The following is a 55,653-nucleotide window of genomic DNA, read 5'->3' on the forward strand; positions in this document are numbered from 1 at the left end:
CCGTCAAGGGCGCCAACCAGACGCTCAAGCGCGGCACGCTCATCAAGTCCATTCGCTTGACCGGCGACGCCCAGGAAATCGATTGCCGCTACGAGGGCATCAAGGGCCTCGTTCTGCGCGCCGAATTCGTCCGCAAGCGCTGAGCCGGCCTGACGCCAAGATAGAGGAAACCTGTTGGAAGTCATCTCGATCGTCCTGCTTTTGCTGCTCGCGGTGATCCTGAGCGGTATTTTGTCCCGAATGCTGCCCCTGCCCTTGCCCCGGCCGCTGTTTCAGATTGGACTTGGCGCGCTCATCGGGCTGGCCGCGGACTGGCGGGTCACGCTCGATCCCGAGATCTTCTTCCTCCTCTTCCTGCCGCCGCTGCTCTTCCTGGATGGCTGGCGCATCCCGCGCGAGGAACTGTTCAAGGACGGCAAGACGATCGTCGAACTGGCCCTGGGCCTCGTGGTGGCGACGGTCGTGGGGATGGGCTTCTTCATCCACTGGATGATCCCGGCCATGCCGCTTGCCGTCGCCTTCGCGCTCGCGGCGGTCGTCTCGCCCACGGACCCAATCGCCGTTTCGGCGATTGCGCAGCGTGTCCCCATTCCCAAGCGGATGATGCATATCCTGGAAGGGGAATCGCTGCTCAACGACGCCTCGGGCCTCGTCTGCCTGCGCTTTGCCATCGCAGCCACGCTGACCGGCGCCTTTTCGCTCCACCAGGCCGCCATCAACTTCGTGTGGGTCGCGCTGGGCGGGCTGGCCGTCGGTGCGGGCCTCACCTGGCTCGTCTCGCACGCCAAGAACTGGGTATCGCGGCGCTATGGCGAGGAGGGCGGGGCGCAGATCCTCATCAGCCTGCTCCTGCCTTTCGGCTCCTATCTGGTTGCCGAACATCTGCACTGTTCGGGCATCCTGGCCGCGGTGGCCGCAGGCCTTACGATGGGTTTCGTAGAAGGAAGCGGCGAACTTGCCGCCTCGACGCGCATCCGCCGCAACACGGTGTGGGACGTCATCCAGTTCACCGCCAATGGCGTCATCTTCGTCCTGCTCGGTGAACAGCTCCCGGCCATTCTCGCAGGCGCGGCGGAGACGGTGCGCCTTACCGGTCACCATGAACCCTGGTGGCTCGGGGTCTATGTGCTTGCGATCAATCTTGGACTGGCCGCCTTGCGCTTCCTTTGGGTCTGGCTGTCGTTCCGCTTGAGCTTCTTCCGGCAGGGCGACGGACAATCGACCCCGAACTGGCGCATAGTCGCAGCGATGTCCTTTGCCGGCGTGCGCGGCGCTATCACGCTTGCGGGCGTGCTCACGCTCCCGCTCGTGCTCAGCGATGGGTCACCCTTCCCGGGGCGGGACCTCGCCATTTTCCTGGCGATGGGCGTCATCATAGTCTCGCTCCTCGTCGCGAGCCTTGGCCTTCCCGTCCTGCTGCGGGGCCTGCTCATGCCGCCCGAGCATGACCAGCAGAGCGCCGAAGATGCCGCGCGCGTCAAAGCGGCTGAAGCGGCTATTGCCCGGATCGAGGAGGTCCAGCACGAACTGGCCGAGGGCCGCGCGGATGCCGATCTTTTTGTGTCAGCTGCGGCGCGGATCATGGACGGTTACCGCGAGCGGATCGAAAGCCGGGTGGGGACACGCGAGGAAAATGCCGAGATGCGGCGAGGGGAGGCGATCGAGCGGCGCCTGCGCATCGCCGCGCTCAAAGCGGAACGGAGCCAGATCTTTCGCATGGTCCGCAAACGGGAACTCGGCAGCGAGCTTGCGCGCAAGCTCATTCGGGAGCTTGATCTCGCAGAAGCCCGCCATGCGGCCCAGCTCGGCTGACGGCGTGGACACAGGCAAGCACGGAGCCGGAAACAGAAAAGAAGGGAGCGGGCCATGGACGAGGCCGACCGGGAATGCAGGGTCGACGAAGCGCTGCGCCTGCTGGAGCGCGCGCTGGCCCTGGTCGACGGCGTCAACGAGGATGCGGCGATGCACGTCCATATCGCGATCGACCGCCTCATGCCGCAGCCGGGACAGTCCCAGGTTGCGCCCGATGATTGGGACCTGATCAGCTTGCTCCCGCATCTCACCAGCCGCGTCTACTGCCTGCATCGCCATAATGGACTGGCCATCGGAACGGTGGCGACACGGCTTGGCTTGTCCCTGGACGAGGTCGTCAAACAGATACGTTGCGCCGAGGCTTTCCTGACGGGCCACGCGATCCAGTGATCGCCGCCGCCGAGGACGCTCGTCCATAGGCGCGGGCGCAAGCGTCACAGTTCGTCGAAAATCAGAAAGAATTCTGCGCTTTTGCCGCCTCGTCTGTGAACCATGGCCCCCTGCCGCCGTTCATAGGGAAACGGGGCATATGTGTTGCTGTATTACCGAGGATTGCATGATGGCCGATAGGCAACATGTTTTGGTTGTCGATGACGAGCCGGTGCTCCGGATGATCCTTGTCGATCTCCTGGAGGGCGAGGGATATGCGGTCGAGGAGGCTTCCAACGCCGCCGAAGCTCTTGAAGTCCTGCAGGCGCTGCCCTCGATCCGGATTGTCGTCACCGATATCCAGATGCCCGGATCGATGGATGGCTTGCGCCTGGCGCGCTATATTCGCGATGCCTATCCTCCCATCGCCCTTATCGTTTCCTCAGGCGCCGTTCGGCCCGAGCAAGGCGCGTTGCCCGACGATGCTGTCTTTCTCTCGAAGCCGGTCGACCATCGCGAATTGCTCCGCGTGATTGAGGACCGCGTCTCGGCCGCCTGAAAAGGCAGCCGCGGAGCGGCAAGCCTCCATCAGGGGCGCCTTAGAAAAGCATCAGAGCGGCCGCGAGGATGAGGGATCCTGCGACAATGGCGCCCGCGATCCACCGCCCGGCCGCGGCGATCTCCGTGCCCCCACGCTGCGGAGGGATGAATTGATCGCGCTCCAGCCGCTCGATGATCAGCCTCAGCAGCCGCGGGCCATCCTGCCCGATCCTTGTGATCTCAAGCAGCAGACCTTGGAGTACCGGGGTCCAGGCAGCAGGATCGAGGCGCGAGGCAACGATGCGCACTGCAGCCTGCCGCAGGGCAAGGGTCAGGTCGAAGCCGGGGGCGATGTTGGCGAGGACGCCATCGAGCGTCACCAGTGCCTTGAAGATGAGGAGCAGGTCGGGCGGGACGGTCAGCCGCTCCTGCCGCATGAGCGCGAAAAAATCGTTGACCAGGGTGGCGAGCACCAGGCGCGTGCCGCCATGGCGGGCGACAAGCTGTTCGGCCGCCAGAAGGAGCCGCTCGCGAGGCGGGCTCTCACCGGCGGACCACAGGGTGAGCGTCTCCGCCAGGGCCTGCGGATCCCCGATATTGATGGCCTGGACGAAGCGCAAAAGCTCTTCCCGGCGCCGGGGGCTGACATGGCCGATGAGGCCTAGATCCAGCAAGGCGAGGCGGTTTCCGGGCAAGCACAGGAGATTGCCGGGGTGGGGATCGGCATGGAACCGCCCGGTGAGAAGGACCATGTCGAGCACGACCTGGGCGCCGAGCGATGCGATCGCGTGGGGATCGATGTCCGCCTGGACGAGGGCCTCTGCCGAGCGCGGCGCGACCCCTTCGACATAATCCATGGCGAGGAGCGTTTCCGACGTCCATTCCCAGTGGATCCCGGGAATGACGACCTGCGCGTTGCCGACGAGGTCGGCGCGCAAGCGGTCGGCATTGCGGGCCTCGTTGGTGAAGTCGAGTTCTTCCAGGATTGCGGAAGCGAGCTGTTGGACGAGCGCGGTGGGCGCAAAGCGCCGGATTTCCGCACTGGCCCGCTCGAGTACCGCCGCGAACTGGGCGATGAGGCGCAGATCCGCTTCCATGCGGGGACGGATGCCGGGCCGCCGGACCTTGAGGACGATGGCGCGACCATCGTGCAGGTGGGCGCGGTGGACCTGCGCCATCGAAGCGGCGGCCAGCGGCTCGGGATCGAACGCGGCGAACGCCTTGCCGACAGGTTCTCCCAAAGCCTCCTCGATGGCGGGCCGCACCATTTCGAACGGGAGCGTCGCCGCCTGGCTGTGAAGCCGCTCCAATTCGGTGATCCAGTCGGGAGGAAGAAGATCGCTGCGCGTGGCGAGAATTTGTCCGAGCTTGACGAAGGTGGGACCCAATTCCTCCAGCGCCAGGCGCGTGCGTGCGGGCAGCGCCGCTGCCTCGCCCGCAAGAAGATCTTTGGCGCCCAGGCCGAGCCGGTCGATCGCCGTGTCGAGGCCATAGCGCGCCAGGACCCCGGTGACCTCACCAAGACGCTCCCGGTCCCGGGCCGCTACCATCAAGCTTTTCAACATGGCCCCAGAGATAGGCGCTGCGCACCAGAAACGAAGGGGCGACGTTTTCGCGACCGGCGCGGTGCGCCGGCAGGAACGTAGGAAGCAAGGGCGTGTTTCGTGAGAGCCATCCCGCGCGTCGTGCAGGGCTGCGCCTTGCTACGCAAAGGATCCTGATGAAGATCGCCATTCATGCCCAGCTCGACTATCGGTTCGACCGGCCGACAGACGTCCTCCTGCAGCTCGAAGCCGCGGCGATCCCCGAGCAATCGATCGAGGAAGCGCACATCGACCTGTCGGAGACGGATCATTTCGCGCGTGTCGCGGCGCACGATATGATCGGGGAGCGGATCTGGGTGCGCGTCGGCAGCGAGCTGCGCGTCGACTACCATGCGACGGTTTCGATCAACCGGATCCTCGACGATTGCCTGGCGCTGCCAGCGATCCCGCCCCACCAGCTGCCGGGCGAAACCGTGCAATATCTGATGCCCTCGCGCTATTGTCCGTCCGACCAGTTCCAGTCCTTCGTCTGCGCTGAATTCGATAGTCTGGAGGGCGGCCAGAAAGTCATCGCCATGCGCGATTGGGTCCATGGCCACCTCAGCTATGTGCCGGGCGCCAGTACGTCGGACACGACCGCCGCCGACACCTTCATTCGCCGGCAGGGTATCTGCCGCGACTATGCCCATGTTCTGATCACCCTGGTGCGGGCCGCGGGTATCCCGGCGCGTATCGCCAGCGTCTATGCGCTCGGCGTCGAGCCCCAGGATTTTCACGCGGTGGCGGAAGTGTTCCTGGGCGGCGAATGGCATCTGGTCGATGCAACCGGCATGGCGCAGGAAGCCGCAATGGCCAAGATCGGCGTGGGCCGGGATGCAGCCGACGTCGCGTTCCTCACCGCTTATGGCCGCGCCGTCCTGAACAGCCAGACCGTCGAAGTCGCCGCCGCGTCCTGACCGCCCGACAAGGCCAATTCTGCGCGGAAAGGGCGCCCTTCACCGATCCTTTACACAGCTGGCGCAGACATGGCCGTACGGGGGGGCGACATGTGAACCATGCGGCCGGCAAGAGCGATGAAAGACAGTTTCCGCGTGAGGCGATTGCGGCCACGGCCGTCTGCCGAACATTCCGCAGCAAGATCGCCGGGCACGTCTCCAACCTGTCGCGGGGCGGCTGCTGCCTGGTGACCAGGGGTCAGCGGGTCGCTCCCGCACAAATGGTAACCCTTCGCCTGGAAGGCCTGGATGGTATTCCTGCGACAGTACGCTGGGTCGCCGGCGACGAGGCGGGATTATCCTTCGACTGGCCGCTCTACGAACCGCTACGCGATCATATCGTAGCGCTGCGCGGCAAGGTTTCGGCGGAAGAAAAGCCGGCATGAAGACATTTCTGTTCCTGGCCGCGATCGTCGGCGCGGGCTATGCCGGAATGGCGGGGACCGGTTCGAGCGCGGAAACGCTGGGGGCGCGCTGGCTCTCCTTCCACGAAAGCTCGGTCCGCTTGCTCCCCTGACGATGGCCGCCCGTCCCGCGGCGTCTCGCCACAATGCGAGGCGAGGAAAGTCTGCAGGAGGGGTCGCTCGATATATGGTCAGTGAAGCGTCTCTTTGGCAAGCAGGCCGAAGAGGAGGCGCCACATTTCCTGAAGCGCCATCCAGCAGGCCGCGGCATGGCGCGCGCGCTCACCGGGCGAAGCAGCAGCAGCGGCGGCACGGTCTTCAGCCTGAGCGAGCGCGAGCAGAGCCTTGGCAGCATGGTACTGCCCAAGATCGGTATCGACATGTTCGTTCTTCATCGCGGTGTTCCCCGCCCCGGACGGCTGCGGCCCGGACGAGAGAAATGTTATTACGCTGTCGAATGCTACGGTAAAGCGCTATAGCGGTGCATGGCCCAGGAAGATCTCGACGCTTTGGCCACGGTGGTCCAGGACCTCAGGCGCGATCTCATCCGGCTGCAGGGCGCCTTCGCCCGCGATGCGCTCCTGTCGGGCCGCCATAGTCCCGATAGCCTTGGCGATCTTGTTGAGGAATGCGGCCATCTGGTCCCGGGCTATGAGGGATCCATGACGGAAGGGTTCGTGGAGGCGATCCGCAACTGCGGCATCGAGGGGGCACCGTTCACGGTCATTTCGGGCGGCAAGGACGGCTGAAAGGGGCCCGTCCCCTCAAAGAACGGTCAGGGGTTATCGGCGAAGCGGCGAGCGCTCCGCAAGGTCGTTGCGAATGGTGGTCGCTGCGACTCCCCCTTCGCCCATTGCATGGCTGATCTGGTCGAGCCCCAGGACGACGTCGCCGGCCGCATAGAGGCCCGGCACGCTGGTGCGCTGGTGGCTGTCCACCACCAGGCAGCCATCGTCCGTTGCTTTGGCGCCGAGATCGACCGCCAGCTCAGAATGGATTGTCGATCCAAGCGCAGGATAGAGGCTCGCGAAAGTCTGCGTGCCGGCGGGCGTCGCGACCTCGATGGCGTTCTCCCCGATCGCGAAGCTGGCGCAGGGCCCGTCCACGAGCGCGATTCCGGCGTCGCGCAGCGCCATTCTCTGCTCGTCGGACAGATCATGCGCGCCGGCCGGCGCGATCAGAGACAGGTCGCGTGAGTAGCTGCGCAGGAAGATCGCCTCCTTCACCCCGCGCTCGCCAGTCCCCAGAACGCAGACGCGCCGATCGGTCACTTCAAAGCCGTCGCAGATCGGACAGTAACGCAGCAGTCCCTGCTCGAGCGCCCGGGCGTGCATCACCTCATCCATTGGGGGCCGATGGTTCGAAACGCCGGTGGCCAGCAGCACGGTCCGGCTCCTGAACGCGTTCCTTTCGCCATGGGCCACGAAATCGTCTCCGGCCCGCTCCAGCCGCGCGATCGAGGTCTGGGCGAGCGTCGCGCCATAGCGAAGAGCCTGCTCGCGCATGCGAGCAAGGAGGTCCGCCCCGGCAATACCCTCGGGAAAGCCGGCGTGATTACGGGTGAGGGGGATGAGGCCGGCCCGGCTGGCGCCCGCGTCGGCGATCGCGACCCGCAAATGGAAGCGGGCGAGATAGATCGCCGCCGTGAGGCCCGCGGGCCCACCTCCGATCACCAGACAATCCAGATCATCAGGTGCTGCGCGGCTGCGGCGCAAGGTCTCAGGATCGGGCATTGTGGCCAGCAGACTGCATGCAAATACCCCTGGGGAGGTTAACGCCCGATCATGTACGGGCGATCCGCGTGCCCGCTATAGGAGAATGGGTCGCGCAGGCCAACCATTCGTCCACGGACCAGACCGGTCGCGGCGGCTAAGGCTCGCAAGTTCTTGCACCCGCGCCGCGCATGTACGAAGATGTAAGCCACCGGAAATAACGGACGGAGTTGGTGCGGAACGAATGAGCGTGCTTCAGCGAAACAATGTGACCGTCTCTGGCAGCGGCCGCCGCACAATTGTATTTGCCCATGGCTTCGGGTGCGACCAACAGGCCTGGAAGGACGTCATTCCCGCCTTTTCGACCGAGTACCGGACGGTCGCCTTCGATCATGTCGGCGCGGGCCAGTCGGACCGTTCCGCCTTCGATCCAGAAAAATATAGCAGCCTGCACGGTTACAAGCGCGACATTCTGGAGGTTCTGGACGCACTCGACCTTTCCGACGTCATCTTTGCGGGTCATTCGGTCGCGGGGATGATGGGTATGCTTGCCGCGATCGAGCAGCCGGATCGCTTCGCCTCCCTCATCATGGTGTGTCCCTCGCCCTGCTATGTCGACGAGCCCGGCTACAAGGGCGGATTTTCGCGCCAGGACCTGGATGAACTGCTTGAGGTGATCGACAGCAACTTTCTCGGATGGGCGCGTGACGGATCCCGCGCCATCATGGGCAATCCCGACAGGCCCGAGCTCGGTTCTGATCTGGGCGAGAGTTTCTGCCGCACCGATCCCAGCATCGCGGCCCATTTCGCGCGCGTGACGTTTCTTTCAGACCACCGCTCCGATTTACCAAAATGCGAAACCCGGACCCTCGTCCTCCAAACGATGAGCGATATGGTCGCCCCCGAAGAGGTCGGGCAGTATGTGGCGGCGCGAATGCCCAATGCGCAGCTACATATCATGGCGGCTACCGGCCATTGTCCGCACATGAGCGCGCCGGCCGAGACCATCGAGGCGATGCGCCAGTTTCTGGATAGCTGAGGCGCCCCTAGTGTCCGAGCCGCCACCCGACGATCAGCCTCCCGAAGAAACGCTCGACGATCTCTACGATCATGCCCCGTGCGGTTATGTGACGCTCGACAGCCGGCTGCGCGTTGTCAGGATCAACGCGACGCTATTGTCGTGGCTGGGAGTCGGCAAAGCCGATGTGGTCGGTCGGAAAATCCAGGATGTGCTGACGCCGGCCGGCCGGATTTTTTTCGAGACCCATGTGTCGCCGCTTCTTCACAGGGAGGGCGTCGTCCGGCAGGTCGCCATTGATCTGAGATGCGCTGAAGGCCGGCGCTTGCCGGTCCTGACGGAATGGCGGCGAGTGGATGTGGAGGGCCGACCTGTCGGTACGCGGATCATGCTCGTCGATGCGACCGATCGCAGATCCTATGAGCGGGATCTGGTCGCGGCGCTCGAACGAGCCGAGGAGAGCACCCGAGCGCTCAAGATCAGCGAGGCACGGCTGCGCGATCTCAACGAGACCTTGGAGGCCCGCGTCGCCGAACGAACCGCGGCGCTCAACCAGGCCCATGAACAGCTGCGCCATGCCCAGAAGCTCGAAGCGATGGGAACGCTGACCGGGGGCGTTGCGCACGACTTCAACAATTTGCTGACGCCCATCATCGGCGGCCTGGACATGCTTGAGCGGCGGGGGATTGGCGATGACCGCGCCAAGCGCACGATTGCCGGAGCGCTCGCCTCCGCGGAACGGGCAAAAACGCTGGTGCAGAGGCTGCTCGCTTTTGCCCGGAGGCAGCCGCTCAAGCCGGTCGCCGTCGACGTCGCAGCTTTGGTGCAGGGCATGGCCGACCTCATCGAAACCACCGCAGGACCGCAGATCGAGGTCCGCCTCGACGTGGATGAAACCACGCCCCGCGCGTTGGCGGATGCGAACCAGCTCGAGATGGCGCTGCTGAACCTCGCGGTCAACGCACGTGACGCAATGCCAGGCGGCGGCACCTTGACCCTCGGCGTGACCTTCGAGGCGAACGCGCGGGGTGAGGCAGGAGCGCCGCGCGTGCGGCTCTCGGTCGCCGACACCGGTACCGGGATGGATGAGGAGACCCTCGCGCGCGCAATCGAGCCCTTCTTCTCGACCAAGGGCGTTGGCAAAGGCACGGGGCTCGGCTTGTCGATGGTCCATGGCCTGGCGGCCCAGCTCGGCGGACACATGAGCATCGAAAGCCAGCCGGGGTCGGGCACCTGCATCGACTTGTGGCTACCGCTTGCGCCGCAAGAGCCTTGCACGGCGCCGGTATCGAACACCCACGCACCCGAGCGACGGGAGATCGGAATGGTCTTGCTCGTCGACGACGAAGACCTGATCCGCACGACAACCGCCGATATGCTCACCGAAATGGGCTATCGCGTGATCGAGGCCAATTGCGGCGCGGCCGCGCTGCGGTTGGTGGACGAGGGTCTCACGCCAGATCTTCTGATGACCGATCATCTGATGCCCGGCATGACGGGCACCGAACTGGCGCGGGCGCTTCGCGCGCGTCAGCCGATGCCGGTGCTCATCATCTCAGGCTACGCCGATTCAGACAGCATCGACCCCGATCTCGCGCGTCTGACCAAACCCTTCCGGCAAGGCGATTTGACGCAGGCCCTGGCGCGGATCGGCATCGGACCCGAAAACGGCCCTGCCGCGCTCTAGGATACCAAGGCTCTGGAGGTTTGGGCGCAGCCTCACCCATGGGGTGGTTCATTGTAGAAGTCGACCTGCATCCGCACGCTGCCCAGCGGCGTGACAAAATGCTCCTGCTCGGGTTTCACGACGCCCACGACACTCGGTTCGAGAACGATTTCGGATCGCGGCTCGACATAGGTGAGACGCAGGGCGCCTTCCAGGACGCGGATGACGCCCCAAACCCCCGCCTTGGTTCGATGATTGCCGCGCAGTCCGGAGGGGATTGTGTCCTGATCGAACACTGGCGTTGAACGATAGGGTTCGGGCATCATGTCGTCCGCTTGTGGCTCGAGAAGAGCCTGTTGGTCCTGTGGCGCACCGGGAACCATGGCGCTTGGAAAGCCTAATCCACGGCGAGGCCCGGTGCGAGGGGGGAAGGGCGCGGACCCGGCAAGATCGGCTATGCCGCAACCTGCTCGGCAAGCGGCATCACATACCATTGTCCGGCAACGGTCTTCAGCAAGAGCATGGGCCGGCCGCCGTCCACCTGCTGGAAGCGGTAGCGATCGTGAGCGCCGTTGGTTTTCACCCACGCGCGCGCCCATTCGGTCGCTTTGAACTCGCTTTGGAATTCATCGCTCTCAGCGACCGGTTGGCTATGGTCGTCGTCGCGAAACAGCTGATAACGCATGGAATGTCTCCTTTGATTGGATGCTGAATGAAGTGGCGACGTCGTCAGGATTTCCCGGCTGTTCGCCTTTTGCCGGCATCCTGGCGCCGCGCGGCCTGATCGAGCGCGCGGATCACCCGGTCGAGCATGGCGGCATTGCTGGCCGCCTTGGGCAGTTCGCGTACCGCAAATCGATGCAGGCGATCGAGATCCTTGCGCGGCACCACGATTTCGATGGATTTTTGCCCGAGATGCTCGGGAGCGACGCCCTGCGCGGCCCGACCGGACGCAAGAAAATGATCCAGGAAGCGCTTGCGATCAGCGAAGGTCCAGCCCAGCGCCTCCAGGTCCTCGGGACCAACCGTCAGCAACGCAATCGCGAACTCCATGATATCGTCGAAGGGCAAGTTGAGGCGGACACCCTTGCCCCGGCCCTTGAGCCTATGGATCAGCGCCTGTTTCATCGTATCGAGAGTATCCCGTCGACCGCGCTCCATTCGGTGGGTCGGATCAGCTGCTCATGGGCGATCCGCACGGAATGCAGGGCGGCGGTGATCTCGCGCCGCCAATGGTCCAGGAAGTCGAACAACACTGGAAAGTCGGGCGCGAGATCATATTCCTGCCAGACAAAGAGCTGCAGGAGTGACGGCGCGTCAGGGCGGTAATAGTGAATTTCCGCCGTTGTCATGCCATAGCCCTGCAGCTGCGCCAGAAAACCGCGGTCGCTCATTGCAAGCTGGTTTGACCGGAATCCCCCTCGTCCAGCGTGCGCATGGCCGCGAGCACTTCGTCGATCGGCACGGCGCGTTTGAAACCGCGCGGCTTTCGCAGCGCTGGCTTGTCGCGCACGGCCGATCTGTCCGATGCCCACGACGCCAGGATGGCGCGTTTGACCTCGGGCTCCAGATCAGGATGGTGCGCGACGTCGAAGGGATGAAGAAAACGGGAAAATGGTTGCGACATAGTCAGCCTCCTTTCCTGTCGCTCCTGTCTTTCGTGGCGGACATCCGCATCCGCACCCGCCAGATTTTGGTACGATGCGGAGTCGCGTCAAGACGTTTTTTTCATCTCCAAGCCATTGAGATCGACGCGATTGGCACTCCGTTCCATTGAGTGCCAAAAAATTTTCAGGGGGGTCTTGAAGGGGCAAATTGAGCTTCTTAGTTCCCGGGAACCTGTCGTTCCGATGAACGGCGGGGGATCATCATTCTTGTTTTGCAACCGGAGGCTTTGCCCATGCATTTCCGCCCTTTGCACGACCGTGTGCTTGTTCGCCGCATCGAAGCCGAGGAGAAGACCTCGGGCGGCATCATCATCCCCGACACCGCCAAGGAAAAACCGCAGGAGGGTGAAGTCCTCGCGGTCGGTCCAGGCACTCGCGACGAAAACGGAAAGCTCACCGACACCACGGTGAAGACCGGCGACCGGGTGCTGTTCGGCAAGTGGTCGGGCAGCGAGGTTCGCATCGATGGCGAGGATCTGCTCATCATGAAGGAGAGCGACATCCTCGGCATCATCGAGCCCGTCGCCGAGCTCAAGCAGGCGGCCTGATGGGCCGCCCCCATCCCTCGAACATCAGGAAGGACAAAGGAAAGGAGTTAGGCAGATGGCTGCCAAGGAAGTGAAGTTCGCCTCGGACGCGCGCGATCGCATGCTGCGCGGCGTCGATACGTTGGCCAACGCCGTCAAGGTGACGCTCGGTCCCAAGGGCCGCAATGTGGTCATCGAGAAGAGCTTCGGCGCGCCGCGCATCACCAAGGACGGCGTCACCGTCGCCAAGGAAATCGAACTGAAGGACAAGTTCGAGAATATGGGCGCACAGATGCTGCGCGAGGTCGCCAACAAGCAGAACGACAAGGCCGGTGACGGCACGACCACCGCCACCGTGCTGGCCCAGTCCATCGTGCGCGAAGGCTCGAAGGCGGTCGCGGCAGGGATGAATCCCATGGACCTGAAGCGCGGCATCGACCTCGCCGTGACGACGGTCGTCGAGGACCTCAAGGCGCACGCGAAGAAGGTCTCGGCCAACAGCGAGATCGCCCAGGTCGCGACCATCTCGGCCAATGGCGATGCCGAAGTGGGCACTATCCTCGCAGAAGCGATGGAAAAGGTCGGCAATGAGGGTGTCATCACCGTCGAAGAGGCCAAGAGCCTCGCGACCGAACTCGAGACCGTCGAGGGCATGCAGTTCGATCGCGGCTATCTCTCGCCTTACTTCGTGACCAACGCCGAGAAACTGAAGGTCGAGCTCGAGGATCCCTACATCCTCATCCACGAGAAGAAGCTTTCGAACCTCCAGGCGCTCATTCCGCTGCTCGAGCAGGTGGTGCAGTCGGGCCGGCCGCTGCTCATCATCGCCGAGGACGTGGAAGGCGAAGCGCTCGCCACGCTCGTCGTCAATAAGCTGCGCGGCGGCCTCAAGGTCGCGGCCGTCAAGGCGCCGGGCTTTGGCGATCGTCGCAAGGCCATGCTCGAGGACATCGCGGTTCTCACCGCCGGCAGCGTGGTCAGCGAGGAACTCGGCACCAAGCTCGAGAACGTCACGCTCGGCATGCTCGGCCGCGCCAAGAAGGTCATCATCGACAAGGACAACACCACGGTCGTCGATGGCGCCGGCGCGCGCGAGGAGATCGACGCCCGTGTGGCGCAGATCCGGGCGCAGATCGAGACGACCGCCAGCGACTATGACCGCGAGAAGCTCCAGGAGCGCGTGGCCAAGCTTGCCGGCGGCGTTGCGGTGATCCGCGTGGGCGGCGCGACCGAGGTCGAGGTCAAGGAGAAGAAGGACCGGGTTGACGACGCGCTGCACGCGACCCGCGCCGCTGTCGAGGAAGGCATTCTGCCTGGCGGCGGCATCGCGCTGCTCCGCGCGTTGAAGGCGCTCGACGGCCTCAAGGCAGCCAATGACGACCAGCAGTCCGGTATCGACATCATTCGCCGCGCCCTGCGCGCGCCGGTGCGCCAGATCTGCGACAATGCCGGTGAGGACGGCGCGTTCATCGTCGGCAAGCTGCTCGAAAGCGACGACTATAACTGGGGCTTCAACGCCGCGAGCGGCCAGTATGAGGACCTGGTGAAGTCGGGGGTCATCGATCCCGCCAAGGTCGTGCGCACCGCGCTGCAGGATGCGGCCTCGGTCGCATCCCTGCTCATCACGACCGAAGCGCTGGTCGCCGAGCTACCCAAGGATGAGAAGGCCGCGCCCATGCCGGCCATGGACTACTGATCCTCCACCGACAGGGCCGGCGCGGCCGGCCCTGTCACCTCATCATCATTCAGCATAGCGAGAGGGATTTCCGGGCTTTCTGACAGGATTGCGCGCGGCCTCCTCGTGCGTGCTGCCCGGCAAAGTGGCTCGGATATGCGCTCGATTATTCCTGTTATTCTGTCCGGCGGGTCCGGTACGCGCCTCTGGCCGATTTCGACCGCGGCCAGCCCCAAGCAATTCATTGCGCTCGCCGGCGAGGAGAGCCTGCTCCAGCAGACGGTCCGGCGGGCCCGCGCCGCGGGCCTTGTCCAGGCACCGATCCTTATCGCCAATCGCGGCCACGACGCGCTGCTCGGCGAGCAATTGCGCGCCATCGACTGCACGCCCGCCCGGCTCATCTTCGAGCCCGTCGGTCGCAATACGGCGCCTGCTATCGCGATGGCGGCGCTCGAGGCGCCCAGTCCGGACGCGCTGCTCCTTGTTATGCCCAGCGATCATGTCATCGCCGATGTTCCAGCTTTCGCCGCCGCCATAGAACGCGCGGCGCCGCAGGCGGCCGCCGGATGGCTCGTCACCTTCGGCATCACGCCGGACCATCCCGAGACGGGCTATGGCTACATCCGCTGCGGCGAAGCGATCTGCCAAGGCGTTCATCAGGTCGATCGCTTCGTCGAGAAGCCCGATAGCGACCGCGCTGCCCGGATGATCGCTGAAGGCGGTCACTGCTGGAACGCCGGCATATTCCTCCTGCGCGCCGATGCCTTTCTCGAGGCCATGCGCCTGCATGCCCCGGCAATGCTGACTGCTGTCGAGGCCGCGCTGGCGTCGGCAACGCGGGAAGGCCGGCGCATCGATCCCGACGCTGACGCCTTTGCCGCCATTCCCGCGGACTCGATTGACTACGCCGTCCTGGAAAAGGCCGCGCGTGTCGCCGTCGTGCCGGCGGCGATGGGATGGTCGGATCTGGGCAGCTGGGATGCGCTTCATGCGATCGGCAGCCGCGACGAAGCCGACAATCTCTCGGAGGGCGAGGTAAAGGCGCTCGACAGCCGGAACTGCCTGTTCAAGAGCACCGGGCCACGCATCGCCGCGATCGGCGTTTCCGACCTCATCGTCGTAGCCACCGGCGACACGGTGCTAATCGCGCCGCGCGGGCGTTCGCAAGACGTTCGGCGCCTTGCCGGACAGGAGAGCCCTTCCGCCACCCGCGAGGCCGCCACGGCATCCTGACCCTCCAACGCATCATCCCTGGGAGAACCGATCGATGCTGATAGAAACCTGTCTGGAACGCGAAGAGCCAGCCGACACCGCCCCCGAGGCCGGGGGCTGGGCGGAAAGGCTGACGCCCCGCTATGTCGCCAAGCCCTGGGGCCGGCGCGACGGCCTGCCGGCGCCGGACGAGGCGCAGCCGCTGGGCGAAATGATCTTCGAAGCGCCGGATGCGGGCCTGACGATCAAATGGCTGCAGACGAGCGAGCCGCTGTCGGTCCAGGTCCATCCACAGGGGCCCGGCCGCAAGCATGAATGGTGGCATGTCACCGAGGCGCTCCCGGGCGCCTATCTCGATCTCGGGCTCGAGGCGCCCGCTTCGCGTCAGGCGATCGCCCAAGCGGCCCGCGACGGAACGCTACCCTCGCTGCTTCGGCGAATTCGTCCGCGGGCAGGGGACAGCTTCTACATCAGAGCCGGGACGATCCATGCGCTCGGGCCCGGCCTCACCGTCCTCGAGGTCCAGGAGCACAGCGATGTGACCTATCGCCTCTTCGATTATGGGCGACCGCGCGAGCTTCACCTCGCCCAGGCCCTGTTCGAAGCGCGCACCGAGGTCGAGCCGGTGGAAGCCTTGCCCGGCGCAGGCGCGCCCTTCGCTCTCTCGCAGTTCGCCCTCAACCCGGGCGGCCAGGTCGTCCTCGTGCCCGAGCGCGCCTGTCTGGCCGTCCTGTCGGGCGAGGGCACGATAGCCGGCCGGCCCTTCGCGGCCAACCAATGCTGGCTCACGCACGGACCGGTCGCGCTGCATGCCGACACGCCCGCCCGCCTCGTTCTCGCCGAGCCCCGCTCCGCTCGGTCCACACTTGCTGAAGGAGATCTGTTGCCATGACTATCGATCTGACGCCGCCGCCGGTGCGCCATGTCGCACTCATCGGCAATTTCCCCCCGCGCCGCTGCGGTATCGCAACTTTCACGGCGGATCTGCACGCCGCGCTGAAAGCCGGCGATCCGGATCTCACCATCTCGACGATCGCGCTCAACGACCCCGGCGTGCATCACGATTATCCCCGCGAAGTCGGCTATGAGATCGCGCAGGACAATCTCTCCGACTATGTTGCGGCGGCGGAGCATATCAACGCGCTCAACCCCGACATCGTATGCCTTCAGCACGAGTTCGGGATCTTCGGGGGCGAGGCGGGCGACCATCTCCTTGCCCTCGTCGACAGACTGCGTGCGCCGATCGTAACTACGCTGCACACCGTGCTGACCGATCCCACGGCCAACCAGCGGCGCGTGATGAACGCGCTGGCGCAGGCCTCCTCGCGGATCATCGTCATGACCGAGATGGGCCGCACGATCCTTGCCCGCGACATGGGGGTCCCGGCGCACAAGATCGTGGTGATTCCCCACGGCATTCCCGACATGCCATTTCTCGATCCGGCTTTCGAAAAGCACCGCTTCGGTCTCGACGGGCGGCGCGTGGCGCTCACCTTCGGCCTGCTCTCGCCCAACAAGGGCATCGAGGTGATGATCTCGGCGCTGCCGCAGCTGGTGCGCGATCATCCCGATCTCATTTACGTGGTGCTCGGCGCAACGCATCCGCATCTGGTGGCCCGCGAAGGGGAAGCCTATCGCGAGGATCTTGCCCGGCAGGTTAGCGCGCTGGGGCTCGAGCGCAACGTCCGTTTCGTCAACGAATATGTCGACACGCCCACGCTTCAGGCCTGGCTGTCGGCCTGCGACATCTATGTCACCCCCTATCTGACCGAAGCGCAAATTACGAGCGGCACGCTCTCCTACAGCGTGGGGCTCGGCAAGGCGGTCGTATCGACGCCCTACTGGCACGCACAGGAACTGTTGTCCGACGGATGCGGCGTGCTGGTTCCCTTCGCCTCGCCGGACGCCCTGGCGAAAGCGGTGGGCGACCTGCTGGGTGACGGCCGGCGCCGCGATGAATTGCGGCGCAGCGCCTACCAGGCGGGTCGCGCCATGACATGGCCGGTGGTCGGCGCCAGCTATCTGTCGCTCTTCGCCCAGGCGCGGCTGGGCTCCTCCCTGGCGACCACGCTCGTCGGTTTGCGCCCGTCCGTCACGCCGGCGCCAGAGCCTTCGCTCGATGCTATCGATCGCATGACTGATGGTTGCGGCATGCTGCAGCATAGCCGCTCCAAGGTGCCGGACCGCCGACACGGCTACTGCCTGGACGACAATGCCCGGGCGCTGATGCTCGCAAGCGAATTTGCCCTGGAAGGGCTGGATACGCCGCGCGCAGCACGCCTTGCCAACATCTACGCGTCCTTTGTCGATTTCGCCTGGGATGAGGATGCGGGCCGCTTCCGCAACTTCATGGGCTATGATCGGGACTGGCTCGAGACGGAAGGATCGCAGGACAGCTTCGGCCGCGGGCTCTGGGCGCTGGGTCGGACCGCGCAGGCAACCGATGACCATGGTCTCAAGCTCTGGGCCACGGCGCTTGCCGACAAGGTTATTCCGGCGAGCAGCTTTCTGCAGAGCCCGCGCGCCCAGGCTTTCGCGACGTCCGGACTTGCTGCATTCCTGGCGGTCTATCCCGGCCATCGTCCCGCCCGTCTGCTGATGGAGACCTTCTCGGTCCGCCTGCTGGAACTGCTGCGCGCCAATCGCCGGGACGACTGGATCTGGTTCGAGCCGGTGCTGGCCTATGACAATGCGCGCCTCCCCGAAGCGCTGCTGCGCGCGGGCCGTGCGCTCGCGCGCCCGGATATGGTCGAGGAAGCGATCGAGGCGCTTGCGTGGCTAGCCGAGCGCCAAACCGCGAAGGAAGGCCATTTCCGTCCGATCGGGACAGAGAGCTTCGGGCTCCCCCATGAAACGCCGCAGGCGTTCGACCAGCAGCCGCTTGAAGCCTGGGCCACGATCGAGGCCTGCGCCCTGGCGTTCGAGACGACCGGCGATGCCCAATGGCTCACCCATGTCGAAACCGCCTATGCTTGGTATTTGGGCGCCAACGATCTGGGTCTGCGGCTGGCCTTGCCCGACGGCGGCTGTTTCGACGGTCTGCAGATCGACCGGGTCAACCTCAACCAGGGCGCCGAATCCATTCTCGCCTGGCAGTTTGCAGCGCTCGCTGTGCGCCGACTGAGGGCCAGGAGCGACGGGTCGCAAAACGAGGAAGAGGGACAGGAGGAGGGGAGCGTCGCTGCATGTCGCTGATCCAGTCGATTCCCCTGCGGCTGCGGCCCAACCCGGCGCGGGTGGTCGTTCGGCCCTTGCAGATCGCGCCTGAACCACGCGATCTCAACCCCGTCCAGAATGAGCGCATGCATCGCATCATCAATGGCGTGCGCGCCATGGAGGGCGCAACGGTGGACCGGGAACTGGCCGTCATCCTCGCCGATTTCGGGAACCGCCACCGCGAGATCCGCACCGTGTTCGAAGAGCGCTTCGAGCAGATCGCGCGCGAGGTGGGGCTGAGAGATCGCCTGCCGCCCTCGGTTCGCCAGTTGATCGGCGCCTATTTCTGCCATGAATATTCGTTTGGCGCGGCGGCGCTGATGAACCCCAGCATCGTGCCCCATCCCGACCAGAATGGCGTGCCGGAGGGCGGCTTGCGTTTCGTCCTGTCACTGCGGGCGGTGGGCGAGGGGCATATCTCCTCGATCACCTTTCGCGAGGGCCTTATCCGGCCATGCGGCACGATCGAGATGGCGCCGGAACCCGATTTCGCGATTGCCGCGCGGCCCGAGACCGGGCCTGGCGGTGAAGTCCACTTCACCCGGCATGTGGAGGGGATGCGGCTCGATGAGACCGTGCTCTTTCCCGCAACGCCCGCCCAGCGCAACGGGCTCGAGGATCTTCGCCTGGTGCGCTTCACCGATGACGACGCATCGACCTGCTATTACGGCACCTATACCGCCTATAGCGGCGCGGCGATCGCCTCGGAGCTTTTCGTCACCCGCGATTTCGAAACCTTTGCATTGCAGACGCTGACGGGTCCGGCGGCGCGGAACAAGGGCATGGCTCTGTTCCCCCGCCGGTTCGGAGGCGATTATCTGATGATCGGCCGGCAGGACAATGAAAGCCTGTTCCTGTTGCGCTCGCCCGATCTGCATCACTGGGAGGAAGGCGAGCGGATTCTGGGACCGCATTATCCCTGGGAACTGGTCCAGATGGGCAATTGCGGCGCGCCGATCGAGCTTGAGGAAGGTTGGCTCGTCCTCACCCACGGCGTGGGCGCGATGCGCAAATATGCCATTGGCGCGGTGCTGCTGGACAAGGATGATCCCTCGCGGGTCATCGGCCGCTCGGCGGTGCCACTCCTGTCGCCTTCCGATGAGGACCGGGAAGGCTATGTTCCTAATGTCGTCTATACCTGCGGGGCGATCGTGCATGGCGGAAGGCTGTTCATGCCCTATGGCGTTGCCGATACGTCGGTGAGCTTTGCCAGGATCGAGATAACCGATCTGCTCGCCGCGCTGCACGCGCCCGACAGCATGGATTTGCTCAATGACAACGAATTGGAGTGGCGGGGCCATGAACGCATTGCCGAGTGACATGAAGGTAGATGATTCCCCGCCGAGCGAGGGTGCCGCTCTCAAAAGCGTGCGCACCCTGATGACGCAAAGCGGTGTTCCTTTTGGCACGAGCGGCGTCAGGGGACCCGTCTCGGCCATGACCGACGCGCTCTGTTTTGCCTATACCAGCGCGTTCCTCCAGTATTTGCGATCGATCGATGAGTTTGCCCCGGGCCAGCCCGTAGCGCTGGCCGGCGATCTGCGTCCCAGCACACCGCGCATCGTGCAGGCCTGTGCGGCGGCGGTCCGCGCCGCCGGCGGCGTGGTGGTGAACTGCGGGCTCGTGCCGACGCCGGCGCTGGCCTATTACGCGCTGGGCCGCAAGATGCCCTCGATCATGGTGACGGGAAGCCACATTCCGGCTGATCGTAACGGGATCAAATTCTACCGACCGACAGGGGAGGTCCTCAAGTCGGACGAGGCCGGCATACTCGAGCAGCGGGTCTCACCCGACGACAGCCTTTTCGACGCTTCGGGCGCGCTCCTAAGCGCCGAACCGCTGCCTCCGACCGTCGAGATCACAAGCGCCTATCGCGATCGGTACGTCGGTTTCTTCGGCGCGGACGCACTCAAGGGCATGACAGTTGGGGTCTACCAACATTCCGCGGTGGGGCGGGACGTCCTGGTGAGCGTGCTCGAGGCTCTCGGCGCCACCGTAATGCCATTCGGCCGATCCGAAAGCTTTGTGCCGGTCGATACCGAAGCCATTCGCGATGAGGACATCATTCTGGCGCAGGCGTGGGCGAGCGAGCACACGGTCGATGCGATCGTGTCGACGGACGGGGATTCGGACCGGCCGCTCGTCGCCGACGCGCAGGGGACCTGGCTTCGCGGCGATATCACCGCCCTTCTGTGCGCTCGCGCGCTTGGCGCGGACCGCGTCGTGACCCCGGTGAGCAGCAATAGCGCGGCCGAGCTTTCAGGCGCGTTTGTCGCAGTTCGACGGACGCGGATCGGTTCGCCCTATGTGATCGCCGCCATACAGGAGGAGATTGCGGCCGACCCAGGCGCGATCGTCTGCGGTTATGAGGCCAATGGCGGCGTCCTGCTCGGCTCGACGGTGCTCGACGGTGACAATCCGCTGGATGCCCTTCCCACGCGCGACGCTGTCTTGCCGATCGTTTCGGTACTCGCGGCCGCCAGACGAAGCAGCGTCGCGGAACTGGTCGCGAGCCTGCCGCAGCGCGCCACCCATAGCGACCGCCTCCCGGATGTGGCGCCGGCGCAAAGCGCGGCGCTTCTCGGCTGGCTCAGGGAGGGATCGGCCGAGGAGCAACGGGCGCGCATCGAAACCTATTTCGGTACGATTGGCGGCCAGGTGGTGGAGATCGACACCACCGATGGTCTGCGCGTGACATTCGACCGCGGCGTCGTGATCCATCTGCGCGCGTCGGGCAATGCGCCGGAACTGCGCTGCTACACCGAGGCGAAGACCGCTGCCGCCGCGGAGGACCTGAGCCGATGCGCGCTGATCGTCCTTCGGGACGAATTGTTGCCTCTTTCTCATCCGGATTGAAACCAAAGCCGGCGGCATCAGTTTGCCTTTCATCGCAATGATCATGGAGCGCGAGGTGGGCGTGTGCCTGTAAGACAGCGACCGTGAGAGCAGGGAGCGAAGATGCTGCTGGCTACCATGACCTTCCGGGCGTAACTCCGTATGAACAGTCTGGAGCCGCGCTTGACCGAAAACATAAAAATACCTGACACCTATGAAGACATATTTGTGGGGGACAGCGAGATGGCCCGGCTGCTGCGTGTCCATGATTGGACCGCAACGCCGCTTGGTTCTCCGCAACATTGGCCCGACGGACTCAAGGTCGCGTTGCGCCTGTTGCTGACGTCGAAATTCGAGATGTGGCTCGGTTGGGGGCCGGACATCCATTTCTTCTACAACGACGCTTACCGTCCGACGTTGGGCAACAAGCACCCGCGCTCCATTGCCATGCCGACGCGCGAGCTGTGGGCCGAGATCTGGGACGACATCAAGGGACGTCTCGAAACGGTCTATCAGAAGGGCGAGGCGACCTGGGACCGCGCTCTTCTGCTCATCCTGGAGCGCGCGGGATATCCCGAGGAGACCTATCACACCTTTTCCTACAGCCCCCTGCTGGGCGACCAGGGGACGGTCGAGGGCGTGTTTTGCGCGGTCAGTGAGGAGACCGACCGGGTTATCAGCGAACGGCGGCTGGAATCGCTGCGCCAGCTCGCATTGGCGCTTGCAGGCGCCCAAGGGCATGAGGCCGTGCTCGACGCTGTCGAGGCGGAGCTCGCGCGCAACGATCGCGACATGCCCTTTGCGCTTGTCTATTTGTTCGACGAAACGGGTGCCCCTGTCCTGGCGCGCAACTGCGCGGGGATGGACCCCGATCACCCCTGCGCGCATGCAGCAGGTGCGGCGGAAGATCCCTGGGGGGTCAAGCGGGTTCAGCTCGATTGGACCGCTCCCCTGATCGACGAATGCACGCACGCCGATCTCCCGACCGGATCCTGGGACCGTCCGCCCACCAAGATCGCCGTCGTTCCTCTGGTCGATCGCGGGAACGACCGGCCGCTGGGCGCGCTCGTGGTCGGCCTCAATCCATATCGTCCCGCCGGTGAGCAATATCTGAGTTTCCTCGAATTGCTTGCCGGCCAGATCACCGCAGGCCTGACGAGCAGCTATGCCTTCGAAGCGGAACGTGAGCGCGCCGCGGCGCTGGCGGAAGTCGCCACGATGCGCGAGGAAGCCTCACGCGTCCTCGAACAGGCGAACCGCCAGCTGATCTCGGAGGTGGAACTGCGAACGCAGGAGCGCGATCGCATTCGCCGGCTCTTCCGCCAGGCCCCGAGCTTCATGTGTATTTTGAAGGGCCCTGACCATGTCTTCGACATGGTCAACGACGCCTATCAGCAGCTTGTCGGCCATCGCGACGTGGTCGGCATGCCCCTTCGCGACGGCCTCCCTGAAATAGCCGGGCAGGGTTTCATCGAACTGCTGGACAGGGTGTACCAGACCGGCGAGCCCTTTGTGGGCCGCAATCTCGAAGCGCATCTCCAGCGAACGCCGGATGCGCCGCTCGAGACCCGCTTCGTGAACCTCATCTATCAGCCGATCGTCGAGCCGGACGGCAGTGTCTCGGGCATCTTCGTCGACGGCTACGACGTGACGCATCAGAAGCGCGCGGAGGACCAGCTCCACAATCTCAACGAGACGCTCGAACACAGGGTCGAGCAACGCACTGAAGAACTCGGCACGGCCCTTGGCCGGCTGCAGCGCGAAACGCTGGACCGCGAGGCTGCCGAAGCGGCGCTGCGCCAGTCGCAGAAGCTCGAAGCGCTCGGCAAGCTGACGGGCGGCGTTGCACATGATTTCAACAATCTGCTGCAGGTGGTGAGCGGGAACCTCCAGCTGCTGTCGCGCGACATTGCAGGAAATGAGCGCGCCGAGCAGCGTGTGCAGAATGCGCTGGCAGGCGTCTCGCGCGGCGCGAAGCTCGCCTCGCAGCTCCTCGCCTTCGGCCGCAGACAACCGCTCGAGCCCAAGGTGGTCAATTTGGGCCGCCTCATCAACAATATGGACGATCTCCTGCGCCGGGTCATCGGCGAGGATGTCGAGATCGAGACCATCGTGAGCGGCGGATTGTGGAACTGCCTCGTGGATCCGGGTCAGATCGAAAACGCCATCCTCAATCTCGCGATCAATGCGCGAGATGCCATGCCGGATGGCGGCCGCCTGACGATCGAGGCGGCCAACGCCTGGCTCGATGATGACTATGCCCGCCAGCACGACGAAGTCACCGCCGGACAATATGTGATGGTGGCGGTGACTGATACCGGCACAGGCATGGCGCCGGAAATCATCGACCAGGTCTTCGAACCATTTTTCAGCACCAAGCCGGAAGGCAAGGGGACGGGGCTTGGTCTTTCAATGGTCCATGGCCTCGTCAAGCAGTCGGGTGGCCATATCAAGATCTACAGCGAGGTGGGTGAGGGCACGACCATCAAGCTTTACCTGCGCCGCGAGACTGCCCGGGAAGACATACTTACCGATACGAGCACGGGACCGGTGCGGGGCGGCTCCGAGACGGTCCTCGTGGTGGAGGACGACGATGCCGTCCGCGAGACCGCCGTCGGCCTGCTGTCCGAACTTGGATACCGGGTGCTGAAGGCGCGCGACGCGCAAAGCGCGCTCACCGTCATCGAGAGCGGCGTGCCGATGGATCTCCTCTTCACTGACGTCGTCATGCCCGGCCCGCTGCGTAGTCCCGAACTTGCGCGCCGAGCGAAGGAACGGCTGCCGAACCTCGCGGTGCTCTTCACCTCGGGCTATACCGAGAACGCGATCGTGCATCATGGCCGGCTCGATCCGGGGGTCGAGCTTCTTTCCAAGCCCTACACGCGCGAAGCGCTTGCCCGCAAAGTCCGCCACGTGCTGGCCAACGAAGCACAGCGCCGTTTGATCGCGGAGGGCGGCGGAAACGCACCGGCGCCATCGCCCTCGCCGGCGTCCCAGCCCGTGCGGGAGGCCCGCACCCTTCGTATCCTCCTTGTCGAAGACGACGGACTGATCCGCTTCAACACCGCGGACATGCTTGCCGATCTTGGCCATGCCGTCCTGGAAGCCGAGGACGCCGAAGCTGCCGAAGCGCTGCTGGGGCAAAACGAGGTCGACCTTGTCCTGACCGATGTCGGCTTGCCCAAGGCGTCCGGCATCGACCTTGCCAGGACCGTCAAGGCGTGTGTCCCCGCGCCAGCGATCATTTTCGCCAGCGGCGATGGCAGCGGCATTTCACCGGCGGAATTTCCCGATGCCGCAATCCTGCTCAAGCCTTACAGTCAGGAGGATCTGCGCCGTGTGGTGTCGGCGATCTCCCTCGACCCAGCGAAGAGTGATCCCGCATAGCGGGATAGCGGGGAGTCAAGCCGCCTGGCTGTCTTGGCGCGGGACGACGGACCGTTGGCTTTCGAGCATGGCGCAGAGCGTAGTCACTGGCAGCGGCCGACTGAACAGATAGCCTTGGAGATGCGTGCAGCCCATGGCGACGAGCGCTTCCATCTGCTCATGCGTTTCCACGCCTTCCGCGACAACGGCCATGCCGAGTTGCTCGCCTAGTCCTACAACGGCCTGGATGATCGCTCTTGCGGCATTCGACTGGGTCACCTGCTCGACGAAGGAGCGGTCAAGCTTCACCTTGTCGAATGGGAAGCGTTGGAAATAGCTGAGCGACGAATAGCCCACGCCGAAATCATCGATCAGGATCTGAATGCCGAGGCTGCGCAGCGCCTCCAACTGGTCGAACGTTCGCTCGACGTCGCGAATGACCAGCCCTTCTGTGACTTCGAGCTGCAGGCGGCTGGGACACAGACCCGAGGCCGCAAGCGCTGCGCCCACCGTTTCAACGAGCTTGCCGGAGGCGAACTGGAGCGGCGACAGGTTTACCGCAACCCGAACATCGGCGGGCCAGTTACGCGCATCGACGCATGCCTGGCGCAGCAGCTGTTCGGCCAGCTGGTCGATAATCCCACATTCCTCGGCGAGCGCGATGAAGATGTCCGGCCGGATCCGTCCCTTGGCCGGATGGGTCCAGCGCGCGAGGGCCTCCGCGCTCGTGATCCTACCGGTCTGCGCCGCGACGAGAGGTTGATAGACCAGCCCGATGTCCCCGGCCGCAACCGCTTCGCGCAGGTCGCGCTCGATCTGGCGGCGATCGCGAGCCGAGGAATCCATTTCGGCATTGAAGAAGCACGCGCAGGCGCGTCCATTGTGCTTGGCCCGGTAGAGCGCAAGATCGACATTCTCGCGCAGCTGCTCGGTTGTCTCACCATCCTGCGGCATGAGCACGATGCCAACCGAGGCACCGATGTAACAGACGCCGCGTCCGGTCACGATCGGCTTGGCCAATTCCTCGATAAGCGTGTCGGCGCACATCTGCGCCCGTTCACGCAGGCGCTCCCCGGCCAGCACGGCGATGAACTCGTCCCCGCCGATGCGCGCAATCCATCCTTCGCCCTCGATGACGGCGCGCAGCCGGTCCCCGACCTGGATGAGCACGGCATCCCCACCCGGATGCCCAAACTGGTCGTTGACCGCTTTGAACCGGTCAAGGTCGATGCTGAGCATGGCGAACGGCTCGCGCGCCTGTACCATGCGAAACAACCGGTCAGTATAGCTCGACCGGTTCAGCAGCCCCGTCAACGCATCATAATGCGCCAACCGGAGGACTTCGGCTTCCGTCCGGCGGATCTGCGTGACGTCTTCCGAAACGCCGAGCAGATATTGGCAGGGGCGGTCCGGCCCGTCGATCACGGTGCGCATGGTCCGCAGGTGCAGCGTCTCGCCATCGCCGCGGGTGAAGGCCGCTTCGGTCTGATAAGTTTCCCGGCGGGCTATCGCTTCGTTGTCACGGTCCTCGCTGGCCTCGGCGTTCGCCGGAAAAAGCTCGTGGTCGGTAGCGCCGATGATCTCGCTCGCCGGCCGCCCCATCACGGTCTCGCCGGCACGGTTGATCATCAGATACCGGCGTGTCTCCACGTCCTTGACGAATAGCGTCGCGGGGAGGTTCGAGACGATGCTTTGCAGAAATTTCTGCGCATGTTCGCGTTCGCGTTCCAGGCTCTTGCGCGCGCTGATGTCCCGCACGATCGCGGCGAAGCCCTGGTCTCCGCCCGGATCACCCCAGCGGGCGAGCGAGAGCTCGATCGGAAACTCCCTGCCGTCGGCGCGCATGGCGACGAGTTCGATGAAGGACCCGACGAGGCGGGTCGGGCCGCCCTGGGCAGCGCGGCCGAAAGCCTCGGCGTGACCATGGGCGAAGCGGGGCGGCATGATGATGGAGACATCCTGGCCGATCGCCTCGTGGCGCGCCCGGCCGAACATCTGCTCCGCGGCGGCGTTCCAATGAACGATCCGGCCGTCCAGATCGGCCGCCAGGACGGCATCCGACGTCGCATCAACAACCTTGCCCGCGATCTCCGTCATCCGCCGCGCACAGCGCGCTTCGATAAGGCTCGTCGCATGCTGTGCGAGATCCGCGAGGATAAGGCGCTCATCATCGTCCAGCCGCTCGCGCGGAGCGGGGTCGAATACGCACAAGGTCCCTAGGCAAAGGCCGGTACTCGTGATGAGCGGAACGCTCGCATAGAAGCGAATCCCGCCCTCCGACGTGACGAGCGGGTTGTCCCGGAAGCGCGCATCCTGACTCGCGTCGGGAACGACAAGCGCCGAACGCGCCTCGAGCGCGTGGCTGCAGAACGCGATTGCGCGGGGCGTTTCGGGAAAAGCGATACCGTGGCGTGACTTGAACCACTGCCGGTGGCCATCGATCAGACTGATCGCCGCGCTCTGGACATTGAGGGCGACGGCGGCGACGCGGGTCAGGACGTCATATTCGCGCTCGGGCGGCGTGTCGAGAATCGCATAGCCGGACAGCGCGGCGAGACGCTCCCGTTCGATGTCCCAAGACGATGGCGCGTTAGAAAGATCCATCCGCCGCATTCTAGGGAAGGCTGGTTAATCTTTCCCTCAGTACATGGCCTGGAATGCACCAATTTTGCGGGCCGGTTGAGACCGAACGGTCACAGTTAATTTCGCGCCAAGGCCTGTCGGCAACGCCGGGTTAACGGCTGCGGGATTAGGTCGCCCAAAGACCTGTCGAACCCCATTCCCGGTGAGGGCGTATGAGGCTTATGGCATTGCAGGAAGCCGAGACCTTGCGACAGCGCTATGGGCGGCACGTACTGCAGGGGCTGGTCAACGAGATATTCCAGGCGGCGCGCGCGAAAGATGAGTCCCGCCTGGCTAAGCTGGAGAAAGTTCGCGCTGTCCTCGCCGCTGAGCAAAGCGATTACGGCGACACGGCCTAGTCGGCGAGCCGATCGCGCATGAGCCTGACGATTGCCACGAGGCCGTCCGGATCCCAGTTCTTCTCCAGTCGGCCTTTGAGCCGGCCGCGCAACACCTGCTGCATCAGCTTGGTGCCAAAGCCCTGACGCGCGGGCGGCCCGGCGAGGCGCGGTCCGCCTCTTTCCTCCCAGCGGATGACGAGATCGGGTCCGCAGGCCTCCCATTCCACCCGGACACGTCCCTCTCCGCTGCCGAGCGAGCCGTATTTGACCGAGTTGGTGGTGAGCTCGTGGAACATCAGGGCCAGGCTTGTGGTGGCCTGAGGCCCGAGCGGGATCGGCTCACCTTTGCAGCAGACACGTCCCGGCTCGGCGAGGGAGGTATGCGCCTCGAGGGACGCCTGGATCAAGGCGGACAGCTCTGTCCGGTCGAGGCTGCCCGGTTCTTTCTCTGCTGCGCCCGTGTGCTCTGGCATCGCATGCGCGCGGGCAAGCGCCTGCAGGCGACCCGTCAGGGATTGCGCCAGTTCGGCAGGACTGGTCGCATGCCGGGCGCTCATCTCGATCATCGCCTGGGTGAGGGCAAAGAGGTTCTTCACCCGGTGATCCATTTCGCGCGCGATCATTGCCTGTTGTTCAAGCGCTTCCTGCAGCCGCAGCTTGTCCCGCTGCATCTTGCAGGCCACGGCGACGAGGTCGGCGAGTTCCGATACGATCCGAAGATCCTCGCTGTCGAACTGATCCTCGTGCCGCGCAACGACCCACAAGGTGCCATGCGCCCGCTCCTTGCCGATACGAATAGGGACAAGCAGGACCTCGGGTATGACGAGGCTATGCTCGGCGATCCAGTCATAGACCAGCTCGGGATGCCTGCACAAAAGCGGCGCATCGCGGTCCAGCGTCTCGCCGCAGGGGCTGTTGTGACGAGGCGTGAGCGCGCCTTCGAAACGGGCGAGTGCTCCGTTGAGATGCTGCCAACGAAATACGGGAGGATCGTGGCTCTCATCGAGGATGCTGAGCCCGGAAGCGCTGGCCTGGGTGAGTTCGAGAGCATGGGCCACCATACGCGGCATCACCTCGTCGGGGGCATCGACCATTTTCCCGAGGAGTTGGCGCACCGCAAGGCGTTCAGCGCTGGGCCGGTGCCGGTTGCGCGGACGTGCGCTTAGGTCGTCCGTGATGAAGAGTCTCGCGGACGGGTCTACTGGAAATGATTCGGCCGCATGCGTCGACACCTCACCCTCGCGGAATGCCTCAACTTGAAGAAAACCTGCCCGCGCCGCGGAGTCAAGCGTGTCGGCAATGGCCATCTTTGGGAGCACCTCAGGCCTAATTTTTGTGAGGCGAGACAGTTGAGCGCTGACAGATGACTGCTGATGGATGAAGCATCATTGCTGCTATTATTTTCCCCTAATTCCGCGGCAAAACGAGAAGATCGCTGTTGCGGAACATGGCGAAACTGTATCTGGTGCGCAGCACTTGCCGGCTCGCTAGTGCGTGCAAGCCTCCCGGGGGGGAAGCGGCGAGCAGGGCAAGGCAGGGGCGAATGCCAAGCGCGCAGGGTTGGGGGCATATTTGACGGATATCGATGCATCTTCGCGATCGCCACGCAAATGGCTCGGCTGGCTCGGATCGAGGCATAGCGGAGACGAGACAGGCGGACCTCGCCCCGGTGCGAACACGGAGGACCGGCATCTTTCCGCGCGCCACCATGTCCTGAACGAGATCGCTGCATTCCTGCTCGATCATGGCCTGGAGATCAGCCCGGATAATCTTGTGGTCGCCCACGGCATCGCTAGCGGAAGCAATCCGGGGCTCGCGCGCAAGGTCATGCAGCGCCGGGCGGACGGCGGGACCGTGACGCAGGCGTGGCTCGACGAGGTTACCGCGGCTGCCAAGTCGGATGAAGCGCCGGGCGAGATCAAGCAGTTGATGGTACGTCTCGAGCAGACACTCGACACATTCTCGAAGAACACGACCGCCGCCCGGCATGCGACATCGAATTACGGTGACGAGCTCGAACAGCAGGTGGCCGATCTCGCGAGCGTCCAGCAAACCGGTCAGATCATTTCGACCCTGGCTGATCTCGCCAAGGCCATGCTGGAAAAGACGCGCAGCCTCGAGGCCGAAATGCGCACCAGCGAATCCGAAGCGAAAGGTCTGCGCCGCAGTCTGGAAAAAGCCCAGCGCGACGCGGAAGTCGACCATCTCACCGGTCTGCCCAATCGCCGCGCCTTCGAAGCCGTGCTCGAGCGCGAGCACAAGGCCGCCCGCGCAGCGCTCGACCCGCTGGTCCTGGCTTTTTGCGATATCGACCATTTCAAGCGCATCAACGATACCCATGGCCACGAGGCGGGTGACCGGGTGCTGCGCCTGATCGCTGATCTTCTGTCCGGAATTTCGGACGACAAATGCCACGTCTCACGCCATGGCGGCGAGGAATTTGTGATGCTCTTCAGGGGGTGCACCCTTACCGAAGCCAAGGAGCGCCTTGACCGGCTGCGCGAGAGCCTCGCCGAGCGGCGTCTGGTCAACCGGCACAATGACGAGCCCTTCGGCCAGATTACCTTCTCCGCGGGCGTGGCTGACGTCTTCGATCATCCCGACCCGCGGGCTGCGCTCAAGGCCGCCGATGAGGCGCTTTATGCGGCCAAGACCGGAGGCCGCAATCAGATTCGCGTCGCGCCCAAGCCGGGCACCGCTCGCTAAAGAGTCAGGAGCGCGCTTGCCGCAGGACGTCCCGGACCACCGAGGCGGGAACCGCGAAACCGATGCCGACATTGCCCTCGAACGGCGCCAGGATCGCCGTGTTGATGCCGATCACCTCCCCGCGCATGTTGATGAGCGGCCCTCCGGAATTGCCTGGATTGATCGGTGCATCGGTCTGGATGAGGCCGACCGGGCTTTGCGGCGTCAGGCCGCGGCCCAGCGCACTGACGATTCCTGCCGTGACGGTTTGCCCGAGGCCGAAGGGATTGCCGACTGCGACGACATAGTCGCCGACCTCGGCGGTATCGGCACTGGCAAGCGGCGCGGCTTTCAGGTTCCGAGCCGGAATCTGCAAAACCGCGATGTCCGCGTCGGGACTGACGCCGACCAGCCGGGCTTCCAGCTTGCGCTGGTCCTGGAGCATGACGACGATCACGAGGCCGTCCTTGACGACATGGGCGTTGGTCAGAACCAGCCCGCGTGCGGCATCGACGATGACCCCCGAGCCGGCGGACAGGCGCGGCTCGAGCGCCACGTCCGGGACCCCGAAATGACGGCGGAAATAGGGATCGCGAAGCAGGGGATTTTGCGCATAGGGGGAGGGGTAGGCCACCGCGATGTTCACCACTGCCGGCGAGATGCGCTTGACCAGCGGAGCGACGGTGAGCCGGCTGATCGGCACAGGCTCGGCTGCGGAAACGGGAGGGATATCCCGCGCTGCCCCGCCCCATGAGAACCCCCAGCCGAGCAGGAGGACAGCCAGCAAGGCACAGCCGAGGGCACCGATAAAGAGCCCCCTACGCTTCATGACAGGCCCGCGTCATGACGCGGATCGGCTGTGGTGCGGTTGCCTTGCATGGCGCCGGGATCTGCAAGCGCTGGATAGTTTCCGCAACACCGGGCATGCGGCCCCGTGGGCCAGCAGCAAAGCGGCGCCAGGGCACTAAGCTGGAAGGCCTGAAGGGCGGGCTGGACGGGTCGCCGGCGGGGCTTGTCATGGGTGACGAAGCTTAGCCCGCGCCCACGGCAATAGGCCTCCGCAGCCTCGCGCGTGGCAAATTCGAGCATCAGGGAAGAGAGTGGATCTCCTGCCCCGGTCCATCCCGTCAGCGGATCGGGCGAGGGCGCGAACCGCTCTCTAAAACGTAAGCGCCAGCGACCCCGCCGCGCGCGTCCGGGGTGGTCGGCATAGGGATCGGGCTCGATGATCGCCTGCGCATCAGGCGGCAACGCGCTGGTATAGCGCTGCCATGTCGGCTGCATGGCGATCGCATCTTCATTGTCGTTTGCCCCTTTGGGAGTCGGCCGCACCCCGGGGGCGGCGGGTAGCGGACTGGTCAGACTGGGTTGCGTTGCCATCCTATCCTCCAAGATGAGGGCGGCCCGATCGGGCCGCCCTCTCTTCCTGGTCAGTTCTTGTTGATCGGAATGCGCCGGACGCTGTCGACGTCTCCCTCCTTGCGCGGGATGGTGACGGTCAACACGCCGTTGCTGAAGCTGGCCTGCGCCTTGTCGGATTCCACGCCCTTGGGCAGGTGAATCCGCCGTTCGAACCGGCCATAGCTGCGTTCCGAATAGCCGCGATCCTTGTCCTCGAGCTCGGACTTCTTCTCGCCCTTCAAGGCGAGGACCCCGTCCGCGATCGAGAGATCGACCTGCGACTCGTCCAGGCCGGGCAGTTCGGCCGTGACGCGGATGTCCTTGTCGGTTTCGCTGAGTTCGATACGCGGATAGTCGATGACATGGCCAAAAGCCGTGAGCGACGAAGGCAGGCCCCGCCACAGATCGTCGAACAGGCGATTCACATCGCGGTGAAGCGACATGAGCGGATGGGTGGTCCGATCCCGCTCCGGCTCGGCGCCTACGACCGCGGGTAGCCGGTTTTCCTGCCGGCTCCAGGGAATGAGATCACGAAGAGACATGATGATCATCTCCTTTTGAGGCTGGATTGTGGGGTATGGCCTGCCGGCCGCCGTTCCCGAAGGAACGACGCCGGCAGAACCACTTGGAGCGCGAGATCAGGCCGCCTTGGCTTCCTGGTGCTGCGTCTCGATCTGCGCGGGTTCGGGGGACGACCCGCCGATCGCGATACGCCGGGGCTTCATGGCCTCGGGCACGACGCGCTTGAGGGCAATGGTCAGAAGACCATTGTCGAAGGAAGCCTCGCCGACTTCGATATGATCGGCGAGCTGGAAGCGGCGTTCGAAGGCCCGCGCGGCAATGCCGCGGTGCAGATACTCGCTCTTGCCGTCGTCATCGGCGCGCTTGCCCGTGACGGTGAGCTGGTTCTGCTGGGCCACGACCTCGACGTCCTCGGGACGGAAGCCCGCCAGGGCAAGCGTGATCTGATAGCTGTCCTCGCCGTTCCGCAGAATGTCGAACGGTGGATAGCCATCGGAACCATCGCCCCGCATGCCCGTCTCGAGCAGATCGAAGAGTCGGTCGAAGCCGACGGTGGAGCGCCGATAGGGCGCAAAGTCAAAATTGGTTCTCATTTCCAAATCCTCCGGTTGAGCAATTTGGGCATGAGAAGCGCCGGTACAGTAGAGCCGACGCTCTCTATGTCCAACCGGACCCGAACGGCGTCCGGCACCCCAGACGTAATTTCGGCCAACGCAGATTCAAGAGATAAAAAAAGGAAAGGAAACAGAGGCCTGAAGAAATTTGGGCTCACTGACCCTGCGGATTTAGTCTCTCGCGATCACCCATCGCGGTCCCGCAAAAACGGGAGCCGCGCACGTAGGCGGAACACTGCGGGATCAGGATAATGTTAACCAGACTCGCTTACCCTTGCCGCAAGGCAAAGGGTTCGTGTGCGTATGAATGGGGCAGTGGTTCTGCTGATCGTCAATGCGGTGGTGGCAGGCCTCTTTGCGCTCAGCTATTTCCTGATCGCCCGCATCAGTCGGGGACAACGTCCGGTCATCGCGTTCGGGGTCAGCTACCTTTTGGGCATGGTGACGCCGATCAGCGAGATTGCTATCCGGCTGACCGATTATCCCGCGCCCTTCATGCTGGCGAGCTACATGGCGCTGTTGGGCGGTTTCCTCGCCATGGCGGCCGCGCTCAGCATCTTTCATCGCAAGCGCCCACCCTGGACAGCGATCGCCACTCTTGCCGTGCTGGGCCTGATTACGCGCATTGCGATCTGGGGCGGGACGCGAGACGATCTCATTTATGAGCTGGCCTTCCAGCTGCCCTTGGCGCTCGGCATTCTCCTGTGCAGCCATACGGCCTTTCGCACCGGCAAGGGCCAGCTCAACCACACCCTGGCCGGGCTGTTTCTCCTGAGCGGTCTCAACTTTTTCATCAAACCCTTCGTTGCCGCCGCCCTGGGATCGGGACAAACAGCAAGAGACTATGCCGGGAGCGCCTATGCGCTTTATTCCCAAGCCAGCACGGCCATCCTGTTGACGGGTGCCGGGCTCACCGTGCTGCTGATCGTCATCCAGACGACCATTCAGGAATATGTGCGCACGGCGGAGACTGATCATCTCTCCGGCCTACTCAATCGCCGCGGTTTCGACCGCCAGGGCCAGGCGCTGCTGGCATCGGCTCCAATCGGCAAGCGCCAGCTCTGTGCCGTGATGATCGACCTCGACCATTTCAAACGGATCAACGACTGCTTTGGGCATGACATGGGCGACCGGGTCATACAGGCTTTCGCCGATATCCTGCGCAGCACGGCGCCCAAGTCCGCCCATCTTGCGCGCACCGGCGGCGAGGAATTCGTGATCCTGCTCAATCGGGTCTCCGCGCCCGCGGCGGGTCTTATCGTCGAGGCCATGCGCGCCCATACGCGCGAACATGGCCAGGCCGACCTGCCCACCTTCAGCTTCAGCGCGGGAATTGCGCAATACCAGGCGGGCGACAGCCTAGCCGACCTCATGCGCCGCGCCGATCAGGCATGCTACCGAGCCAAGACCTTGGGACGTGATCGTATCGAGACCGACCACGGGATAGCGGCGGACAGCACGGCCTCGACGGTGGTGCCGTTCAAGGCCGTGAATGCCTGAAGGCCAGCACCCCGGCCCTGGAACCACTTCGATTTTTGAAAGACAGCATGCGCCGCCTTCTCGCCCTTACAGTCGCCCTCGTCCCGTCGAGCTATCCGGCCCTTGCTCGGGCCGCCGAGCAGACCGCCGTGGCTGCCCCTATCATCGTCACCGCGCAGAAGATCGAGCAGCGCGACCTGGATGTGCCGATCACCCTTTCGGTCGCGACCGGGCCGCGCCTCCAGGAGCTCGGGGTGACTGACATCGGCGAACTCTCGGCCTATGTGCCGGGCCTCAATATCCAGATCCAAAGCCCGCATAGCCCCGGTTTCGTGATCCGCGGCATCACGTCGGACAATGGCTCCGCGCAGCAGCCGCCGCGCGTCAGCGTCTACTATAACGGGGTCGACATCTCCCGCGCGCGCGGCGCCTATCAAGGCCTCTTCGACCTCGCACGGATCGAGGTTGCCAAGGGACCGCAGGCGACGTTGTTCGGCACGGCCGCCACGATCGGCGCGGTCAACCTGGTCCCCAACCTCGCGCGGCCGGGTTTCTCGGCCGGCCTCACGAGCGCCATCGGCAATCTGGGCACCCTGCGCGAGGAAGGCTTCATCAACATCGGTTCCGAGCGAATCTCCGCTCGCGTCGCGGGGCAGCGGAAGAAGCGCGATGGCTACGTCGCAAATCTCGCGCCGGGCCAGGATGATCTTTATGCGCAGGACCAGCTCGGGCTGCGCGGCGCTCTCCACTTTCAGCCGACGGAGAGTCTTTCCGCGGATCTCGTTCTTACCTACGATCGGCAGCGCAATTCCGGAACGCCCTTCCTGTCGCGGCGGCTTGGCTCGACGGCGGCGCAAGGTATCTTCGGGGCAGCCTATCTCGGTGGCTCGCCAGCCTCCGGGGCAGTGCTCGGCGGCGATGAACTCGGGATCGACCGCCACGTCTATGATGTGAACCTCACGGTGACCGCGAACTTCGCCGATGGCTGGTCCTTCACGACGACCAATGGCTATCGCCGGTTCAATTCGCGCGAGGTGTTCGACGCCGACGGGTCGGCAGCATGGTATCTGGAATTCGCCGAGCAGGCCAAAGGCTGGCAGGCAAGCCATGAAGGCCGCTTCACCTATCGCGACGATCAGTGGCGGGCGATCTTCGGCTGGAACGCTTTCATCGAACACGGATCGCAGACCGTCCCCTTCTCCACCGAGGTCGGCACCTATCTGCAGTGCACCGCCAATGTGATCCCCGGGCTGGGCTGTGTCGATGCGAACAACCAGGTCACTGCCTCGCGGGCAACCGCGCTTCTGTCGCGAGGGCTCGCGACCGTCATTCCCTATTCCAGCTGGTACCGCAACTCAGGTCGCAATACGACCTGGTCGCTGTTCGGCGACGTGAGCTGGAAAGCAGCGTCGCGCCTGGAACTTCTTGCCGGCGCTCGGCTGCTGATCGAGGACCGGCGCTCGGGCTATGCCGCGCAGCAGCCCAATGCGCCGCTCTACGGTCGCCCGCTGCTGCCACTGGTCGACACGGCCGGGGCTACCTATACCGCCAAGCGCAGCTTTACCGCTCTCCTTCCGCGCTTCAGCCTGCTCTATCATCTGTCGCCCGCGAGCACGCTGTTCGCGACCATCTCGCAAGGCCGTCGCTCACCTGCTGTGCAGCTTTCGGCTGCGTCGGGGCCTGTACCTGACCTGTCGATCGTTCCGGCCGAGACGGTCTGGAACTACGAAGCGGGTCTGAAGATCGCGCGCGGCGCCGTCAGTGGCGCGGTTTCGGTCTATTACGACCGATATCGCAACTTCCAGGTCACTGTCCTCGACGTCTCGAGCGGCGCGGTCCGCATCGACAATGCCGGGTCGGCAGGCAATGCGGGCGTGGAGGCGGAACTAGACGTGCGTCCGGTCCGGGGCGTTCGCTTCTTTGGCAACATGGCTTACACGGGCGCGCGGATCGACGATCGGCCGGCCAACGGGATCTATGCCGGCGATCGCTTTCGGCTCCAGCCCCGCTGGCAGGCGGCGGCAGGGATGATGATCGAACACTCCGTATCAGATGCCGTCAGCCTCTTTGCCGCGCCGAACGTCACCTACCGCTCCAAGCTCTATTTCGAACTGCCCAATAGCGAGGCCATCAGCCAGTCCGCAGTGACCCTGATCAATGCTCGGGCGGGAGCGCGCCTGTGGAGCGACCGCCTCGAAATCGCCGGGTTCGTGCGCAACCTTACCGACAGGCGCTACCTGCTCGACGCCGGAAATGTCGGCGGCTCGTTCGGCTATCCTACGTTCATTCCCGCCGAGCCCCGCACCTTCGGCATCGAGATATCGGCCCGCTACTAGCGGCGCAGGCGAGGCAGAGCGCCCGCGAGGGGAGGGCGAAGCGGGTGGCGACCCTCTGTGCCCGCGCCCCCGGTCAATGGCCTTCGCGTGCCTGGTTCTCCCGACGTCCGCCCAGTTTCGCGATGCGCTGCTCATCATCGATCTGGTGCATGGCGCGGCTGAGCTTTTCGAAGGCGCGAACCTCGATCTGGCGAACGCGCTCACGGCTCACCTTATAGACGAGGCTCAGATCCTCGAGCGTTTTGGGTTCATCGATCAGACGACGCTGGACCAGAATATCCCGCTCGCGGTCGGAAAGCGTGCCGAGCGCCTCGAACAGCATGTTCTGGCGGCGCTGGCGCTCCTGCGCGCCGGCAAGCGCCTCGTCCTGGAGGGGACTATCGTCGGTCAGCAGGTCCTGCCACTGATCCTCACCCGTTTCCCCGAGCGGCACGTTGAGCGAGGCGTCGCCGCCCTGCATCATCCGCCGGTTCATGCTGGTGACTTCGGTTTCCGAGACTCCGAGCGTGTTGGCGATCTGGCGGACCTGATCAGGTTTCAGGTCGGTGTCGTCATAGGCCTGGAGGGAGTTTTTGATCCGGCGGAGATTGAAGAACAGGCGCTTTTGCGCGGCCGTCGTGCCGAGCTTGACCATGCTCCAGCTGCGCAGAATGAATTCCTGGATCGAGGCCTTGATCCACCACAGCGCATAGGTCGCAAGACGAAAACCGCGATCAGGGTCGAATCGCCGGACCCCCTGGATCAGGCCGACATTGCCTTCCGAAATGAGGTCGGCAACAGGCAGGCCGTAGCCTCGGTAGCGCATCGCCGCCTTCGCAACCAGGCGAAGGTGGCTGGTCACGAGCTTGGCGGCTGCTTCCGGATCGCCATGCTCCTTGAAGCGCTTCGCAAGCATATATTCGTCTTCGGGCGAGAGGATCGGGAATTTCCTGATCTCCGCCAGATACCGGTTCAGTCCATCCTCACCGGCCGGCGCCGGAATAACGGCGTTCTTGAGTGCAATGTCTGTCATGGCTCTTCACGCAATTACCTGTTTGGCGGGCGAACCTTGCCGCCGGCCAGTCTGCGTGGGTCCTGTGTCCAGGGCCCGCAGCTGTCGCGACGCGGCCAGGCTCTGCCTCGGCTTAACCAGTATAAAATCACTTCAAAGCGTTTTGAATATCCTAATGACGCAAAACCAGCGCCGCAGGTTCCCATCCGGATGCGGCAGCGCAGCTGGTGGGGTTCAACTCTTCGCCATGCACACGATATCGGCTTGCCGTCGCTGGCGAAATCGGGCTCGACGAACTCGTGGCTCGTCAAGGCTCGGACGCCGGATCAACTACCGCGTGCGCCTGCGCAGCTTCGAGACGGTGGCCCGCCTCGTGGAAGCCGGGATCGGCATGGGCATCCTTCCCTTGCGCGCCGCCGAGCGCCTCGGCTCGGATGCTCTCTGCGTCGTGCCACTCTCTGATCGCTGGGCCCACCGCCGCCTGTTGCTCTGCGCCAGACGCTTCGCCGACCTCAGCGGCCATGCCCTGGCGCTCATCGACGAGATCAAGCGCCAGGGGAGCGAGCGCTGACGCGCCCTCGACAGGTCCCTTCGCCAGGAAGGCATTCCGCCGACCCGGGGGCCATTTTCTGCTGGGCTATGCTGCTAATCCCTGCGATATAGTACAATTCACAAAATTGTATTGCGAGTAGCCTTGGATACCGTCCCAGACGAAAAGATCGAATTGCCCGAGACGGACGGTCCGCTGCATGAGCGACTGGCCGTTGCGGTCGAGCAGCTCATTGGCGAGCGCCGCTACCGGCCGGGCGACAGGCTGCCCACGCACCGCGTCCTCGCACGACAGGCCGGGGTTGCCATTGGCACGGTCACCAAGGCACTCGACCTTCTCGGATCGCGTGGCATCCTGCGCGGGGAAGTCGGCCGCGGCACATTCGTCAACGATGTTCGCATCGCGCCGGTCGATGGCGGCACCGTCGATCTTTCCATCAACGGCCCTCCGCAGGTTATTCCCGAGGACATGTTCAAGGCCGCCGCCGACCGGGCCATGCGCGCCTGCCTCGCCTTGCCGCATGGCGGCTATGCCGATCAACGCGGAACGCCGGCCCAGCGACGCGTCCTGGTCGACTGGCTCGCGCGCACCCGGCTGCGACTCGCCGAAGACGACGTGATCCTCACCATCGGTGTCCAGCATGGCGTCCATCTGGCCTTCCAGGACCGGCTTGGGGCATCGCCGGTGATAGCCACCGAAGGTGCAACCTATCCCGGCGCGATCGCCGCCGCGCGTTCCCTAGGCATGCAGATGGTCCCAGTCCGACATGACGGCGAAGGTATGGAGCCCGGCGATCTTGACCGGGTCCTCGTCGCCACCCAGGCCAAGACCGTCTACCTGACGCCTGTCAGTCACAATCCGATCGGCTTCGAGACCGGCGAGGAGCGCCGCCGCGATCTCCTTGCCGTCATCGAGAAGCACGACGCATGGATCGTCGAGGACGACATCTATTCTGTCTACTCGACCCGAAAGGCACCGACATTCAAGGACCTGGCACCTGAGCGAACCTATTATCTCAACGGCCTGTCAAAGTGCCTGACGCCTCTCTTGCGGGTCGGCTTGATTGCGCCGCCGCAAGCCAGGCGTTCCGCGATCATGCGCGCCCTGCGAGCGCAGGTCTGGGGGGCACCGCCCTACGGTGTCGAAATGGGTTGCGGGTTGATCGAATTGGGAGCGGATCCGATCGTAGCCTCCATCCTGCGCAAGGAAGCCAAGGCGCGGATCGCGCTGGCCCAGCGCATACTGGGCCTTGATGCCGTTCCAATGCCGGAGGGTGCTCCCCATCTCTGGCTGCCTATGCCAGCCATTCGCGCCGAAAGGCTGGCGCGACGCGCAAGCGAGCAGGGGGTTCGCCTTACGCCGCCCGACTCGTCGTTCGTTGGCGGCGAATGCGCGGGTGGGGTCAGGCTCTCGATCATGGCGACGACCAGCCGGGACGACCTCGAACGCGCGCTTCGCGTGGTCGCGGCGCTTCGCGACGAACCAGAAGAAATGATCGTCTAGCAGCGCTGTGGGGCAGGCTTCTCGCTTCGCCCATTCTTCTCCAGCCGTGTTTGCATCGCCACATGTCCATTCTCGGCCCAAAGGTCGAACGTGCGCTGGCCTTCACCGGGCAGCACCTGAACCATGGGAATCTGGCGCAAGGCTACCGGCCTCTGCAACTCGGCATAGAGCAAGGCGTCGTCGAAGCCGGCCAGGGCGGCGGCCTCGCGATCCGTCGCAAAGTAGATCGCCGAGATCCTCGACCAATGAATTGCCGACAGGCACATGGGACAGGGCTCGGAACTCGAATAGATTACGCAATCCTCGAGGAACGGGCTGGAGAGGCGCTCGCAGGCTTTCCTGATCGCCACGATCTCGGCATGGGGGGTCGGATCATGATTGGCATGGACGCAGTTAAGCCCCTCAGCGACGATCCCACCGCCGCGAACGATAACTGCGCCAAATGGCGGGCCTGACCCGGTCGCCATGGCTTGTTGCGACAGGCTTATGGCCCTTCGCATGAATTCGTCATCCAACGAATTGGTCAGCATGCGCAATGCTCCCGGTCAGCAAGGAAAGGGTATCGGAATGCAGCCACTGCCGATGGCGCGGGCCTTTGCAGGTCACGGCTGCTGCTCCCACGGCGCCAAGACCGCAAACGAGCCGACCAGCTTCAGCAAATAGGTCGGTGCCAGCCAGGCAAGGCCAGGTGCGATCCCAACGGAATTGATAAGCGCAATCGCTCCGGCACACCACGCCAAGGCGAGGCCTGCACAATGGCGAATAGACATAAGCCCAGCCGCCGCGACGCCCGCTGCCCCGGCGCCGTGGAGCAGGAACATCGCTGCCCAGTCCTGGCCTGGAATGACCAACGTCAGAAGGAGCGGGTGGATGTGAAGAGCCGCATTGTACAAAGGTCGCAAAGGATCGCCCTGCGGCCTGACGGCGCGCAATGTCGCTGGCAGGCAGGTCGAAACTATGCCGCCGCCCAAGTCGAACGCGACGAATAGCACCAGCGCCCATTGCCAAGCCGCCCAATGCACATTGGCGAGGCGCGCGCATCCGATCGCAACCGCCACCACGCCTAGGCCCACGATCAACGCGGCCCGAGGGTCTTGCGTCGTGGGCCCAGCTTGAGGGGGGCCATTTTCTCTCTGCCTTCGGCCCATCGGCCACCTCGTGAACAAACGCTGGCAATTGAGAGTTCAATAGATACAATAATCGCCGAGTCCATGATTCAATTTGGAGGCGACGTGCAACCTGCCTTTGCGATCGACGGTATGAGGGGCGAGCCGGCCGATGTCGTCGCGAGCACGGCGCAAGCGCTTCAGGTTCTCTGTGACGATGGCGTTGTGCTGGCAGCGCAGCTTTGGCGCGGTGGCCCTGTGCGCAGCGTCGTGGTCATCAACCCCGCAACCGGCGTCCTTGCCCGCTACTACCATCGCTATGCGGCATTCCTTGCCAGTCGCGGCCACGACGTCATCACCTATGACTATCGCGGGATTGGCGGCTCCCGGCCGGCAGCCTTGCGGGGATGTGGCTATCGCGGGAGCGACTGGGGGACGCTCGATTTCGCCGCAATCCTCGATGAAGCGGAACGGCTCGCGCAAGGCCGTCCGATCATGGTCGTCGGCCACAGCATCGGCGGCTTCATTCCGGGGCTTGCCCCGCGCATGGATCGCTGCGCAGCCATGCTTACGGTCGGCGCGCAATTTGCCTACTGGCGCGACTATGCCCGCTGGGCGCGGCTCAGCCATTGCCTCAAGTGGCATGTCGCCATGCCGGCCATCACTGCGCTGCTCGGTTACTTTCCTGGGCGCCGGATCGGCTGGCTGGAGGACCTGCCGGCCGGGGTGGCATTCGAATGGGCCTTCCGCCGGGCGCGAATGGAAAGAAGCCTGCCCCGGGCGGAGCGGGCTGAGATTATCCGCCGGCTTGCGGCCTTCCAGGGGCCGCTACTCGCCGTCACCACAAGCGACGATCCCTTTGGGACGCCAGCGGCGATCGAGCGCGGATTGTCCTACTACGCTGGAGCACGCCGGTCGCTGGCCGTGATTGAGCCTGCTGACATCGGGTGCGAGCACGTCGGCCATTTCGACCTGTTCCACAGCCGCCATCGCGACACCTTCTGGCTCTCCAGCGCGCGCTGGCTCGAGAGCGGTGGCCGATGCTGGGACATTGGCATCATCCGCCCTGTGACGGGGCATTCCCTCACGAAAGGAAACACCCATGCCCCCTGGTCATGACGACAGCACCGACTGGCAGCCGATGGTTGCCCTCGACGTCCCTCCACGCGCCAAGCCCAGCAACTATCCGGAGCCCTTTGCCACCCGGATGAAGGGCCGCGTGAAGCGGCAGTTGGGGGATGCCTTCGGCCTTACCCGGTTCGGCGTCAATCTCACCACCCTGCGGCCCGGAGGGGAATCGGCCCTGCTGCACAGGCACAGCCACCAGCAGGAATTCATCTACGTCCTGAGCGGGACGCCAACGCTGCGAACCGACGATGGGGAATTCGTGCTCCAGCCCGGCATGTGCGCCGGGTTCGCGCCCGGCGGATGTGCGCACCAGCTTGTCAATCGGTCTGGCGAGGACGTCCTCTACCTCGAGATCGGTGACCGCAATCCCGAGGATGGCGGCTCCTATCCGGAGGATGACCTCGAAGCCACCTGGACCGAGGGCGGATGGCGGTTCCTCCACAAGGACGGGACGCCCTACTGATGCTCTCGCACATCTATATCGGAGCCAACGACCTTGCCCGGGCCGAAGCATTCTACGGACCTATCCTGGAGCGGCTGGGATGGCGCCCCCGCTTTTCCGATCCGGTTGTCGGCTGGGCAGCGTGGCAGCCCGCTGATACGGACAGGCCGCTCCTGATCATCGGCAGGCCCTATGACGGCCGACCGGCCTCGCCCGCCAATGGCGGCATGGTTGCCCTGCTGTCCCCGGATCGGCCGACCGTGGATGCGGCCTTTGCCTTGGCGCTCCAAGTGGGCGGCACCAGCGAGGGCGCTCCTGGCCTGCGCCCCCACTACCACGCCCACTACTATGGGGCCTATTTCCGCGACCCGGAGGGCAACAAGCTCTGCGTCTGCTGCCACGATGCGCCGGGCGAAGGCCCCTCTGCGAAGGTGCGCGCCATGCTGTCGCGCGAGCAGATGGTCCGCCACGGCGAGGAGTGGATTGAAGCCTGGAACCGGCGTGATGCCGAGGCGGTCCTTGCTGGCTTTGCGGAGGATGCGGTCTTTCGCAGTCCCATGGCCGCGAGGATCGCCGGGACGGACCAGCTCGAGGGAAAGATGGAGATGCGGGCCTACTGGCAGGCTGCACTGGACCGGATCCGCCATCTCCACTTCCGGCTGATCAGCATGGTCTGCGACGAGACCGCACAGGCAATGGTCATCCACTACGAAGCTGAGCTCGATGCCTCGGTCATGCGGGCCTGCGAGATCTTCCAGTTCGGGCCTGCTGGCAAGGCCGCGGGCGAGGCGCTCTACGGCCACGCCGCCGAACGACTTGCGCCTGGCTCCCCTTCCGACCCTGATTGCTGAGGACACTGTCCGTGCCGACTTATTCCTATTTCACTGTCGATGTCTTCACCAACCGGCGCTTCGGCGGAAATCCGCTGGCGGTCTTTCCCGATGCCCAGGGGTTAGATGCAACGACAATGCAGGCGCTCGCAGCCGAAATGAACTACAGCGAGACCACGTTCGTACTGCCGCCGGACGATCCGTCGAACACCGCACGCGTACGGATCTTCAACCGCACCGCGGAAATGCCCTTCGCCGGCCATCCCAATGTCGGCACGGCCTGGATCATGTCCTCGCTCGGCCTCGCGAGCGGACCCAGGCTGCGCTTCGAGGTTCCGGCTGGGATCGTCGAGGTCAGCCTGTGCCCCGATGGGAAAGTGGAGATCGAGGCGCCCCAGCCGCTTTCGACGGCCCCCGACCTGCCAGCCGCCCTGGTGGCGCCGTGCCTGTCGATCGACCCGGCCCGGATCATCACCTCGCGCCACCCGCCGCTGGTCGCAAGCGTTGGCATCGACTTCCTGCTCGTCGAATTGGCGGAGGGCAGTCTTGTCCACCTTGCCCCGGACATCACTGCCTTCAGGCAAGCTGCCTCGGTCGAGGACAGCACGCGCCTCTCGATCCTCGCCTACGAACGCTGCGTGGATATGGTCCGCGCGCGAATGTTCGCGCCATTGGCAGGCACCTGGGAGGACCCGGCAACCGGCAGCGCCAATGCGGCACTCGCTGCTCTCCTTCTCTCGCTAGGGGGCGGGGACAAGCTGGAGCTCCAGGCAGTCCAAGGCGTCGAGATGGGGCGGCCCAGCATGCTGTTCCTGCGGGCCTGGCGAATCGGCGGCGAAATCCGGTCCGCAGTCGCCGGACGCTGCGTCCCGGTCTTCAGCGGCACGGTGACCCTGTGAGTTCGCACCATGCCGCCAGCCCAGGCGTGCCCCCCGGACACTTGGCCATGGCCCTGCTGGTCGTAGCCGTCTGGGGAACCAACTTCGTGGTGATCCACGAGGGGCTCGCGGAATTTTCCCCGCTAACCCTTGGGGCGCTGCGCATCTTCTTTGCCTCGGTGCCCCTGCTGCCCTTCCTGCCTTGGCCCGACGTGCGGCCGCTCACGGTCATCTCATACGGCCTGCTCAGCGGCGCCCTTCAGTTTGGGCTGATGCTCTATGCGATGAACGGGCATGTCTCGCCCGGCCTCGCCTCGACCTTGCTCCAGATGCAGGCTCTTTTCACCGCGGTCATCGCTGCCCTGGCGGGAAACGAGCGCCTCGACCGACGCGATGTCCTGGGCCTTATCATTTCAGGGTTCGGCATTGCTGTGATCAGCGGGCACGTTGCGAACGGCGACGCCAGCATCCTCGGTATCGCCTGCGTCCTTGGGGCTGCGCTCGCCTGGGCCTGTGCGAACATCATCGTGCGCCGTGCCCGGCCAGCGCGAGCCATCTCGCTCGTCGCCTGGAGCAACCTTTTCGCGATCCCGCCGCTGGTTGCCGCGACCCTCCTGGTCGACGGCCCCGACCGGGTACTTCGTAGCATTGTCCATGCCAGCTGGGGCGGCTGGATGGTCGTCTTATGGCAGGCCCTTGCCAACGCCCTGTTTGGCTACAGCGTGTGGAACTGGCTGCTGGCCCGGCATCCGGCATCGCGGATTGCACCACTGGCGCTCCTCGTGCCCGCCTTCGGCCTCGGAGCATCTGCCTGGTATCTTTCCGAGCCGCTCCAGCCTTGGAAGATCATCGCCGCGCTGGCCATTGTCGGGGGCCTGTTCCTCGGCATGACCCGTCCGCGCCTGACCACCCAGAGCGCCGCCGCTGCACCGGCAGCTTCACGCGGGAAGCCAGCATCCTGATCCGGGCGGGTTCATTCTTTCACTCCGACCGTATGCCCCGACTGCACGGGGTGCTCGGTCCTTGGCCGGTCCGTGGATCGCGAACAGGCAATATATTGGCGCCGAACGCCGGCGGCATTGCGGATCACGCGCAGTTGCGCCCTTGGGAAAGAGTCTGGGGGCCGGGCTGACCCGGCCGGAGGGAAAAGCCGAGCATGCCTGCCGACCGATGGCGGTCGCGGCTGGCGCCAAGCGTAGCCCTGGCGGATGCCTTCATTCGCTCCGCCCGGGCGGCAGCGTCGCCAGGCGACCTTGCCCTGTTGATGGAGGCGGTCACCGCCGACCTGGGCTTTCGTTACTACGCACTCATCCATCACGCCGACCTGCGCGGCTCGCCCCCGGGCCGGGTTGATGTCCGCCACTATCCCGAGGCAGTTGCTGCCCGGATCATCGACGAGGGCCGGTATCGCCGCGATCCGGTCATCCGGGCCTGTGCCTTCGCCGACGGCGCCTTTCTCTGGTCCGAGCTCGACCGGATCATCCATCTTGATCGTCATGACCGTCGCTGCCTCGAGGCAGGCCAGGCCGAAGGGCTGAACGAGGGCATCACCGTGCCGTCCGTGCTGCTCGGGGACTGCATGGGCTCGTGCACCTTCGCCGGGATCAAATCGCCGAAGCGCGCAGTTCGCCTGCTCGGCCCCGTCCAGATGATCGGCATATTCGCTTTCCAGGCAGCACGCCGCCTGGTCACGGGCCAGCGCCAGCCACGGCCGGTGCCGCGCCTGCACCCCCGGCCGCGCGACTGCGTGATCCTTGCCGGGCGGGGCCTGTCCAACAAGGAAATCGCGCGAACCCTCTCGCTCACCCCGCGCACCGTCGATGGCTACATGACCGAGGCACGCGAGCTCTTCGGCGCCCATGATCGCACCGAACTGGTCGTGAGCGCGATCTTCGCCTTGCGCCCTTTGTCGATCATGCCACCGATTAGCGTGCAGACGAACGGGGCGGTCAGAACGGCCATGGCTTGCAGCACAATGGCCGGGCAGCAACGTCAATTTCGATTGAGGCCCATTTCGCGGCTTTGAAGCTTGCGTTTCCAGAGTTGCTCGATGCTCCGAATCTCGTCGAGAGTCGCCGCCGATCCACTGACTTCCAAGATGCTGACCTGATAGTCGCCTGGCTCGCTGCTCTTCAGGCCAAGATTGCCACCATGACCGTCCTGAGCGTAATTCATCCAGCGGCCGAAAAACCCGCCTTCACCTGTCGCCGAGCCCACATATTGCTCTTTCGTTTTGGCCGAGGTGAGAAGGTAAATTCCGCGTGCGGCGCGCAGCGCTGACACCCATGTCGCCGGTAGGCTCTGCACCTGCGATACGTTCGTCACGAAGTGCGTGTACCCGGGAAAGGCGTCTTCACGAAATGCGCGCGTGAGCTCGATGATCGGCTTGTTCTGACGGTCGGGACGCTGCACCCATTTGCGCGCGCCCGCGCCCCATTCAATCCAGAGCCGGCCGATATAGGGCTCCAGATGCGAGGTGAGCGCCGTGCGGTATTGGTCGAGCGTATCGGCGGTCAAGGTGATGCCCGCGACCTGGTGGAGCGGGTCCAGCCAGCCTGGAGGCGCGGCGCCGATATGCTCCGCCGTGTAGATCCCGGCAAACAACGAGCCTCCTGTCGGCGGCGCGACAAAGCTCGCCCAGATCGGCGCGGCCAGGCTGGCCCGATTTCCGGAGGTCTGGACGCTTTGATAGTCCTCGAAGGCCGGTCGGTCGTCGCGCCACAGGCCATAAGGCGTGCGCCCCGTAGGCGCCTTGGTCTGGTGTCGCAGGAGGCGAACATCGGCCGGGTCAAGCCCGGCTTTTTCCAGAAGATCGATGAACAGCAGCATTTACAGAAACTTGTCGCCCGCGTGGTCGTCGAACATCGCAGCGTCGCGCACATAATCCGCGACCGTATCGAGCGACTTGTGCCGGCTGTGGTCCTTCATCTTGAAGAGATTGGCGCGCTGGGATGCTGCCTCTGTGAGAAACCCCGCGCGAAGCGAATGGCCTGAGTAGAGGGCAGGATCGAGGCTTGCCGCAGTCGCGCAGGCCTTGACGAGCCGCGCGACCGTCTTGTCGGTCATCGGTTGATCGGTAAGCCCGTCCGAGCGGGTCAGCCGCCGAAAAAGAGGCGCCTGCCGCGCCTCGCCGGTCTTCGTATCAGCGCCGTCGAGGGCGGCGGCGGACATCCAGGCCTTCAAGAGCCGGATCGGCTGTATCGCCCGGCCCTCGGGGATGGCGACAACTTGTCCGAGTGCTTCCTGATCGCGCTTCGATTTCGGGATAGTAATGCGAACGCCCTCAGCGGTGAAGACGAGATCGCCCAACTGCATCGCGGCGAGCTCAGAACGCCGGAAGGCTCCGGCCATGCCGATCGCCAGGATCGCGCGGTCCCGAACGGCTCGCAAACCATTGCCCTTTATCGTAGCGAGCATGGCCTTGAGGACATCAGCCTCCGCCGGCGCCTTCTGGAGCTTCTTGCGCGCATAGCGTCGGCGAACGCCCGCCACCATCTGGGCAATAATGCCGGCCGCGTCGCGCGCCGTAGGCGGAGCGAAGCCAGCCTCTTTATGGTGATGATTGATCGCCGCAACGCGGCGTCCGATCGTGACGGGCGCAATACCAGCTTCGGCCTCGACATGGGCAAAAAGCGCGACGATGTCCGGGTGGGCTGGCAATGCCTCGACGTTGCGCGCATCGCAGAATGCGCAGAAGCGTTCCCAGTCGCTGGCATACGCTTTTTGGGTCGAGCTGGCCTTTGCAGCAGCCAGCGTTTCGCGCGCACCCCCAATTTCCGCGAGAAGATCGGCGGGGAGATTGATCGATAATGGAAGCAGGTCGCGTGCCATCGCGATCAGCCTAACAGAGCCCCCTCTCGGCGTAAATCCTATGTCCGAGAATATCATTTATCGGACATAGGTGGACGGGGTGGATCCCGGACACAATGAGCCGTCGCACGCTTATCCAGCCCCCGGCCGAGTGGCTTGATGGCGCAACTGGTGGCACAGCGGCTCGCCGGCGGAATAAGCGCGGATGCTTTCCAAGGTGGTCTCAGCGATAGCTGTCAGCGCTTCTTCGGTGAGGAAGGCCTGGTGGCCCGTCATCAGGACATTGGGAAATGTCAGCAGGCGCTGGAGGATGTCGTCGTCGATGATCTCACTGGAAAGATCGTCGAAGAAGATGCCCGCCTCCTGCTCATAGACATCGAGCGCAACACCGCCCAGCCGGCGCGCCTTGAGCGCCTCGATCAGCGCGGCACTGTCGATAAGCGCGCCGCGACTGGTATTGACCAGAACCAGATCGGGCCGCGCTGTCGCCAGGACGCTGCCATCGATCAGATGGCGGGTCTCGGGCGTGAGCGGGCAGTGCAAGGTGATAATATCCGCTTCGCGAAGCAGGTCCTCGCGCTCGACATAGCGCACGCCGATTGCGACGAGCGCTTCGTCAACGACAGGATCGCTGGCCAGGACCTCACAGCCGAAGCCAGCCCGCAAGGATCGAGCGACAAGCCCGCCAATCTGTCCCGTTCCCACGACGCCCGCGACACGTCCGTGCAGGTTACGGCCGACGAGGCCATCGAGCGCGAAATTGTTCTCACGAACTCGGGACCATGCGCGGTGGATCTTGCGATCGAGCGCCAGCAGGAGACCGATCGTGAATTCGGATACCGCGTGCGGCGAGTAGCCCGGCACCCGCACGACGGCGAGACCGAGCGTCTCGGCCGCCACGAGATCGACATTGTTATAGCCTGCGCAGCGCAACGCGACGAGACCCACCCCGCCTTCGGCCAACATCTCGAGCACCTGCCGGTTGGCGATATCGTTCACAAAGATGCAGGCGACGTCAAAACCGCGCGCGAGCTGCGCCGACGTGGGCGACAAGGCAACGTCAAGGAAATCGAGATCGAACCCATAGGCCGCGTTCGCCTGGGTCAGGAACTGCCGGTCGTATTTCCGCGTGCCAAAGATCGCGATGCGCATGTCCGCCTCCGAGCGCGGACCTGTCCGCGAGAGCAAAGAGGATGGGCGACCGCACTGCCGGCGGAAAGCCTTTCGCGCGTATCGTTCGAATTTTACGCATTTTGTCGCAAAAGGCGGAACTCCGTTAATCACTTTCTGAAATGGGGACGGTTCAAATTCCTCCAGTTTCGATTGGTGATGTTCCCCTTTCTCTTTTGCCTGCGCGATCAACATGACGCGCCCTTGGTCATCCTCGCGGCTATAGTCTGTCTCCTGACGGCGGCAGCAACCGTTCGCCTGTGTCGCCAGGCGGCCTGGACAGACACGGGTTCGCGCAGCTTGTGGCTGACGATGGCGGGGTTGACTGCCGGTCTTGGGATCTGGGCCACGCACTTCATCGCGATGCTGGGCTACGATCCCGGCATCGTCATTGGCTATCATGTCCAACAGACCGTGGTCTCGCTCTTGGTCGTGCTGGCAGGCGCGACAGGGGGCCTCTTCATTGCGACACGCGCGCCGCACTGGCTCGGCTCGCTTCTTGCCGCTTCGGTTATGGGCGGCGGCGTCACGGCCATGCACTATCTTGGCATGGCGGCGCTCGAAATGCCTGCGCTCATTCGCTGGAAGGCCGATTATGTCGCGGCCTCGGCCGTGTTCGCAATCGTCCCGCTAGTCTTGGCGCTGCCCCTTGCGCTGCGCGGCAGATCGCTCGCCAAAGGCGCAGCGGCCGCTGGTCTGATCACCGCCGCCGTCGTCCTGCTTCACTTTACCGGCATGACCGCGATCACGCTGATCCCGTCGCGAGGCGAATTCTCCCCCCTCAGCATGATGTCTCCCCGCGCCATGTCGCTCTGGATATTTCTCGCGGTCTCCTGCACGATCGCTCTGACCGCGGCGGCGGCGATCACGAGCCGGCGGACGGGCATCAAATTGCGCCGACAGGAGCGCGAGAATCAGCTTCGCGTCCAAGGCATGAAGGCCCAACTCGACCTAGCCCTTGAGAATATGCACCAGGGCCTGTGCCTATACGACGGCGACGGTCGGCTTTTGCTCTGGAACCAGCGTTTCCTGGATCTATACGGGCCTGGAAGCGATGCGCTCCAATGCGGAATGACGGTGGGACAAGTGATCCGCACCGGCATTGCCAACCATCTTCCCGTTACCGAGGTCGAGCAGCGCGCAGCAGAAATCGAGCGTAACCTCAACCAGGCCCTGAGCGCTTCAGGAGACGCGCCCGCAATCTCGGAATATCCCGGCGTGGTGGTGAGCGTACGTTCGCGCGCGCTTCCCGACGGCGGATGGGTGAGCACCTTTGACGATATTACCCAGCAGCGCCGTTCGGAAGAACGAATCCGGCACCTGGCGCTGCATGATGGCCTGACCGGCCTGCCCAACCGGCGTAGGTTCAACGATGTCGTCGACCGCGATCTGGACGTTACGGCGCGAGCCGGTTCGCGCCTGGGACTGGTCGTTGTCGACCTCGACAATTTCAAGGATATCAACGACAGCCGCGGCCATTCAGCCGGAGACCAAGCATTGAAGATGGTCGCCGCAGCGCTCAAGGACGCGGTTCGCGAGAATGAACATGTCGCCCGGCTGGGTGGCGACGAATTCGCCGCCGCAATTCTGTACCGGGAAGATTATGAGCTTGCCGACTTTGTGACGCGCCTGAGCACCGGGCTGGCGGCGATCAATGCCGGCAATGCGCACGATCTGAGCGTCCATGCGAGCCTTGGCATCGCAACCTATCCGGCTGACAGCCAGGATCGCGAACAGCTGTGCAATCATGCCGATCTGGCCATGTACCGGGCAAAAGGGACGGTAGGCGAGCGGATCTGCTATTACGAAAAAGGTATGGACGAGCAGGCGCGCGAACGCCGGCAACTCGCGGCCGATCTTCGGGGCGCCGCCGCGCGCGGTGAGATGACGATCCTCTACCAGCCGCAGCGTTCGCTCAAGGACGACAGGGTAAACGGCTATGAAGCTCTGCTGCGCTGGACCCACCCAAAGCGCGGCCTGGTCCCCCCTGACATCTTCATTCCCGTTGCTGAAGAAACCGGCGAGATCTTGGCGCTTGGTGGCCATCAACCTCTCCGCCGTGCAGTTGAGCCAGGCGAGCCTGCCCGAGAGCGTGGCCCAGATCCTTCTGGAGACCGGACTCGCACCAAGGCGTCTCGAACTGGAGATCACTGAAACCGCGATCATCGCCGACAAGCCGCGCGCCTTGCATATTTTGCGTAAACTCAAGGCGATGGGGATCGCCATTGCCATCGACGATTTCGGCACCGGCTATTCCTCGCTCGATACGCTCAACTCGTTCCCCTTCGACAAGATCAAGATCGACAAATCATTCGTCATCGGGTCCGAAGAGCGGCCGCAGGCCAGAGCAATCATCAGGGCGGTGCTCGCGCTGGGCCACAGCCTTGGCGTCCCTGTGCTCGCCGAAGGGGTTGAGACCAGTGGGCACGTCGATCTGCTGGTGGCTGAGGGATGCGACCAGGTCCAAGGCTATCTCTTCGGACGCCCCGGCCATGCACCAAGCCTTCTTGCGAGGGAGCAGGCCCGACTGGCCGCCGGTTGATCCGCAGGTACGTCGCGCAACGACGCGGGAGCGTCGCGAGCGTCCTGAGAGCGCGATGTCGGAAGCGCGGGTGAACCGTCCCCTTAGCTGCCAAGCTATCGGTCGAGAAAGGACTGCGAGCCGAAGCGGCAGCCCCTTTTGCGAAGCTGCCGTCCCTTAGCGCGACCCGATGCTACTCCGAATTTGCATCCTTTTGCCCATATATCACATCATTTCCCAGCCTCAAAAGCTAGTTTTGATGTATAAACCATCACAATGATTGACGGGTGCCGTCTTTAGGTCGGGTGGCTGGCATCAACCGATGACATCTCCCTCTTTCATCCTACATCACGCCCAAATCCAACTAGCGACTGGATAAGGCTCTTGAATTCATGGAAGAACAGCTTGCTCAGACATTCCTTCTGATCGCGGCTGCATTTGTGGCAGTTGCCATCCTGGCGAGGCTCCGCCTGTCGCCGGTGTTGGGCTATCTCGCCGCCGGCCTGCTCCTGGGCCCCCATGGCATAGGCGCAGTAACCGACAGCGAAGGCACCCATTTTTTCGGCGAGCTCGGCATCGCTCTCCTCATGTTCGTGATTGGCCTTGAATTTTCCGTGCCTCGGCTGCTGTCCAGCGGGGGCGCCATGATCGGGCTCGGGTTCGGAACCGTGGCAGGCGCAACACTGCTGGCGGGAGCTGCGAGCCATTTCCTCGTAGGATTGCCGCTTCTGCCAGCGGCCCTCCTGGGCGGCGCCATCGCCATGTCATCGACCGCCATCATCCAAAAGCATCTCGTCGACACCGACGCGGTATCGAGCCGCCACGGCGTGGCTGCGACCGGCATAGTCCTGTTTGAGGACCTGGTCGCTTTGATCCTGCTGTCGCTCATTGCTGCCCTTCCAGACGCGGCCAACGAGGTCGAGATGGAAAAGGTACTGCTGCGCATGGGTGTCAGCTTCGTGGCATTGGCGGGCGTGGCGCTTCTCGCACGGCGCACGCTTGGCCGTTTGCTCGGGTGGGTCGCGAGATCCGGCCCGGACGAAACCTTCCTGCTGGGCGTGCTGACGCTTGTTGTGGGCGCGTCGCTTGCAGCGGAAAAGATCGGACTGTCGCTTCCTATCGGCGCCTTCGTAGTCGGGATGATGGTCGGCGAAAGTGACTTCAGGCACCAGCTCGAAGAGGAAATCCGGCCATTTCGCGATCTGCTGCTGGGCGTCTTCTTCGTGACGATCGGCATGTCGGTCGACTGGTCGCAGATCCTGGCCCAGCCGGCTGTCACCTTTCTCGTTCTGGCCGCGATCCTCGTCGTCAAGTTCCTGGTCGTCTTTGGCGTCACCCGTCTCTCGGGCCTCCCGGCAAGCAGCGCGGTCAAGACCGGCTTGCTTCTGGCGCATTCGGGTGAGCTTGGGCTACTCATCGTGGGTCGGTCGCTCGATAGCGCCCTTCTGTCGCCCGCGATCGGCCAGCCCGTCCTGGGCGCGATCGCCGCGAGCATGCTCGTCGGACCGATCCTGGCGCAGTGGAGCGACCGGGCCGGAGATCTCATCCTGCGGAGCCGGGATCCGCGCGGCGCGGAGATCGAAACAGCGGTTCGCACAACATCTCAGGAGCTCAAGGGTCACGTCGTGCTTGCCGGCTGCGGCCCCGTGGGCCGTCTGGTCGCGCTCACACTCGAGGCGAGCGAAATTCCATACCTGGCGATCGAGCGAAACGTGGAGCGCCTTCGCCGCGCCCGACAGGACGGTCATAAAGCGGTTTTCGGCGACGCCAGCCGAGCGGGAATACTCAAGGCAGCCGGCGTCGATCGCGCCGCGGCCATCATCGTGCTTGTCAACAATTGGCATCGGTCGGTGCGCATCATTCGCGAAGCCAAGCGCCTGAACCCCGCGATCCATGTGATCGCCAGCCTCCGCGACGATGCGCATCTGGGTGAGCTGGCGCAGGCGGGCGCGGCACATGTCTTTCCCGAAAACTATGCTGCGGGGCTTGGGCTCGGCGCTCAGGCCCTGATGACGCTCGGCATGTCTGCGGACGATGCGACCGATAGGATCCGGGCTATGCGGGCGCAGCTCAGTCCGGACCTTCAGATCGTGCCGCGGTGAGTTGCCAGCCCGACCAACCACACTCAAACTAAATCATTACGACACCAACATAAAATGTGGAGATAGGCGAGCGGATGACTTACCTTGGATGCAGTGACAAACCAGTGAAGCAGGCTCCAGCCATGGTGCGATCTGAACTCGTGGCCCTCCTGGGCAAGGAAAACCCGGAACTCTCCGCGCAGGAGATTGAAAAGATCGTCGATCTCTTCTTCGAGGCGGTCGTCGACCAGCTAGCCGCTGGCGGGCGTGTCGAGCTGCGCGGGTTCGGTGCCTTTTCGACGCGGCTGCACGAGGCTCGCACCGGGCGAAATCCACGCAGCGGCTTGGCCGTGCCGGTCCCGGCCAAGCGATCGGTGCATTTCAAGCCAGGCAAGGCGATGCGGGAGCGGCTGATCGCCGCGGCGGCTGGCATGACCAAGGCAGCGCCCTCTTCCGCCGCTGCTTTCTCTACCGCGTCGGCCGAAGCGCGCGCTGCCTGAAATCCCTCTGGAGCGCCGGGGCCCTGTGACGCCCTTCGGCGTGAAATCGCTGGCCTGTCAGCCGATTGCGCGATGTTCGGGGTCCGCCAGGCGAAAGCAGGTAGCAAAACGGCCCTGGTCGGCGACGTTGACCCCTGCCTCTTCGAAACAGGCACGCCACCGCGCATGAACCCTATCGGCCATAGCGATAACGATCGCGCGCGCATCCTCCTCCCCCAGGTCGAACTGCGCGACCTGCGAGAGCGCGTTGGCAAGGCTGGCCTGGCGACCCTCGGCCCCCACGCCCAGCACGAGCCGGCGATCCAGGCCCACCTGCGGCTTGGGAACGACGTCATAGAGCGGCGACAGCCGCCACCCCTTCCCGTCCCACAGGAAACCATGATTGCGCAGGTGATCGTCGTCATTGGTGACGAGGATATTGAAGACCATGCGCCTGAACAGTTCCTCGAGATCCCGCCGGACCGCAGTGCCGTGCTGGCGTAGCGTCGCGCCCAGATCGGCATAGGCATAGCGGCTGACCTCGCTTTCATGCGCGCCCAGCATCGTAAGCCCCGATGCGAAGGAGGTGCGCAGCATCCGGTTGCCGTCCAGCCTGCGATCGAAACGTTCGATCAGATAGATGTCGCGGCCGAGCAGTTGCTCGAAGCGAAGCGACGGAACGTCGAGCCCGCATTCAGCGGCGAGCCGCATGGTGGCTAGCTCGACCCGGCACTCGGGAAAGGTGTCGTTGCGTGCTGGAAACTTGGCCATCCAGGATTGGCCCTCGATCGTCGTCGCCGCCTTGGGACGCGCACCGCCCAGCGACGAGCCGGCGGTCAAGAGGGGGCGCAGATTTTCGCTGAGCTGGTCGACCTCCTGCGCTTCTTCGGCGGCGGCGGCCAGTTCTGCCAGGGTGAACTGTTCGCCGGGCGCGTCGGCTTCGCCCCAGGGCGCGAGGCGCCTTGGCGCCTCTAGCGTGGGACCGAACGCCAGTGCGCCGACGCGGTGGTCACCGCACGCGAGCAGGAGATCCGCCTCGCTTGGCGTTCGCTCGCCCATCGCCTTGTACATGAGATACTGACCCCACCCGTCGGGCGCGGCGTCGCGGATCCCATTGAAGACGGCAAAGCCTTCCTCGGTCCGGAATTCCTGGCGCGTGCCGGCCGGCGGCAGCGGCAGGGTCACAGGATCGATCGCGACACGGTCGGGCCGCTCGAGATAGCGATTGCCGTATGCGAAGGTCGCGTAGCTGGCACGCGGCTCGCTGTGGAGGCGCAAAAGGCCCGCGGGGACGGCAACGCCGTCCAGATAGACGAAAACGAAGGTTTCGATGTCGGCCATGGCTTAGAAATCCAGCGGATCGTCGCGCCGCGGCGTGTGGATGCTGTGCGGCAGGCGGCCGATTTCCTCGCTGGTCCCGACCCTGTCGGTTTCAGGGGCGACGAGCGATTCCAGGCGAGCCGTCATACCCAGCACGAAGAGAGCGCTCGCCAGCGCGGCGAGGCCTACGGTCGGATCGCCGGCTTCGAGACGCTGCAGCGTCTGCACCGACACCAGCATACGCTCGGCCATCAGTTTCTGCGGGATGCGTCGCCGCTTGCGTGCG

General features: G+C 64.4%; 53 protein-coding genes and 3 pseudogenes (2 of these 56 running past the window's edge). 34 read left to right on the plus strand and 22 right to left on the minus strand.

Annotated elements, in window-relative coordinates; all coding sequences use genetic code 11:
• The 4 genes from ACLIMP_RS25565 to ACLIMP_RS25580 all read left to right on the plus strand — a co-directional run.
• Positions 1-143, plus strand: the end of a protein-coding gene (locus tag ACLIMP_RS25565; protein WP_011950649.1) for an alkylphosphonate utilization protein. 166 nt of this gene lie to the left of the window's left edge; the window shows 143 of its 309 coding nt (coding positions 167-309); its start codon lies beyond the left edge, outside the window; its stop codon occupies positions 141-143.
• 31 nt (positions 144-174) lie between these two features.
• Positions 175-1,812, plus strand: coding sequence for a Na+/H+ antiporter (locus tag ACLIMP_RS25570; RefSeq protein WP_008829940.1), 1,638 nt, complete (start codon positions 175-177; stop codon positions 1,810-1,812).
• A gap of 54 nt (positions 1,813-1,866) precedes the next feature.
• The gene (locus ACLIMP_RS25575) at positions 1,867-2,202 is read left to right on the plus strand and encodes a hypothetical protein (RefSeq protein ID WP_443478938.1); all 336 of its coding nucleotides are present in this window, start codon (positions 1,867-1,869) and stop codon (positions 2,200-2,202) included.
• A gap of 169 nt (positions 2,203-2,371) precedes the next feature.
• Positions 2,372-2,740: a response regulator gene (locus ACLIMP_RS25580; protein ID WP_008829938.1), complete on the plus strand. Its 369-nt coding sequence runs from the start codon at positions 2,372-2,374 to the stop codon at positions 2,738-2,740.
• Between the two features lie 40 nt (positions 2,741-2,780).
• On the opposite strand, the gene ACLIMP_RS25585 is transcribed toward ACLIMP_RS25580, so the two are convergent.
• Positions 2,781-4,286 (minus strand): ABC1 kinase family protein, encoded by a 1,506-nt coding sequence (locus ACLIMP_RS25585; protein WP_011950651.1) that lies wholly within the window; start codon positions 4,284-4,286, stop codon positions 2,781-2,783.
• Positions 4,287-4,441: 155 nt separating this feature from the next.
• On the opposite strand from ACLIMP_RS25585, the gene ACLIMP_RS25590 reads away from it, so the two are divergent.
• The 3 genes from ACLIMP_RS25590 to ACLIMP_RS25600 all read left to right on the plus strand — a co-directional run bounded on the left by ACLIMP_RS25590 (position 4,442) and on the right by ACLIMP_RS25600 (position 5,777).
• Positions 4,442-5,221, plus strand: a complete 780-nt coding sequence (locus ACLIMP_RS25590; protein WP_443478939.1) for a transglutaminase-like domain-containing protein — start codon at positions 4,442-4,444, stop codon at positions 5,219-5,221.
• Positions 5,222-5,313: 92 nt separating this feature from the next.
• Positions 5,314-5,646: a PilZ domain-containing protein gene (locus ACLIMP_RS25595; RefSeq protein WP_008829935.1), complete on the plus strand. Its 333-nt coding sequence runs from the start codon at positions 5,314-5,316 to the stop codon at positions 5,644-5,646.
• Positions 5,643-5,777 carry a hypothetical protein gene (locus ACLIMP_RS25600; protein ID WP_267904124.1) on the plus strand — a complete coding sequence of 45 codons (135 nt, stop codon included), beginning with the start codon at positions 5,643-5,645 and terminating at the stop codon, positions 5,775-5,777. Before ACLIMP_RS25595 ends, ACLIMP_RS25600 begins: the two co-directional genes overlap by 4 nt.
• 78 nt (positions 5,778-5,855) lie before the next feature.
• Here the strand turns inward: ACLIMP_RS25600 and ACLIMP_RS25605 are convergent, their stop codons facing one another.
• Complete coding sequence (locus ACLIMP_RS25605; RefSeq protein ID WP_443478940.1) at positions 5,856-6,059, minus strand: hypothetical protein; 204 nt, start codon at positions 6,057-6,059, stop codon at positions 5,856-5,858.
• A 90-nt stretch (positions 6,060-6,149) separates the two neighbouring features.
• Here ACLIMP_RS25605 and ACLIMP_RS25610 point away from each other — a divergent pair, with 90 nt between their 5' ends.
• The gene (locus ACLIMP_RS25610) at positions 6,150-6,413 is read left to right on the plus strand and encodes a hypothetical protein (protein WP_036528746.1); all 264 of its coding nucleotides are present in this window, start codon (positions 6,150-6,152) and stop codon (positions 6,411-6,413) included.
• A gap of 33 nt (positions 6,414-6,446) precedes the next feature.
• On the opposite strand, the gene ACLIMP_RS25615 is transcribed toward ACLIMP_RS25610, so the two are convergent.
• Entirely contained in the window at positions 6,447-7,397 is a 951-nt protein-coding gene (locus ACLIMP_RS25615; protein ID WP_443478941.1) for an NAD(P)/FAD-dependent oxidoreductase, read from the minus strand.
• Positions 7,398-7,620: 223 nt separating this feature from the next.
• Between ACLIMP_RS25615 and ACLIMP_RS25620 the strand changes: the two genes are divergently transcribed.
• Both ACLIMP_RS25620 and ACLIMP_RS25625 read left to right on the plus strand, forming a co-directional pair.
• The gene (locus ACLIMP_RS25620) at positions 7,621-8,415 is read left to right on the plus strand and encodes an alpha/beta fold hydrolase (RefSeq protein WP_443478942.1); all 795 of its coding nucleotides are present in this window, start codon (positions 7,621-7,623) and stop codon (positions 8,413-8,415) included.
• 10 nt (positions 8,416-8,425) lie between these two features.
• Positions 8,426-10,081, plus strand: coding sequence for an ATP-binding protein (locus ACLIMP_RS25625; protein WP_366928694.1), 1,656 nt, complete (start codon positions 8,426-8,428; stop codon positions 10,079-10,081).
• Between the two features lie 32 nt (positions 10,082-10,113).
• Here the strand turns inward: ACLIMP_RS25625 and ACLIMP_RS25630 are convergent, their stop codons facing one another.
• The 5 genes from ACLIMP_RS25630 to ACLIMP_RS25650 form a co-directional block, all read right to left on the minus strand.
• Positions 10,114-10,386 carry a TehB family protein gene (locus ACLIMP_RS25630; RefSeq protein ID WP_413783104.1) on the minus strand — a complete coding sequence of 91 codons (273 nt, stop codon included), beginning with the start codon at positions 10,384-10,386 and terminating at the stop codon, positions 10,114-10,116.
• Between the two features lie 128 nt (positions 10,387-10,514).
• Positions 10,515-10,745, minus strand: a complete 231-nt coding sequence (locus ACLIMP_RS25635) for a hypothetical protein (RefSeq protein WP_296538686.1) — start codon at positions 10,743-10,745, stop codon at positions 10,515-10,517.
• A 44-nt stretch (positions 10,746-10,789) separates the two neighbouring features.
• Positions 10,790-11,188 carry a hypothetical protein gene (locus ACLIMP_RS25640; RefSeq protein ID WP_296538687.1) on the minus strand — a complete coding sequence of 133 codons (399 nt, stop codon included), beginning with the start codon at positions 11,186-11,188 and terminating at the stop codon, positions 10,790-10,792.
• Entirely contained in the window at positions 11,185-11,454 is a 270-nt protein-coding gene (locus ACLIMP_RS25645; RefSeq protein ID WP_008829926.1) for an usg protein, read from the minus strand. The genes ACLIMP_RS25640 and ACLIMP_RS25645 overlap by 4 nt, the downstream gene beginning before the upstream one ends.
• Entirely contained in the window at positions 11,451-11,687 is a 237-nt protein-coding gene (locus ACLIMP_RS25650) for a hypothetical protein (RefSeq protein ID WP_296538690.1), read from the minus strand. The genes ACLIMP_RS25645 and ACLIMP_RS25650 overlap by 4 nt, the downstream gene beginning before the upstream one ends.
• Before the next feature lie 273 nt (positions 11,688-11,960).
• On the opposite strand from ACLIMP_RS25650, the gene groES reads away from it, so the two are divergent.
• The 8 genes from groES to ACLIMP_RS25690 all read left to right on the plus strand — a co-directional run bounded on the left by groES (position 11,961) and on the right by ACLIMP_RS25690 (position 24,579).
• A complete protein-coding gene (gene groES / locus ACLIMP_RS25655) occupies positions 11,961-12,275 on the plus strand; it encodes a co-chaperone GroES (RefSeq protein WP_008829924.1) in 315 nt (104 codons plus the stop codon).
• 55 nt (positions 12,276-12,330) lie between these two features.
• A complete protein-coding gene (groL, locus tag ACLIMP_RS25660; protein WP_443478943.1) occupies positions 12,331-13,950 on the plus strand; it encodes a chaperonin GroEL in 1,620 nt (539 codons plus the stop codon).
• A gap of 135 nt (positions 13,951-14,085) precedes the next feature.
• Positions 14,086-15,162 (plus strand): mannose-1-phosphate guanylyltransferase/mannose-6-phosphate isomerase, encoded by a 1,077-nt coding sequence (locus tag ACLIMP_RS25665; RefSeq protein WP_443478944.1) that lies wholly within the window; start codon positions 14,086-14,088, stop codon positions 15,160-15,162.
• A 34-nt stretch (positions 15,163-15,196) separates the two neighbouring features.
• Positions 15,197-16,033 (plus strand): class I mannose-6-phosphate isomerase, encoded by an 837-nt coding sequence (locus ACLIMP_RS25670; RefSeq protein WP_066701766.1) that lies wholly within the window; start codon positions 15,197-15,199, stop codon positions 16,031-16,033.
• On the plus strand, positions 16,030-18,336 hold the full coding sequence (locus ACLIMP_RS25675) for a glycosyltransferase family 4 protein (protein WP_443478945.1): 2,307 nt from the start codon (positions 16,030-16,032) through the stop codon (positions 18,334-18,336). The genes ACLIMP_RS25670 and ACLIMP_RS25675 overlap by 4 nt, the downstream gene beginning before the upstream one ends.
• Complete coding sequence (locus ACLIMP_RS25680; RefSeq protein WP_443478946.1) at positions 18,327-19,676, plus strand: glycoside hydrolase family 130 protein; 1,350 nt, start codon at positions 18,327-18,329, stop codon at positions 19,674-19,676. The genes ACLIMP_RS25675 and ACLIMP_RS25680 overlap by 10 nt, the downstream gene beginning before the upstream one ends.
• Before the next feature lies 1 nt (position 19,677).
• The gene (locus ACLIMP_RS25685; protein WP_443479010.1) at positions 19,678-21,213 is read left to right on the plus strand and encodes a phosphomannomutase; all 1,536 of its coding nucleotides are present in this window, start codon (positions 19,678-19,680) and stop codon (positions 21,211-21,213) included.
• A 222-nt stretch (positions 21,214-21,435) separates the two neighbouring features.
• On the plus strand, positions 21,436-24,579 hold the full coding sequence (locus ACLIMP_RS25690) for a response regulator (RefSeq protein ID WP_443478947.1): 3,144 nt from the start codon (positions 21,436-21,438) through the stop codon (positions 24,577-24,579).
• Between the two features lie 15 nt (positions 24,580-24,594).
• On the opposite strand, the gene ACLIMP_RS25695 is transcribed toward ACLIMP_RS25690, so the two are convergent.
• Entirely contained in the window at positions 24,595-27,171 is a 2,577-nt protein-coding gene (locus ACLIMP_RS25695) for a sensor domain-containing phosphodiesterase (protein ID WP_443478948.1), read from the minus strand.
• A gap of 191 nt (positions 27,172-27,362) precedes the next feature.
• Here ACLIMP_RS25695 and ACLIMP_RS25700 point away from each other — a divergent pair, with 191 nt between their 5' ends.
• Positions 27,363-27,539 carry a hypothetical protein gene (locus ACLIMP_RS25700; protein WP_443478949.1) on the plus strand — a complete coding sequence of 59 codons (177 nt, stop codon included), beginning with the start codon at positions 27,363-27,365 and terminating at the stop codon, positions 27,537-27,539.
• Here the strand turns inward: ACLIMP_RS25700 and ACLIMP_RS25705 are convergent.
• Positions 27,536-28,828, minus strand: coding sequence for a sensor histidine kinase (locus ACLIMP_RS25705; RefSeq protein WP_443478950.1), 1,293 nt, complete (start codon positions 28,826-28,828; stop codon positions 27,536-27,538). The genes ACLIMP_RS25700 and ACLIMP_RS25705 overlap by 4 nt on opposite strands.
• 265 nt (positions 28,829-29,093) lie before the next feature.
• Here ACLIMP_RS25705 and ACLIMP_RS25710 point away from each other — a divergent pair, with 265 nt between their 5' ends.
• Entirely contained in the window at positions 29,094-30,227 is a 1,134-nt protein-coding gene (locus ACLIMP_RS25710) for a GGDEF domain-containing protein (RefSeq protein WP_443478951.1), read from the plus strand.
• A 4-nt stretch (positions 30,228-30,231) separates the two neighbouring features.
• Here ACLIMP_RS25710 and ACLIMP_RS25715 read toward each other — a convergent pair whose 3' ends face one another.
• From ACLIMP_RS25715 to ACLIMP_RS25730, 4 genes are all read right to left on the minus strand, one after another.
• On the minus strand, positions 30,232-31,035 hold the full coding sequence (locus tag ACLIMP_RS25715) for a trypsin-like peptidase domain-containing protein (RefSeq protein ID WP_083910194.1): 804 nt from the start codon (positions 31,033-31,035) through the stop codon (positions 30,232-30,234).
• Complete coding sequence (locus ACLIMP_RS25720; protein ID WP_443478952.1) at positions 31,032-31,586, minus strand: NADH dehydrogenase ubiquinone Fe-S protein 4; 555 nt, start codon at positions 31,584-31,586, stop codon at positions 31,032-31,034. Before ACLIMP_RS25720 ends, ACLIMP_RS25715 begins: the two co-directional genes overlap by 4 nt.
• 50 nt (positions 31,587-31,636) lie before the next feature.
• On the minus strand, positions 31,637-32,149 hold the full coding sequence (locus ACLIMP_RS25725) for an Hsp20/alpha crystallin family protein (protein WP_008829908.1): 513 nt from the start codon (positions 32,147-32,149) through the stop codon (positions 31,637-31,639).
• Between the two features lie 96 nt (positions 32,150-32,245).
• Entirely contained in the window at positions 32,246-32,722 is a 477-nt protein-coding gene (locus tag ACLIMP_RS25730; RefSeq protein ID WP_008829907.1) for an Hsp20 family protein, read from the minus strand.
• Positions 32,723-33,058: 336 nt separating this feature from the next.
• On the opposite strand from ACLIMP_RS25730, the gene ACLIMP_RS25735 reads away from it, so the two are divergent.
• Both ACLIMP_RS25735 and ACLIMP_RS25740 read left to right on the plus strand, forming a co-directional pair.
• Complete coding sequence (locus ACLIMP_RS25735) at positions 33,059-34,243, plus strand: GGDEF domain-containing protein (RefSeq protein ID WP_443478953.1); 1,185 nt, start codon at positions 33,059-33,061, stop codon at positions 34,241-34,243.
• A gap of 47 nt (positions 34,244-34,290) precedes the next feature.
• A complete protein-coding gene (locus ACLIMP_RS25740) occupies positions 34,291-36,558 on the plus strand; it encodes a TonB-dependent receptor (RefSeq protein ID WP_443478954.1) in 2,268 nt (755 codons plus the stop codon).
• Between the two features lie 73 nt (positions 36,559-36,631).
• On the opposite strand, the gene rpoH is transcribed toward ACLIMP_RS25740, so the two are convergent.
• A complete protein-coding gene (rpoH, locus tag ACLIMP_RS25745; protein WP_443478955.1) occupies positions 36,632-37,570 on the minus strand; it encodes an RNA polymerase sigma factor RpoH in 939 nt (312 codons plus the stop codon).
• A 316-nt stretch (positions 37,571-37,886) separates the two neighbouring features.
• Here rpoH and ACLIMP_RS25750 point away from each other — a divergent pair, with 316 nt between their 5' ends.
• Together ACLIMP_RS25750 and ACLIMP_RS25755 are read left to right on the plus strand one after the other, a co-directional pair.
• Positions 37,887-38,120, plus strand: a complete 234-nt coding sequence (locus ACLIMP_RS25750) for a LysR substrate-binding domain-containing protein (protein WP_008829903.1) — start codon at positions 37,887-37,889, stop codon at positions 38,118-38,120.
• A gap of 123 nt (positions 38,121-38,243) precedes the next feature.
• Positions 38,244-39,602, plus strand: coding sequence for an aminotransferase-like domain-containing protein (locus ACLIMP_RS25755; protein ID WP_443478956.1), 1,359 nt, complete (start codon positions 38,244-38,246; stop codon positions 39,600-39,602).
• On the opposite strand, the gene ACLIMP_RS25760 is transcribed toward ACLIMP_RS25755, so the two are convergent.
• Both ACLIMP_RS25760 and ACLIMP_RS25765 read right to left on the minus strand, forming a co-directional pair.
• Positions 39,599-40,132 (minus strand): nucleoside deaminase, encoded by a 534-nt coding sequence (locus ACLIMP_RS25760; RefSeq protein ID WP_443478957.1) that lies wholly within the window; start codon positions 40,130-40,132, stop codon positions 39,599-39,601. The two genes, ACLIMP_RS25755 and ACLIMP_RS25760, sit on opposite strands and share 4 nt — an antisense overlap.
• 72 nt (positions 40,133-40,204) lie before the next feature.
• A complete protein-coding gene (locus tag ACLIMP_RS25765; protein WP_443478958.1) occupies positions 40,205-40,660 on the minus strand; it encodes a hypothetical protein in 456 nt (151 codons plus the stop codon).
• Positions 40,661-40,834: 174 nt separating this feature from the next.
• On the opposite strand from ACLIMP_RS25765, the gene ACLIMP_RS25770 reads away from it, so the two are divergent.
• From ACLIMP_RS25770 to ACLIMP_RS25800, 7 genes and pseudogenes are all read left to right on the plus strand, one after another.
• Positions 40,835-41,827 (plus strand): alpha/beta hydrolase family protein, encoded by a 993-nt coding sequence (locus ACLIMP_RS25770; protein ID WP_325065450.1) that lies wholly within the window; start codon positions 40,835-40,837, stop codon positions 41,825-41,827.
• Positions 41,811-42,299, plus strand: a complete 489-nt coding sequence (locus tag ACLIMP_RS25775; protein ID WP_008829898.1) for a cupin domain-containing protein — start codon at positions 41,811-41,813, stop codon at positions 42,297-42,299. The genes ACLIMP_RS25770 and ACLIMP_RS25775 overlap by 17 nt, the downstream gene beginning before the upstream one ends.
• Positions 42,299-42,682, plus strand: a pseudogene (locus ACLIMP_RS25780) (VOC family protein); the annotation flags it as partial. The gene ACLIMP_RS25775 and the pseudogene ACLIMP_RS25780, both read left to right, overlap by 1 nt.
• A gap of 54 nt (positions 42,683-42,736) precedes the next feature.
• On the plus strand, positions 42,737-43,129 hold the full coding sequence (locus tag ACLIMP_RS25785) for a nuclear transport factor 2 family protein (RefSeq protein WP_261937544.1): 393 nt from the start codon (positions 42,737-42,739) through the stop codon (positions 43,127-43,129).
• Positions 43,130-43,140: 11 nt separating this feature from the next.
• Positions 43,141-44,007: a PhzF family phenazine biosynthesis protein gene (locus ACLIMP_RS25790; protein WP_008829896.1), complete on the plus strand. Its 867-nt coding sequence runs from the start codon at positions 43,141-43,143 to the stop codon at positions 44,005-44,007.
• Between the two features lie 47 nt (positions 44,008-44,054).
• Positions 44,055-44,948 carry an EamA family transporter gene (locus tag ACLIMP_RS25795; RefSeq protein WP_008829895.1) on the plus strand — a complete coding sequence of 298 codons (894 nt, stop codon included), beginning with the start codon at positions 44,055-44,057 and terminating at the stop codon, positions 44,946-44,948.
• Between the two features lie 194 nt (positions 44,949-45,142).
• Positions 45,143-46,012, plus strand: a complete 870-nt coding sequence (locus ACLIMP_RS25800) for a helix-turn-helix transcriptional regulator (protein ID WP_443478959.1) — start codon at positions 45,143-45,145, stop codon at positions 46,010-46,012.
• On the opposite strand, the gene ACLIMP_RS25805 is transcribed toward ACLIMP_RS25800, so the two are convergent.
• From ACLIMP_RS25805 to ACLIMP_RS25815, 3 genes are all read right to left on the minus strand, one after another.
• Complete coding sequence (locus ACLIMP_RS25805) at positions 45,979-46,815, minus strand: GIY-YIG nuclease family protein (protein ID WP_443478960.1); 837 nt, start codon at positions 46,813-46,815, stop codon at positions 45,979-45,981. The two genes, ACLIMP_RS25800 and ACLIMP_RS25805, sit on opposite strands and share 34 nt — an antisense overlap.
• Positions 46,816-47,817 carry a site-specific integrase gene (locus ACLIMP_RS25810; RefSeq protein WP_443478961.1) on the minus strand — a complete coding sequence of 334 codons (1,002 nt, stop codon included), beginning with the start codon at positions 47,815-47,817 and terminating at the stop codon, positions 46,816-46,818.
• A gap of 111 nt (positions 47,818-47,928) precedes the next feature.
• Complete coding sequence (locus tag ACLIMP_RS25815) at positions 47,929-48,948, minus strand: 2-hydroxyacid dehydrogenase (protein WP_303762645.1); 1,020 nt, start codon at positions 48,946-48,948, stop codon at positions 47,929-47,931.
• A gap of 381 nt (positions 48,949-49,329) precedes the next feature.
• Here ACLIMP_RS25815 and ACLIMP_RS25820 point away from each other — a divergent pair.
• From ACLIMP_RS25820 to ACLIMP_RS25830, 3 genes and pseudogenes are all read left to right on the plus strand, one after another.
• A pseudogene (locus ACLIMP_RS25820) lies at positions 49,330-51,508 on the plus strand (bifunctional diguanylate cyclase/phosphodiesterase).
• Positions 51,509-51,879: 371 nt separating this feature from the next.
• Positions 51,880-53,589 carry a cation:proton antiporter domain-containing protein gene (locus ACLIMP_RS25825; RefSeq protein ID WP_303762641.1) on the plus strand — a complete coding sequence of 570 codons (1,710 nt, stop codon included), beginning with the start codon at positions 51,880-51,882 and terminating at the stop codon, positions 53,587-53,589.
• 122 nt (positions 53,590-53,711) lie between these two features.
• Positions 53,712-53,981: pseudogene (locus ACLIMP_RS25830) on the plus strand (HU family DNA-binding protein); the annotation flags it as partial.
• 144 nt (positions 53,982-54,125) lie between these two features.
• On the opposite strand, the gene ACLIMP_RS25835 reads toward ACLIMP_RS25830, so the two are convergent.
• Together ACLIMP_RS25835 and ACLIMP_RS25840 are read right to left on the minus strand one after the other, a co-directional pair.
• Entirely contained in the window at positions 54,126-55,388 is a 1,263-nt protein-coding gene (locus ACLIMP_RS25835) for a type II toxin-antitoxin system HipA family toxin (protein ID WP_443478962.1), read from the minus strand.
• Between the two features lie 3 nt (positions 55,389-55,391).
• Positions 55,392-55,653: the 3' portion of a helix-turn-helix domain-containing protein gene (locus ACLIMP_RS25840; RefSeq protein ID WP_233423694.1), read on the minus strand. 8 nt of this gene lie beyond the right edge of the window; the window shows 262 of its 270 coding nt (coding positions 9-270); its start codon lies off the right edge, out of view — the gene reads right to left on this strand; its stop codon occupies positions 55,392-55,394.

Origin of the sequence: Novosphingobium aeonii (assembly GCF_052279045.1) — a bacterium.
In the GTDB taxonomy this organism is placed as follows: Bacteria; Pseudomonadota; Alphaproteobacteria; order Sphingomonadales; family Sphingomonadaceae; genus Novosphingobium.

What these genes read in the sequence shown, in the direction of transcription:
- ACLIMP_RS25575 (WP_443478938.1), top strand. Translation starts at nt 1,867, where the DNA reads ATGGACGAGGCCGACCGGGAATGCAGGGTCGACGAAGCGCTGCGCCTG.
- ACLIMP_RS25580 (WP_008829938.1), top strand. Translation starts at nt 2,372, where the DNA reads ATGGCCGATAGGCAACATGTTTTGGTTGTCGATGACGAGCCGGTGCTC.
- ACLIMP_RS25585 (WP_011950651.1), bottom strand. Translation starts at nt 4,286, where the DNA reads ATGTTGAAAAGCTTGATGGTAGCGGCCCGGGACCGGGAGCGTCTTGGT.
- ACLIMP_RS25590 (WP_443478939.1), top strand. Translation starts at nt 4,442, where the DNA reads ATGAAGATCGCCATTCATGCCCAGCTCGACTATCGGTTCGACCGGCCG.
- ACLIMP_RS25600 (WP_267904124.1), top strand. Translation starts at nt 5,643, where the DNA reads ATGAAGACATTTCTGTTCCTGGCCGCGATCGTCGGCGCGGGCTATGCC.
- ACLIMP_RS25605 (WP_443478940.1), bottom strand. Translation starts at nt 6,059, where the DNA reads ATGAAGAACGAACATGTCGATACCGATCTTGGGCAGTACCATGCTGCC.
- ACLIMP_RS25610 (WP_036528746.1), top strand. Translation starts at nt 6,150, where the DNA reads ATGGCCCAGGAAGATCTCGACGCTTTGGCCACGGTGGTCCAGGACCTC.
- ACLIMP_RS25615 (WP_443478941.1), bottom strand. Translation starts at nt 7,397, where the DNA reads ATGCCCGATCCTGAGACCTTGCGCCGCAGCCGCGCAGCACCTGATGAT.
- ACLIMP_RS25620 (WP_443478942.1), top strand. Translation starts at nt 7,621, where the DNA reads ATGAGCGTGCTTCAGCGAAACAATGTGACCGTCTCTGGCAGCGGCCGC.
- ACLIMP_RS25630 (WP_413783104.1), bottom strand. Translation starts at nt 10,386, where the DNA reads ATGATGCCCGAACCCTATCGTTCAACGCCAGTGTTCGATCAGGACACA.
- ACLIMP_RS25635 (WP_296538686.1), bottom strand. Translation starts at nt 10,745, where the DNA reads ATGCGTTATCAGCTGTTTCGCGACGACGACCATAGCCAACCGGTCGCT.
- ACLIMP_RS25640 (WP_296538687.1), bottom strand. Translation starts at nt 11,188, where the DNA reads ATGAAACAGGCGCTGATCCATAGGCTCAAGGGCCGGGGCAAGGGTGTC.
- ACLIMP_RS25645 (WP_008829926.1), bottom strand. Translation starts at nt 11,454, where the DNA reads ATGAGCGACCGCGGTTTTCTGGCGCAGCTGCAGGGCTATGGCATGACA.
- ACLIMP_RS25650 (WP_296538690.1), bottom strand. Translation starts at nt 11,687, where the DNA reads ATGTCGCAACCATTTTCCCGTTTTCTTCATCCCTTCGACGTCGCGCAC.
- groES (WP_008829924.1), top strand. Translation starts at nt 11,961, where the DNA reads ATGCATTTCCGCCCTTTGCACGACCGTGTGCTTGTTCGCCGCATCGAA.
- groL (WP_443478943.1), top strand. Translation starts at nt 12,331, where the DNA reads ATGGCTGCCAAGGAAGTGAAGTTCGCCTCGGACGCGCGCGATCGCATG.
- ACLIMP_RS25665 (WP_443478944.1), top strand. Translation starts at nt 14,086, where the DNA reads ATGCGCTCGATTATTCCTGTTATTCTGTCCGGCGGGTCCGGTACGCGC.
- ACLIMP_RS25670 (WP_066701766.1), top strand. Translation starts at nt 15,197, where the DNA reads ATGCTGATAGAAACCTGTCTGGAACGCGAAGAGCCAGCCGACACCGCC.
- ACLIMP_RS25675 (WP_443478945.1), top strand. Translation starts at nt 16,030, where the DNA reads ATGACTATCGATCTGACGCCGCCGCCGGTGCGCCATGTCGCACTCATC.
- ACLIMP_RS25680 (WP_443478946.1), top strand. Translation starts at nt 18,327, where the DNA reads ATGTCGCTGATCCAGTCGATTCCCCTGCGGCTGCGGCCCAACCCGGCG.
- ACLIMP_RS25685 (WP_443479010.1), top strand. Translation starts at nt 19,678, where the DNA reads ATGAAGGTAGATGATTCCCCGCCGAGCGAGGGTGCCGCTCTCAAAAGC.
- ACLIMP_RS25690 (WP_443478947.1), top strand. Translation starts at nt 21,436, where the DNA reads ATGGCCCGGCTGCTGCGTGTCCATGATTGGACCGCAACGCCGCTTGGT.
- ACLIMP_RS25695 (WP_443478948.1), bottom strand. Translation starts at nt 27,171, where the DNA reads ATGCGGCGGATGGATCTTTCTAACGCGCCATCGTCTTGGGACATCGAA.
- ACLIMP_RS25700 (WP_443478949.1), top strand. Translation starts at nt 27,363, where the DNA reads ATGGCATTGCAGGAAGCCGAGACCTTGCGACAGCGCTATGGGCGGCAC.
- ACLIMP_RS25705 (WP_443478950.1), bottom strand. Translation starts at nt 28,828, where the DNA reads ATGGCCATTGCCGACACGCTTGACTCCGCGGCGCGGGCAGGTTTTCTT.
- ACLIMP_RS25715 (WP_083910194.1), bottom strand. Translation starts at nt 31,035, where the DNA reads ATGAAGCGTAGGGGGCTCTTTATCGGTGCCCTCGGCTGTGCCTTGCTG.
- ACLIMP_RS25720 (WP_443478952.1), bottom strand. Translation starts at nt 31,586, where the DNA reads ATGGCAACGCAACCCAGTCTGACCAGTCCGCTACCCGCCGCCCCCGGG.
- ACLIMP_RS25725 (WP_008829908.1), bottom strand. Translation starts at nt 32,149, where the DNA reads ATGTCTCTTCGTGATCTCATTCCCTGGAGCCGGCAGGAAAACCGGCTA.
- ACLIMP_RS25730 (WP_008829907.1), bottom strand. Translation starts at nt 32,722, where the DNA reads ATGAGAACCAATTTTGACTTTGCGCCCTATCGGCGCTCCACCGTCGGC.
- ACLIMP_RS25740 (WP_443478954.1), top strand. Translation starts at nt 34,291, where the DNA reads ATGCGCCGCCTTCTCGCCCTTACAGTCGCCCTCGTCCCGTCGAGCTAT.
- rpoH (WP_443478955.1), bottom strand. Translation starts at nt 37,570, where the DNA reads ATGACAGACATTGCACTCAAGAACGCCGTTATTCCGGCGCCGGCCGGT.
- ACLIMP_RS25760 (WP_443478957.1), bottom strand. Translation starts at nt 40,132, where the DNA reads ATGCTGACCAATTCGTTGGATGACGAATTCATGCGAAGGGCCATAAGC.
- ACLIMP_RS25775 (WP_008829898.1), top strand. Translation starts at nt 41,811, where the DNA reads ATGCCCCCTGGTCATGACGACAGCACCGACTGGCAGCCGATGGTTGCC.
- ACLIMP_RS25785 (WP_261937544.1), top strand. Translation starts at nt 42,737, where the DNA reads ATGGTCCGCCACGGCGAGGAGTGGATTGAAGCCTGGAACCGGCGTGAT.
- ACLIMP_RS25795 (WP_008829895.1), top strand. Translation starts at nt 44,055, where the DNA reads ATGGCCCTGCTGGTCGTAGCCGTCTGGGGAACCAACTTCGTGGTGATC.
- ACLIMP_RS25800 (WP_443478959.1), top strand. Translation starts at nt 45,143, where the DNA reads ATGCCTGCCGACCGATGGCGGTCGCGGCTGGCGCCAAGCGTAGCCCTG.
- ACLIMP_RS25805 (WP_443478960.1), bottom strand. Translation starts at nt 46,815, where the DNA reads ATGCTGCTGTTCATCGATCTTCTGGAAAAAGCCGGGCTTGACCCGGCC.
- ACLIMP_RS25810 (WP_443478961.1), bottom strand. Translation starts at nt 47,817, where the DNA reads ATGGCACGCGACCTGCTTCCATTATCGATCAATCTCCCCGCCGATCTT.
- ACLIMP_RS25815 (WP_303762645.1), bottom strand. Translation starts at nt 48,948, where the DNA reads ATGCGCATCGCGATCTTTGGCACGCGGAAATACGACCGGCAGTTCCTG.
- ACLIMP_RS25825 (WP_303762641.1), top strand. Translation starts at nt 51,880, where the DNA reads ATGGAAGAACAGCTTGCTCAGACATTCCTTCTGATCGCGGCTGCATTT.
- ACLIMP_RS25835 (WP_443478962.1), bottom strand. Translation starts at nt 55,388, where the DNA reads ATGGCCGACATCGAAACCTTCGTTTTCGTCTATCTGGACGGCGTTGCC.